Raw genomic sequence first — 57,671 nt, forward strand, 5'->3', positions numbered from 1 at the left:
ATCAAGGTCCCGCTGGTCATGTGCGGGGACGCCGCCACGGCCTGCGCGGGCGATCGGGCGAGCCGCTAGAGCGTGGCCAGCATGGCGGCGACGACACCTCCCATCGCCACCGTGGCGCACCATCCCGCCAGCCACAGGCGCGGCCCGATCACGTGCGCCCCCATCACCGCGCGCCGGGACGCCAACACCATCATCACGGCCATGATGGGCAGGGCCACCACGCCGTTGAGCACCGCGGCCCAGAACAATTCCTCGACCGGGTCGACCGGCGCGAAGCACAGCGCCACGCCGCCCGCCGTCGCGGCGGCGATGACCGCGTAGAACGCGTGTCCCTCGCCCCGCCCCAGCCGGGCATCCAGGGTGGCGGACAGGCCGGCGGCCTCGGCCACGGCATACGCGGCCGATCCCGCCAGCACCGGCACCGCCAGCAGGCCGGTGCCGACGATGCCCAGGCAGAACAGCAGGAAGCAGAGGTCGCCGGCCACGGGCCGCAGCGCCTCGGCCGCCTGCGCCGAGGTTTCGATGCGGACGCCGCCGCCAACATGCAGCGTGGCGGCGGTGGCCAGTATGATGAAAAAGCCGATCAGGTTCGAGAACGTCATGCCGACCAGCGTGTCGGCGCGGATGCGCCGCAGTTGCCGCCGCACTTCGCCGGCCGAGCGCGTCAGCCCGTCCCGACCCGATTCCATCTCGAGCGCGGCCTGCCAGAAGAACAGATAGGGGCTGATGGTGGTGCCAAACACCGCCACGATCATCAGCAGCGCATCACGGCCGAGCGCCAGGCGGGGCAGGGCGAGCTGGCGCGCCAGCTCGCCCCAGTCCAGTTCAATGGTAAAGGCCACCGCGACGTAGGCCAGCAGGGCCAGCGTCAGCCATTTCAGCCAGCGCACATAGGCCTGGTAGCGCATGAACACCTGCAACGCCAGGCACAGCGCGCCGATGCCGACGGCATAGCCGCCGCGCGGGCCGCCCACCGCCAGGTGCAGCGCCTGTGCCATGGCGGCGATGTCCGCCGCCAGGTTGAGCGTGTTGGCCATCACCAGCAGGCCGACCACCAGCCACAAGACCGGCGGCGCGAAGGCGCGCTTGATGTTGGCCGCCAGGCCGCGCCGCGTCACGTAACCGATCCGCGCGCTCACCAGCTGGATCGCCACCATCAGCGGCAGCGTCAGCGGCATCGTCCACAGCATTGCGTAGCCGAACTGGGCGCCGGCCTGGGAATAGGTGGCGATGCCGCTGGGATCGTCATCGGCCGCGCCGGTGATCAGGCCGGCGCCCAACTGCCGCGGACTGTAGGGCGAGGCAGCGGACCGGCGGGGCCGCGCCCGGCGCCGGCCCGCCGCGGGCCGGTGGCTCGGCGCGCGCATGCCGCATCACCCCGCCCGGTGCCGCCCTGGAATCACGCGGATTCCTCTGGCGCGCGCACCAGCAACACCGGCACGGGCGAGGTGCGCAGGACGCCTTCGGCGCTGCTGCCCAGCACCAGCCGGCGCACGCCGCGACGGCCGTGCGTGCCGATCACGATGAGGTCCGCCTTCCACATTTCGGCTTCGGCGATGATGCGCTGCTGCACGGTCTTGTCCAGATTCTCATACAACACGCTGTCGACCGGCACGCCTTGCGCGCGCACGGTGGCGCTGGCCTGCTGCAGAATTTCGGTGCCGTCCTTGCGCAGCAGGTCCAGCAGTTCGCCGGCGGCGTAGCCATAGGCGTCGATGCCCAGCATGAAGGACATTTCGTCGATCACGTGGATCAGGCGCAGGCTGGCGTGCGTCAGCAGGGCCAGGCGGATGGCTTCCTGCAAGCCGCGTTCCGACGTCGGACTGCCGTCGACGGGTACTAGGATGCGTTGATACATGCGAGTTCTCCGAAATGGGGGAAGGGGCTTACCGTGGGTTTACGTTAGGAGCGCGCGACCGCGTCGATGTTGACGGGAGTCAACCGGCGTGGAAATCGGCCGGCGGGCGTGGATCGGCCGGATTGCCGATTCCCGCCGGGCCCGTTTTGGCGCAACAATGAGGCTTCGGGCGGCCGCGCCGTCTTCGGCGCATTGACGTGACATCATGGACACGCAGACTCCACTCCCGTTCGCGATCGCGCTCGGCATCGGCTTGCTGATGGGCGTGGAGCGCGAGCGGCGCAAACGCGGCGCATTGGCCCGGCCAACCGCCGGCGTGCGCACGTTTGCCCTGACGTCATTGCTCGGCGCCGTCGCCATGTACCAGGGCGGCGCGCTGCTGGTGGGCCTGGCGGCGGCGGCGTTGGGACTGCTGTTGCTGGCGCACGCGCGGGCCGCCGGGACGGGGCAGGGCATGGCCACCCAGGCGGCCTTGCTGTTGAACCTGCTGCTGGGCGGCCTGTGCCTGCGCGACCCGGTGCTGGCGTCGGGCCTGGCCGTGACGGCCGCCATCCTGCTGGCGGCGCGTACGCGTCTGCATCGGTTCGTGCGCAAGGTCCTGAGCCGCGAGGAAATGGTCGACGGGCTGATCCTGGCGGCTGCCGCGCTGGTGGTGCTGCCCATGCTGCCGGATGCCTACCTCGGGCCGTTCCAGGCCTTGAACCTGCGCACCGTCTGGAAGTTCACCGTGCTGGTGATGGCGGTCAGCGCGGCCGGCCACGTCGCCTTGAGGCTGTTCGGACCGCGCATCGGGCTGCCGCTGGCCGGCTTCGCATCGGGCTTCATTTCCAGCACGGTGACCATCGGCGCCATGGGCCAGCGGGTGGCCGCCGAGCCATCGCTGATGGGGCCCGCCGTGGCGGGCGCGGTGTTGTCCTCGATCTCGACCCTGGTGTTGATGGCGGCGGTGCTGCTGGCGATCAGTCCGGCCACGCTGCAGGCCCTGTTGCTGCCGCTGGCGTGCAGCGGCGCGGCCGCGCTGGCCTATGGCGCGATGTTTCTGTTGCGCGCGATGCGCCAGCCGCCGGCCACGCCAGTGGAGCCCGGACGGCCTTTCAAGCCGCAGGCGGCCCTGATGCTGGCGCTGATCGCCGCCGCCGTGCTGGTCGGGGCGGCCGCGTTGAATGCCTGGCTGGGGCAAAGGGGCATCGCGCTGGCGGCATTGCTTGGCGGCTTCGTCGACACCCATGCGGCGGCGGCCTCGGTGGCGACGCTGGCCGCCGCCGACCGCGTCCTGCCGGCGCAGACCGTGGTGCCGGTGCTGGCCGCGTTGTCGGCCAATGCCTTGAGCAAGGCGGTGTTCGCGGCCGCGAGCGGCGGACGCCGTTTCGCGGCCCAGGTGGTGCCCGGGCTGCTGCTGATGATCGTGGCCGCCTGGGCCGGCTACGCGGTCGGTTGAGCGTGGCGGTCGGCGGCGGCCGCATCGCCCTGGCGATCGCCGCCGGCCCCGTTGCCCTGCGACAGAAACTGCGCCGCGCCTTCGGCGATCTGCGCCATGCGTTCCTGCCAGGGACTCTGGCTGCTGCGGATGGCCGCGGCGGTCAAGGCGGTGGCTTCGCGCGCGATCTTTTCCAACTCCCGCAGGTAGGCCAGCTCTCGCCCGAACAGCTCCAGCATGAAGCTCTGCTGCACCGCGAGCAAGGCGCCAGCGGTGTCGGCGGCGTCGACCTGGTCGCGGGCATGCTGGACGAACGCCAGCATTTCCTTGTCGGTCCTGAGCTGCAACGTGCGCAACTGCCGCAAAGTGTCGAAATAGCCCGAGGCCGAGGCCAGCAGGCTGTTGAAGCCGTACTTGTACAGCGCGGCATGGGGTTCGTAGTCGAGTTGCATGGTGGGTCTCTCCACGGGGACGGCGTATGCATGCGCCCGCGCCGCCTGGAAGATCCAGCATAGGCCCGCCGTCCCCGCCGACATTGACCAAACTCAACTACGCGGCCGGGTCAGCCGCAGCTCAAGCGGCGCAGGGCGTCGACGTCGAGGATCTCCAGGTGGCGCTTGCTCACCAGGAGCAGCGACGCCGCCTGCAGGCGCGCGAAAACGCGGCACACGGTTTCGATTTTCATGCCCAGGTGGTTGGCAATGTCCTCGCGCGTCATTTTCAGCACGAACTGGCGCGACGAATAACCATGGGCGGCCATTTGCTCGGAGGTCTCGACCAGGAAGCTGGCGATGCGTTCGTCCGTCGTCATGCGACCCAGGGTCAGCAGCAGGCGCTGGCAATGGTTCATGTCGTGCGCGATCAGGCGATGGAGCTGGCGTCCCGCCTCGGCATCCTGCTCGCAATTGGCCTCCAGTTCGCGGTAGGGCAGGGCGCAGGCCACCGAGTCCTCCAGCGCAATGGCATCGCAGGTATGGATGCCGGTTTCGATGGCATCCAGGCCCAGCAGCGAACCCGCTCCCGGGAACGCGGTGATCTGCTCCAGACCCGACGTATTGGTGACGCGGATCTTCATCGACCCGGCGCGCAGCAGATACAGGTTGTGCAATGCGTCACCGGCGCGATACAGCGCTTCGCCCCGGCGCACGCTGCGCCGCCCGCGCGCGGCCGGCGCTAGCGACGCCCAGTCCTGTGGATGGCACAGGCGCGCCACCTCGCAGGAAGCGCATTCGCGCGGTAGCCCCTGATTGACCGGCGGGGGAGTCGACAGCGCGAGCGAGGTCGTGTCCATGGTTGCACCTCATCGGGTAAGGATATCCAGGCAGAAATCGAGGCGGGCGCGCGACCGGCACGCGCATGCAAGCAGTATGCGCGGCGGCCGGCGACGGCGCTATCGGCGCAACCCGCCAGTTCCCATACGAATCGCCCCCGATCGGGTGTAGGAATATTCCTACACCGCCGCGCGACCCGGTCAGCCGGCGGGGCCTTCCTGGTCATCGATCAACCGGTGCTTGAGCGCGTAGCGGACCAGGTCGGCCTGGTTGCGCAGGCGCATCTTCACCAGGATCCGGCTCTTATAGGTACTGACCGTCTTGACGCTCAGGAAAAGCAGCCGCCCGATGTCGGCGTTGTTCAGGCCCCGGGCGAGGTGGTGGAACACCGACGACTCCCGATCGGACAGCGACAGATGCGGTTGCAGGGCGCCGTCGGCATGGCGCTCGAAGGCAACGCTCTCGGCCACCGACGGGCTCAGGTAGCGGCCACCGGCGGCAACCCGGCGCACGGCCTGCACCAACTCCGTGGCGGCGCTGTCCTTGGTGAGATAACCCGCCGCGCCGGCCTTGATGGCCTGGACCGCGTATTGCGGCTCGCCGTGCATCGTCAATACCAGGATCGGCACGGCGGGGTAGTCGCGGCGGATCAGGCGGATCAGGTCGACGCCGTCGTGGCCCGGCATGGACAGGTCCAGCACCAGCAGGTCCCATGGCCGCTCGGCCAGCAAGCGCAGCGCTTCGGCGCCGTTGCCGGCCTCGCCCTGCACCGAGATGTCGCCGGTCGGTTCCAGCAGGCGGCGCAGGCCCTCGCGCACCAGGGTATGGTCGTCGGCGAGCATGACGGCGATCATGGCGTCTCCCACGGCGGCTGCGGCGGCTGGGCCGGCAGGGTGGCTTTCAGGCGGAAGCCGCCTTGCCGGCGCGTCGTGATGCTGACGTCGCCATTGAGCAAGCGCACCCGTTCGCGAATGCCCTGCAGGCCGAGCGAAAAGGACAGCTTGCGCGTCAGGCTCTCCGGTGTCGCGCCCACGCCGTTGTCCTGCACTACCAGGCAGCACTCGGTGGCGTTGCAGGACAACCGCACCTGCACCTGGCTGGCCTGCGCATGCCGGGCGATATTGGTCAGGGCCTCCTGGACCACGCGATACAGTGTCGTCGCCACCTGCTTGGCGGGTTCGCCGGCGCCGATGTCGATATGCGCGTCGGTGGCGATGCCATAGCGCGACACGAAGTTCGACACCAGCCATTCGATCGCCGCGGCCAGCCCGAGGTCATCGAGCATGACCGGCCGCAGGTCGGCGGCGATGCGCCGCAATGAGGTGAAAGTCAGTTTGATGAGGCGGCGCATGGCCTCGACCCGGTCATGCAGGTCCTGGTCGTGCGGCGACAGGCGCGCGGCCAGTTGCGACAGTTCCATGGTCAGCGCTGTCAGGCTCTGGCCGAGGTCATCGTGCAATTCCCGCGCAATGTGCTTTTTTTCCTGCTCGCGTACGTGCAACAGGGCATTGGACAGCCGCGTCAGTTCGTCGCGCGAGGCCAGCAGGGCCTGGTCGACCCGCTGCCGCTCGGTGATGTCGCGCAGGAAAATCGACAGGAACACGCCGGCTTCGCCCTGTGTCTGCGAAATCGAGGCTTCCATGGGAAATTCCTCGCCATTGGCGCGCAGGCCCCACAGCGGCGCGCCCAGCCCCATCTTGCGTTCGGAAATGCCGGTATGGCGAAAGCGCTCGACATGCCGGGCATGCACGGCGCGAAAACGGACGGGTATCAGGATGTCGAGACTGGCGCCGATGGCCTGGTCGGCCTGGCGCAGGAAAACGCGCTCCGCCGCCGGGTTGAACATCACGATGCGCTGTTGCGCGTCGACCGTGATGATGGGTTCCGTGGCGGACTGGATGATATCGAGAAGCGGTGGCGCGTTGGCCGGGGGCTCCATGGGCGGGTGAGATGTGCGCGTTCCAGGACCGAACGGGGGTCTGGATTGATTGCAGCACAGTTCCCCGCCGTGCGCCATAGTCGCGATGCACGGGGCCTGAAGGGCCGGGCACGAGCCGTCCCCTTTTTGTTCCCCCCGACGGTCAGTCGACGGCGGGCAGCACCGGGTCGTCCCAATCACCCGCGCCGCCGAAGGCCTGCAACTGCGCCTTGAAACGGCACAGCGCCGCGTCGCTCTCGCCGGCCAGCACGTCGAACTGCTTGAGCAGCAGGATCGAGCGCGGCTTGGCGCCGATCGCGCTGGCCATGTCGTCGACCGCGCGAAAGCCGCCATATCCGGACATCACGCAGATCACCGAATAGGCCCGAATTCCCTGGCGCGCATTGCGCAGGAATGCGCGCATGGGCGCGGCCAGCGATCGCAGCCACACCGGCGCGATCAGCACCACGTGGTCATAGGCGTCGAGCGCCGGCCCGTCGTAGCGGTACGCCGGGCTGCGCTTGAAGAGCACGTCGACGATGCAGCGCAGGTCCCCGCGCAAGCCGAGCCGGGGCTGTGGGTCGCGGATCTCATGGACCGGCCAGTGGGTCATGGCGGCCAGGCGTTCGGCCACCGCGCGCGCGGTGCCGCTGCGCGAATAGAACACGATGCCGATGCGGGTCATGATGCCTCCTTGCGGGCGGGAGAATCGCGCTCATCCTGGGCCAGCAGGGCGCGCAGGATATCGCGGCGGCTGACCACGCCCACCAGCTTGCCGTCGCGCGTGACCGGCACGCGCTTGATGGCGTGCTTGAGCAACAGGTCGGCGATCCGCGACAGGGGCGCCGATTCATCGACGGTGATCACCGGGCTGCTCATGACGCTGGCGGCGGCGCGCTCGCCCAGTTGCAGGCTGTGCAGGAATTCCAGGTTCAAGGGTTCGCCTTCGGCCAGTTGCGCCAGCCAGTGGTCGAGTTTTTTCTGGTGGGCGCTGTCCTGCCGGCGCACCAGGTCGCCTTCGCTGATCAGGCCGATCAAGGTGCCGTCGTCGCCGACGACCATGACGGCGCTGATTTCCCGCTCGACCATTGCGCGCATGATCTGGGAGACGGGCGTTCTGGCATTGACGCAATAGGGATTCGGGGTCATGAGTTCGCTCGCGAGCATGCTGTTCTCCAGGGGAAAAGGGGCGTACCCTGGCTGGCGGGGCGCCTTGTCTTCATCTTGATCCGCCCGCCGGGCGCGGTCTTGATCTAGGTCAAGCCGCGCGCCGCGCGCCATTTCCCATGGGCGCGCGCCGTGCGATGCTGGCAGCGCATCCGCAAGGAGGAGCCATGTCGAACCATCCGATGCTGTGTTTCCTGGGCGCCGCCGGCACCGTCACCGGCTCGCGCCACCTGCTGGAGATCGACGGCCGGCGGATCCTGCTCGATTGCGGCCTGTTCCAGGGCGTGAAGACCTTGCGGCTGCGCAATTGGGCGCCGTTCCAGGTGCCGCCCGCCGACATCGACGCCGTGGTCCTGTCGCATGCGCACCTGGACCATTCGGGCTACCTGCCGCGCCTGGTGCGAGACGGTTTTCAGGGGCCGGTTCACTGTTCACACGCCACGCTCGACCTGTGCCGGCTGCTGCTGCTCGACAGCGCCCACCTGCAGGAAGCCGATGCCGATTACCTGAACCGGCACCATCTATCCAGCCACAAGCCCGCGCTGCCGCTCTATACGGTGGCGGACGCGCAACGCGCGATCGCAGCGTTGCGCCCCCAGGATTTCGAAACCTCGGTCGAACTGCCCGGCGGCTGTCGGGCCCGGCTGCACCGGGCCGGCCATATCCTGGGGGCCTCCATTGTCGAACTCGAGTACCCGGGCGGCCGCCTGGTCTTCAGCGGCGACCTGGGACGCTATGGCGATCCGCTCATGCCGGCGCCGCTGCCGATCCCGCAGGCCGACTATCTGGTGCTCGAATCCACCTACGGCAACCGCGCCCACAGCAAGGAAAGCGTGCTGGTCGCCCTGGAGGCCATCATCCTGCGCACGGTCAGGCGCGGTGGCACGGTGGTGATTCCGTCGTTCGCCGTGGGCCGGGCGCAAGCGTTGCTGTATTACCTGTGGCAGCTCAGGCAGGCGGGGCGCCTGCCGCGCGACCTGCCGGTATTCCTGGACAGCCCGATGGCCAGCGGCGCGGTGGACGTGTACCTGCGGCACCTGGCCGACCAGCGGCTGACGCTGGCCGACGCGCGCGCGGCCTTCGGCATGGCCACCTGCGTCACCGACGTGGAGCAGTCCAAGGCACTCGACGCCTCGCCCATGCCGAAGATCATCGTGTCGGCAAGCGGCATGGCCACCGGCGGCCGCGTGATCCACCATCTCAAGCACTATCTGCCCGATCCGCGCAACACGGTCCTGTTCGCCGGTTTCCAGGCCATGGGCACCCGGGGCGCCGCCATGCTGGATGGCGCGGCGACGGTCAAGATCCACGGCGGCTACATTCCCGTGCGCGCGGAAATCGACAACCTGTCGATGCTGTCGGCGCACGCCGACGCCGACGAGATCCTGCGCTGGTTGGGCGGCTTTACGCAGCCGCCCCGCGAGACCTTCATCGTGCACGGCGAACCCGACGCCGCCGATGCGCTGCGTCTGCGGATCAAGGACGAACTGGGCTGGCGCTGCCGGGTCATGGAACAGAACGACAGGGTGGAACTGGCCTGACCGGCATCAATCGCGCCGCGCCTCGTAAGTCGGCCATCTGCCGTCGCGGATGTCGTCGCTGTCGATGCCTTCGGCGCGTGCCTGCGCCACCTGCTGGTCGCGCCTTGCCAGCCACTGCTCGCGGACGGCGGCGCCGCAGTGGCGCAGGCGCGGCACGCGGGCCAGCACGTCGATCGCCAGGCTGTAGCGATCGATGCCATTGAGCACGGCCAGTTCGAAGGGCGTATTGACATCGCCCTGTTCGCGGTAGCCATGCACGTGGAAATTGACGTGGTTGCGGCGCTGATAACACAGCCGGTGGATCAGGGCCGGATAGCCATGGAAATTAAAGATCACCGGCTTGTCGCGCGTGAAGAGGGCGTCGAACGCCTCGTCGGTCAGGCCGTGCGGATGAACCGTCGGCGGCGCCAGGGCGAACAGGTCGACCACGTTGACAAAGCGGATCTTCAGGCCGCCGAACCGCGACGACAACAGCGCCACCGCCGCCAGCGCTTCCCCCGTGGGAACATCGCCGGCGCAGGCGAGCACCACGTCCGGCTCGTGCGACACATGGGTGCCGGCCCAGTCCCAGGCGCTGGCGCCGGCCTGGCAATGCCGCGCGGCCTCGCTGGCATCCAGGTAGACGGGGTGGGGCTGCTTGTCCGCCACGATCACATTGACGTAGCCGACCGAGCGCAGGCAGTGCGCGGCCACGTTCAACAGACAATTGGCATCCGGCGGCAGGTAGATGCGAACCACCTCGGGACGCTTGTTGGCCGCGACATCCAGGAACCCCGGGTCCTGGTGGCTGAAGCCGTTGTGGTCCTGGCGCCAGACCACGGAGGTCAGCAGCAGGTTCAACGACGGCACCGGCGCGCGCCAGGCGCCTTGCCGGCGCGCCTTGTCCAGCCATTTGGCATGCTGGTTGAACATTGAATCGATCACATGGGCGAACGCCTCGTAGGTGGCCAACAGGCCGTGCCTGCCGGTCAGCGTATATCCCTCAAGCCATCCCTGCAGCAGGTGTTCGCTCAGGACCTCCATGACCCGTCCGTCGGCCGCCAGGTGCCCGCCATCGGCATCGCTATCGAGCAGACGGGCCATCCAGGTCTTGCCGCTGGCCTCGAAGACCGCCGCCAGGCGGTTGCTGGCGGTCTCGTCCGGCCCGAACAGGCGGAATCGGTCGGCATTGGCCCGCATGACGTCGCGCAGGTAATTGCCCAGCAGTTGGGTGGGCGAGGCATCGGCGGCGGCGGGCGCGCGCACCGGCTGGCTATAGGCCTCGGGGCTTGGCAGGTCCAGCGCGCGCCGCAGCAGGCCGCCATTGGCGTGGGGGTTGGCGCTGATGCGCCGGTCCCCGACCGGGGCGAGCGCGCGCAGTTCGGCCGCCAGCGCGCCATCCGCATCGAACCACGCTTCTGGCCGATAGCCTCGCATCCAGGCCTCCAGCGCGCGCAGATCCTGCGGCCGGCCGGCGGGGTCGGGCAGCGGGATCTGATGGGAACGCCACGAGTTCTCCACCGCGTGACCATCGATCTGGCGCGGCCCGGTCCAGCCTTTCGGGGTGCGCAGCACGATCATGGGCCAGCGGATAGGGGTCCGTTCACCGCCGCGCGCGCGCGCCTGGATCGCGCGGATCTCGGCCAGGCATTGCTCCAGCGCCCGCGCCATCTTCCGGTGCATCGCGGGCGGGTCGTCGCCTTCGACAAAACAGGGGCGATAACCATGGCCCTCGAACAGCGCGAGCAGTTCGGCGTGGGAAATGCGGGCCAGCAGGGACGGATTGGCGATCTTGTAGCCGTTCAGGTGCAGGATGGGCAGCACCGCGCCATCGCGCGCCGGGTTCAGGAAGCGGGCCGACTGCCACGACGCGGCCAGCGGTCCGGTTTCGGCCTCGCCGTCGCCGACCATGGCGGCCACGATCAACGCAGGATTGTCGAACGCGGCGCCGAAGGCATGCGCGAGGCTGTAACCGAGTTCGCCGCCCTCGTGGATCGAGCCCGGCACATGCGGCGAGCAGTGCGACCCGATGCCGCCCGGGGCCGAAAACCGCTGGAACAGGCGCGTCATGCCGGCTTCGTCCCGCGAGCATTCGGGGTAGCGTTCCGAATAATGGCCGTCCAGATAGGCGTGGGCCAGCACCGCGGCGGCGCCGTGGCCGGGACCGCATACATACATCAGGTCCAGGTCGTGCTCGCGGATCAGGCGATTCAGGTGGGTCAGTGTGAAGGTCTGGCCGGGGCAGGTGCCCCAGTGCCCCAGGATTCGCCGCTTGATGTGCGCGGGCGCCAGCGGCTGGCGCAGCAGGGCGTTGGCGCGCAGGTACAGCATCCCGGCGCACAGGTAATTGCTGGCCTGCCAGTAGGCGTGCAGGCGCTGCACCTCGGCATGGGAGGGCAGGGAGGTCATGGCGGTTTTCCTTTGGCGGGCGCGGCGGGTACCGCCCATGCCGGACGCGTCGAACGGCCGCTGTCGACGATGATCAGGTAGCGGCCGGCGCCGGTCACCGGCGCGCGGTCACGCAGCAGCACCCAGGGAGGCGTCACCAGCGCGGCGGCCAGCTCGTAGTCGGCATCCAGCAGCCCGAGACGGTCGATCAGGCGATTGAATGTCGCCGGGATGCGGATGCAGCCTTTCGATTGGGCCGTGCCCAGGCGCTGTTCCAGTACATACGGGTCGGTCGCGTGCATCTGCAGGCGCATGGTCGCGGGCGCGCGGTCGCCCCATCCCTTGTTGGCGGTCTGCCAGCCGAAGTCGTAGACCCGCATGCCCTTGGCCCCATAGCCGAGGATGCCGTTGGCGTTGCGGGTGCCTTCGGCCCGGAAATCGGGGTTGGCGAGCGTGTGGCTGAAAACGCCCCTGGGCGTCTCGAAATGGTCGAACTGGCCGACCCGGCCGGTGGACACAGGCGTAGCCCCCAGGAACAGCGGCGGCTGCGCCAGCCAGTACAGCAACGCCGCCTGCACCCGGATATCCCGATCCACCACGATGACAAACTGCGGACCGAGCGGCGTGATGCCGGCCGCCCGCAGGGCCTGCGCCGCCAATTCTCCGTAGCGCGCCTGTTCGTCGGCGGGCGGCCTAAGCGTCGGCGTGACCTGCTCGCCGAAGGCGCGGGCCACTTGCGCGGCGGGGGCCGGCGGGAGAGGCTGCGCCGCCGCGCCGGCCGCCGGCAGCAGGGCGACCAGCGCGAGGTGCCAGGCCATGACGGCGCGCGGCGACGGGCGCCGGCTTGCCGGACGGCCGGGCGCGGGCAGGGCGCCTGCCTGGCGCGGTGCGGGCTGCGCGCTTGTCATGATGGGCTCGCCGCTAGTTCACCATGACCACCGGCAGGTGCACGGCATGCAGCAGTTTCAGGGCCACCGAGCCCAGCATCAGGCTGCCGGCGGCGCCCAGCCCGCGCGAGCCCATCACGATGTGGTCGCACTGGTGTTCGGCCGCGTATGCCTGGATGGACTCGGCGACATTGCCCACGCGCAGGCTCGATTGATACATGATGCCCGCCTTGTCCAGCGCCGCCTTGGCATCGGCGAGCGCCGTCCTGGCTTCGTCCTCGTAGTATTGCTGGATCATGTCATGGGACACGAACGCCAGCACCGCGCCGGAGACGATAGGCGGCTGTACGTTCAGCAGATGCAGGTTGCACGCGCCGTGTTCGCGGACATGGTCGATCATGTAGCGCACGGCACGCAGCGAATTGGCGGATCCGTCGACCGGGATAAGCACGTTTTTCATGGAACCTCCTGGCGGGGAAGGGGAGCGGCAGGTGTCATCATCGCGCCGCGCGTCCGCCGGCCATTGACGCGGGTCAAGCCGGCGCGATTTCTTTCCGGTCTTGTGGCGGCGGCAACCGATCGGCTTCGCCGGCTGGCGGGGTTGACAAAGGTCAACGTCCCACGCCGTCGGCGGCGCAAGATGGCGGAACATCCCGACCCGCGCCGCGGGCACGCCGCCCGCCGGCCGGACAACGCCGCATCCTCCTGGAGGCTCCGCCATGTTCCGCCGTATCGCCGTGCACCTGGACAATGGCGTCGATTGCAGACGCCGTATCGATATCGCCCTGCGGATGGCCAAGGCGCATGACGCCCATCTCACCGGCATCTTCGCCAGCCACATGCAGCCTGGCTATTTCTACGACGAGGGCGGCCTGTGGGCCCGCTCAATGGAAATCATCAAGGAAATCAATACGAAAGGGCGCGCGGCCACGCAGCAGGCGTTCAGTCAGGCCGCCGCGCAGGCCGGCGTGGCGATCTCCTGGCGGCAGGGCGACGACGCGCCGGCCGACTGCCTGGCGCGCCACGCGCGCTATTCCGATGTCGTCATCGTCAGCCAGGAAAACGGCTATGACATCGAAGCGGCCACCGGTGACGATTTCGTGCCGCAGACCCTGCTTGCCGCCGGACGTCCCGTCATCGTCCTGCCGACGGCGGGCACGTTCGAGACCATCGGCATTCGGGCGCTGTATTGCTGGAACCGGGGCCGCGAGGCGGCGCGGGCGCTGGCCGACGCCGCGCCCATGCTGCGCAGCGCCGTCGCGCTGCGCGTCCTGACGCTGCAAGGCGCCGAGGAAGATCCCGAGCGGCAGGCCGCTTACGAGGATCTGGCGGCGTACTGCGCCAGCCACGGCTTTCCGCCCTTGGAATCCGAGACGCGCGACGCGCGCGAAGCGGGCATCGGCGATGCCATCCTGGACGCCGCCGCCGACTTCGGCGCCGATCTCATCGTCATGGGCGCGTACGGACATAGCCGCGCCCGCCAATGGATACTGGGCGGCGCCACGCGTTCTTTGCTGTCGGCGATGACCGTGCCGGTGCTGTTTTCGCACTAGCCGGGCGCCAGGATCCGGGAGACCGCCATGCCAACCGAACATCGGCGCATTCTCGTGGCCATCGACGGCAGCCACGCGTCGGACCGCGCGCTGGACGAGGCCATCGGCCTCGCCAGGCTTTCACATGCCGAACTGCGCGTCATCCACGTCCTGGACGATCTGTCCATTTCAATGGCATTCAATCCCTATGCGGGCTATTACACCGGCGAACTGATCACCCAGCTGCGCCAGGACGGCGCCCAGTTGCTGGCGCGGGCAGCGGCGCGCGCCAGCGCCGCGGGCGCCGTGGTGCAGACCGCGCTGTACGACGATCTCGGCCTGCCGGTGCGGGAGCGCATTTTGGAAATCGCCCGGAGCTGGCCAGCCGACCTGATCGTGATGGGCACGCACGGGCGTCGCGGTGTCGACCGCGCCTTGCTGGGCAGTTGCGCGGAAGGCGTGGTGCGCGCCGCCTCGGTGCCGGTGTTGCTGGTTCGTGCGGCCTGAACGCGGCGGTCCGAGGGGAGGATAACCAGGGGGCGAAGGGATAAAGGCGTCGAAAAGGGTTGCTGACGTCGACGGAACAATCGGGAAGAAGCAGGCCGGTCCTGGAAACCGGCCCATTTCTTACTTTACATAATATACATTATGCGTATTTTCAAACGACCGGCGGCGTACGCTCCCGTTCAGGATGGCGATGACGTGCCAACGCCTCCAGAAATCCCGCCGCGACCTTCTGCGATGCTTCGCCGATGATCAATCCGCCGTCGTCTTCCGCCGGCGCGATGCCGGCCGCTTCCAGCACGTCGGCGCCTTCGCCCAGCGCCAGCAAGGTTTTGCCATGGCGGTAGCTGTCGCGCACGAACTCCAATGCCCGGCCGTCGCCGAGCCAGCGCTCGCTGGCCGCGCCACCGGACGGCACCACCGCGCCGTCGAACAGCCCGGACGGCTGGTTGTCCAGCGATGCGTCGGCATCCAGCGAACCGCCATCGGCGGTGTCCACGGGGCCGATGCGCTGGCCGACCAGGCGCACCACGACGCCGGCCTTGATCAAGGCTTGGGCCAGCGTCGTCACGGCGGCGCCATCCACGCCTTCGGCCACCAGGATGGCGACCTTGCGGGTGGCGACGCCTTGTTCGCCCGGCCGCGCCGTCAGCGACAAGGACGGCGACTGTTCGACTTCCGGGCTGGGCGGCTGACGCAAGGCCCGTGGCATGGGCTCGGGCAGCGCCATGCCCAGCTTGTCCGCCACCGTCCGCGCCAGGTCATCCGACACGTTGCGCAGCGACGCCACCATGCGCTGGCGGATGGCGGCGACCGTGACCTTGCTCAGCTCGAAGGCGAAGGCGTCCGCCAGGTGCCGCTGTTCCCAATCCGCCTGGCTGTTGTAGAACAGGGTCGCCTGGTTGTAGTGCTCGGCGAATTTTTCCGGATGGCCGCGCAATTCATCGCCGGCCACCGGCTCGGGGAACGACACGTAGCCGGTCATCCCGGCCTGGAAAGGACAGCCGCCCGCCAGCGAATTGGGCTCGTAGGCCACGCGCCCGCGATGCACCGCCTGCCGATGCATGCCGTCGCGTTGATTGTTGTGCACCGGCGCCAGCGGCGCGTTGATCGGGATTTCGTGGAAATTCGGTCCCCCGAGCCGCGAAATCTGCGTATCCACGTAGGAATGGATGCGCCCCGCCAGCAACGGATCGTTGGTGAAATCGACGCCCGGCACCACGTGGGCCGCGCAGAACGCGACCTGCTCGGTTTCAGCGAAGAAATTGTCCGGGTTGCGGTCCAGCACCATGCGGCCGATGGGCCGCACCGGCACCAGTTCCTCGGGCACGATCTTGGTGGCGTCGAGCACATCGAAACTGAAGCGCTCCGCCTCTTCCTCGGTGAAGACCTGCACGCCCAGCTCCCATTCCGGGCCATGGCCCGAATCGATGGCTTCCCACAGGTCGCGGCGGTGAAAGTCCGGATCGGCGCCCGACACTTTCACGGCCTCGTCCCAGACCTGCGAGTGCGTGCCGGCCACGGGATTCCAGTGGAATTTCACCAACCGCGACTCGCCGCGCTCGTTGACGAAACGGAAGGTGTGCACGCCAAAGCCCTGCATCATGCGGTAGCTGCGTGGAATGGCGCGGTCCGACATCAGCCACATCAGCATGTGGGTCGATTCCGGCATCAGCGACACGAAGTCCCAGAAGGTATCGTGCGCCGAGGCCGCCTGCGGCATGCCGTGATGCGGCTCGGGCTTGACGGCATGCACCAGGTCGGGAAACTTCATGGCGTCCTGAATGAAAAAGACGGGCATATTGTTGCCAACCAGGTCCCAATTGCCCTCGTCGGTATAGAACTTGACGGCAAACCCGCGCACGTCGCGCGCCGTGTCCTTCGAGCCCCGTTCGCCGGCCACCGTCGAAAACCGCACGAAGACCGGCGTGCGCTTGCCCTTTTCCGCGAACAACGAGGCGCGCGTCAGGTCCGTCAGCGGCTCGTAGCATTCGAAATAGCCATGCGCGGCCGAACCGCGCGCGTGCACGATGCGTTCCGGAATGCGTTCATGGTCGAAGTGCGTAATTTTTTCGCGCAGGATGAAATCCTTCAGCAACGCCGGGCCGCGCAAGCCCGCCTTGAGCGAATGCTGGTTGTCGCTCACGGGCACGCCCTGGTTCGTGGTCAACGCCTGCCCCTGGGCATCGGCGCGCACCCGCGCGAGCTGGCCATCGACCGCGTTCACGCCCGGCGCGGCGCCCTCTCCCGTCTTGGCGTTTCCCTCGCGCTCGGACAGGGTGCTGGCGCCCACGACGGCATCGGGCGGCTCGACCTGGGCGCCCAGGTACGGGCAGCGCGCGCCCTCTTCCCCATACTCGTTGGCCTTGTCGACGTGGTGCGGCAAGGCCTGCACGGTCTCGGCCACCGCGGCGGCGCGCCGCATGGCCGGCGTGGCGGCGCCGGCGGGCGGCGCGCCGGGGCCGCTGTCCGTATTGTTGAACGCGGTATCGACAGGGCCCTGGGCCTTGGCCTTGCTGGGTTTCTTGCTTGCCATGGATATCTCCTGGTGCGTCGGGCCGGCCGGAGCCGGCCGGCAGCGACGGGATTCGCTGAGTGGGATCCGGCAAGCAAGTCCCGTACCCGCGCCGCCGGCGCGTCCCCGCCCCCTGGGCACGCGCCTTGCTTCATGAGGGTCCCGCCCTCAACGAGACCCGTCATGCAACCCATCCGAATCGCGGTTTTCCCCGTCGCCGGACTCGGCACCCGCTTTCTGCCCGCCACCAAGGCCATGCCCAAGGAAATGTTGCCCGTGGTGGACAAGCCCTTGATCCAGTATGCCGTCGAAGAAGCGATCGCGGCCGGCATCACTGAATTGGTGTTCGTCACCGGGCGCAACAAGCGTGCCATCGAGGACCACTTCGACCGGGTGCCCGAGCTGGAGCTCGATCTGGAAGCCAAGAACAAGGTCGCGCTGCTGGAGACGATCCGCAACGTGCTGCCCGCCCACGTCAACTGCGTCTACACGCGCCAGTCGACGCCGCTGGGGCTTGGCCACGCGGTGCTGTGCGCCGAACCGATCGTGGGTAACGAACCCTTCGTCGTGCTGCTGGCCGATGACCTGATCGATGCGCCCTTCCCCGTCATCGGCGAGATGATCAAGGTGGCGCGCGAATTCGAGGGCAGCACCCTGGCGCTGCAGCGCATTCCCCGCGAGCACTGCCGCCAATATGGCATCGTTGCTGGCGAGCCGGTCGCCGATGGCGTGCTGCGCCTGAACGGCATGGTCGAGAAGCCGGATCCCGCCGACGCGCCGTCGAACCTGGCGGTGGTGGGACGCTATGTGCTGGAGCCGGAGATCTTTGCCTGCCTGCGCCGAACCGCCGCCGGCGTGGGCGGCGAGATCCAGCTGACCGACGGCATCGCCGCCCTGCTGCGCGAACGCCGCGTGTTCGGCCACGAGTATGACGGCGTCCGCTACGACTGCGGCAGCAAGGCGGGCTTTTACCAGGCCACGATGGAAATCGGTAAAAAGTACCACCAGCTCGGCACCGGTCACGCCTGAGGCTACCGCGCCGGGACGCGCGGCCATGCGATGCCGGCGTCCCTTCCCCGTCGCCCCCGCCGCCCGCGCCCGTCCCGGGAACAGGGATTGCGGGATTGGCGCCAGGCCCGCATCCGCCAGGCCACGCGCTTCACCCCATCTTGGGAGCACGCCATGTCCATCCGCTATCTCACCACCTTGTCCCTGTTGTTGTTCGCGCTGGGAGGGCCCCAGGCCGGCATTGCGCAGGCCGCGCCGACCCCCACCAAACTCGACAGCGGCGACCGCGACTTCCTTGAAAGCGCGGCGCAGGCGGGCCACCTCGAAGTCCAGGCAAGCCGGCTGGCGCTGGAAAAGACCCGCAACGCCGACCTGAAAGCGTTCGCGCAAAAGATGATCGATGAGCACGGCAAGGCGGGGCAGCAATTGGCCGCGCTGGCGCACGGCAAAGGCTATGACGTGCCCACGGAACCTTCGCTGACGCAGAAGGCCCGCTTGAAGGCATTGGGCCTGCGCGACGAGGGTTTTGACAAGGCCTACGCCGAGGAAATCGCCGTGGGCGCGCATGAAGATGCCGTGGCCCTGTTCGAGAAGGCCTCGAACGACGTCAAGGATCCTGACATCAGGCAGTTCGCCATCCAGACCTTGCCCACGCTGCGGCAACACCTGCGGATGGCCGGGACGCTCAAGCAAGGCATGGACAAGCCATGATGATGGGCAGATATGCGCCGCTGAGACCGCCGAAGCCGGCCGTACCGCCCTTCGCGGCAGGCCCATGATGGACGGCGATGAACTGCTGGCCCGCATGCTGGCCACCTCGGTTACCGACAGGCAGGTCACCGACTGGCCGGAGGTGCTGGCCGACTATGCGCAATGCGTGGCGGCCTTGCGCCACAAGTTGACGGCGCGGGAAATGGAAACGCTGATCTGCGCGGGCGCCGATTTCTATCGCACGCTGGCGCGCGCGGAACAGTATCGGCAGGCGTCCGTCTGGAACACCTCGCGCTGAACCCGGTCCTGAACACAGGAAATGCCATGATCATTCCCGAGCCGGCTGCATCCACCACCCTGATCGGCAACGCGGCGGTTTCGTTGAGCCCGCCCGCCGCCCCGATCCCCGGTCCCGCCGCCAATGCCGAGCGCCTCCAGGAGACAGACCGATCGCCGCGGCCGGCGTCCTCGCAGACGCCCTCACACCGGCTGCGCAGGCTGTCCATCGGCCTGTGGCTGGCCCTGCTGTTATGGGCGATGGGCGCGGTGCTGCTGGCGCTGCTGAACCTGGCCTCGCGCCTGCTCGCCTTCTGACACCTCCAGACGAAAGACCCGCCGAGCCCGGCGCCAGGGTGGGACGGCCGGACCAGCCAAGTCAGGGCTTGCCGCGCGCGCCCGGCGCCGCGATGGCGCTGGCTGTTCCAATGCCGACCGATGCTGGTCTGCCATACGTGCGCGCCTTTCAATGCGACTCCGGTGCCGCCCTTTGACTGACCACCGCAGCGGCGATCCCCAAGCCCGAGCGCCAGGCGGGCGGCGAACGCACGGCACGGCGATTGCTGCATAGCGGCATCCCCTTCCCCCGGAGACGACATGCCCTCCCCCTGGTTTTCCTTCTCCGCCCTGCTCGCCGATCATCCCGTCGCGCTGTGGCTCGCGGCGCTGGCGACAGGCGCCGCGCTGTGCGGCCTGCTGATGCTGGTCCTGCGCCTGGCGCGGGCGCGCCTGGATCGCCTGGCACGCCCCCCCGGCCAGGGGATCGCCGGCGCGGCGTCGCGCATCCTGCTGCGCACCAACTGGGTGATCCTGGCGCTGGCCTCGCTGCTGCTGGCGGCGGACCTGGTGGGCGCGCCGCTGCCCGGCCGCGCCGGCCCGGGCCACCTGTGGTTCGTCCTGATCGCGCTGCAACTGGCGCTGTGGCTGGATCGCGGCATCGACGTGGGCCTGGCCCACGCCGTGGCGGCGCGCGGGCGCACCGGCTCCATCACCGCCACGCTGCTGTCGTTCCTGCTGCGGGCGCTGGTCTGGGTGATCGTGCTGCTGGCCATGCTGGACAACGTGGGCGTGAACATCACCGCGCTGGTCGCCAGCCTGGGCATCGGCGGCGTGGCGGTGGCGTTGGCGGTGCAGACCATCCTGAGCGATCTGTTCGCGTCGATCTCGATCGGGTTGGACAAGCCATTCGAGGCCGGCGATTTCATCGTCTTCGGCGCCGTGGCCGGCAGCATCGAGCACGTCGGCCTCAAGACCACCCGCATCCGCAGCCTGGGCGGCGAACAGATCGTGTGCTCGAACACCGAGCTGCTCAAACAGACAATCCAGAACTACAAGCGCATGCAGCAACGGCGCATTGTGTTCTCGATCCGGGTGGCGTATCGCACCCCGGTCGACCAGGTGGCCGCCATCCCCGCCATCATCCGCGCGCGCATCGAGGAACAGCCGGACACCCGCTACGACCGCGCCCACCTGGCGCGGCTGGGCGAGAGTGCGCTGGAATTCGAGGCGGTGTATTACGTCATGAGCGCCGACTACAACCGCTACATGGATCTGCAACAGGCCATCTACCTGGGCGTGATGCGCGACCTGCAGGCCGCCGATATCGCGCTGGCGCTGCCCGAAAGCATCCTGCACCTGGCACGGCGCGCGGCGCACGGGGAGGAAGCGGCGGCGTGAGTTCCGCGCCGCCGCCCGGCGCTGCGTCAGCGCGTGTCGGTGGTGCCACCGGAACCGGCCGACGCGCCGGAGCCCGGCATGCCGCCCTGCCCCGTGGAGCCCGTGCCGCCCTGGCCACGCGCCGGGCCGCGGCTATCGGTGCCGCCTTCGCCTTCCAGGCGCCGGGCCGGACGGTCATCCTTGGCCGGACGCGGCTCGCCTTGCGGCGACTGCGACTTGGGCACGGCGCGCGAATCGCCTTGTCCCGGTTGCGCCTTGGGTTGCGGCTGCGGGTTCGCCTGCCCGGGCTGCGCCTTGGGCATTGGCTTGGGGGCCGGCGCGGTGGTCGCGGGCGGCGTCGCATTGCCGTCCGGCTGTGTGCCCTGGGCCCATGCGGAGGCGGTGGCCAGGGCGCCGAGCGCGGCGGCGCTGATGATGCGTCGGGAAAGCTTCATGGGATATCTCCAATAAGGGACGGCCCGGTCCGGGCCGGACGCGGCCGGGCGGTGCACGGCCTGAGGTGGGGGGCATCGGGTGTGAGGAACATCGGGTAAAGCGCCTCGGGCAAATTGCCTCAGGCGGCGCGGACGCCCGCGCCGTGAGCCAGGTCCTGGCGCAGCAGCGCGGCAAGCCGCGCCAGGCCGGCGTCGAGATCCCCCGAAATGTGGATGCGCAGGCATTGCCGGCCTCGCGCCATCAGTTCTTCCATGTCGGCGCGCGCCTGGGCGACCTGCGTGGCGCCAAAGCTTGCGCCATGGCCCGGCGCGGCCAGCGCTTGCGGCGCATCGGCGGTGATGAACAGGAACACGCCGCCCGCGGTTCCCCCCTTGTGCAGTTGCCCGCAGGAATGCAGGTAACGCGGACCAAAGCCGCCCACCGTGGCCGCGCCGGTGCCGCCACGCACGCAGTCGCGCGCCGATGCCAACCAGCGTTCGCAGTCTGCGTCGCGCGGCAAATACGCCAGCAGCGCCACGTAGCCGCCCGCGTCCAGGTGCGCCGCCAGCCGCGCGAACGACGCCGGCGCCGCCGTGGGCGCGCCGTGGAAGGCCAGCGGCCCTTGCACCCGCAGCAATGCGCACGTCTGCGCGCCGGCCGTGCCGTCCGGCGCCGCCGCCAGGCTGCGCGCGCGCGCCTTGCTGGCCTCGACGTCGGGCTGGTCAAAGGGATTGACGCCCAGCACGGCGGCGGCGATGGCGGTGGCCGCCTGCCAGCGGAAGAATTCCTGCCCCACCGATAACGCCGCGCCGCTGTGGCAGGTCACCACGGGATGGCCTGCGGCGGCCAATTGCCGCACCCTGGCCTCCAGCCCGGCGGATTGCCCGTTGGACAGGTGGACGAAGAGCCGGTCGCGGCCATAGTCCGCCGGCTCGGCCAGGGGTTCCTGGGCGATCGGAATCAGGCCCTTGCCGTCCTTGCCGGTGGATTCGGCCAGCAGTTGCTCCAGCCAGCAGGCCAGCGCTTCCAGACCCGGGTCGGCCAGCAAGGTGACCTTGTCGTGGCCGGCAAGCGCCGCCTCGCCCAGCAGCGCGCCCAGCACCAGGCCGGGATTGCGCCTCGGGTCGCGGCGCGCGGAACAGGCGCGGCGCATGGGCTGGGTGGCGCGCAACAGGCGGGCCGGATCATGTCCCAGCAGCGCCGCCGCCGCCAGGCCGAACGCGGAAAGCACCGAATAGCGGCCGCCCACGGCGGGATTGCCCAGGAAGATCGCCGCGTAGCCCTCCTGCAGCGCGCGCGCATGCAGCGGCGTGCCGGGGTCGGTGATGGCGACGAAGCGGCGGGCGGCTTCCTGCCGGCCCAGCCGCCGCGCCACGCACTGCTGGAAGTAGGCGGCCAGCATGCCGGACTCCAACGTAGTGCCAGATTTGCTGGCGACCACGAAGAGCGTGCGGGTCAGGTCCAGCCGCGCCTGCAGCGCCAGGATCTGCGCCACGTCGGTGGAATCGAGCACGTGCAGGCGCAAGCCGCCGCCGGCCACGCCCAGGATGTGCGCCAGCGCCTCGGCGCCCAGTGTGGCGCCGCCCATGCCCAGCCATACCGTATCGGTAAAGCCCGCCACGCACAGCCGGCGGCAAGCGGCCGCGAGGCGGCCAAGGTCCGTCGGGGCGGCGCCAGGCCGCAGCCAGCCCAGCCATTCGCTTTCGTCGCCACCGCTCCAGAGCGTGGCGTCCCCGGCCCACAGGCGTTGCGCCCACGCCTCTTGCGTGGCCGTGGCCAGACGCCGCTCCAGGCTGGCCGCCAGGGCGGCGGGCAAGACATGCGAGAAGCCGTTCAACGGCACGCGCGGGGTCGCCCGCCGCGCGGGCGGGCGTCCGGCCGCCATCGCGGGGTGTGGCGCGCGGCGCGCGGAAGGGGTGGGTATGGCTGTCGGCGGTGCGTACATGTCCATGGCGGTTTCCTAGCGTGCGCGTCCACTGCGCGCCCATACTTGCTGTTCGCGGCCGGTATCGCCGAGTCGATCGATGCCCGGCGTCTGTTGCGGATCGACTTCCGGCATCGGATTGGGCAGGCTGTCGGGCGGCCAGCGGCCGCGCCGGTCCGCCTTTTCATCGCGCACGGGCGGGTCGGGCGACTCGGCGGGCGATTGATCGGGCCGGGCCGGCGCCTTGCGGCCCGGGTCTGGCGCCTCCGGATGCGTGATGGCATTGCCCATGGCGGTCTCCTGATCGTCGTGTCGATATCACGCGGCCTTGCCGGCCCGCGCCGCCTTGGCATTGGCCTGCTCCAGCGCCAGCGTGTTCAGCTTTTCATCGGCGGCTTTTTCCTCGGCCAACGTTTCCTTGAGCAGCGCCAGCGCGTCGCCATGTCCCAGCTGCTTGGCAAAGGTGCACAGCGTGCCGTAGCTGGCGATCTCGTAGTGCTCGACCTTCTGCGCCGACGCGATCAGCGCGGCATCCAGCACGGGGCCTTTCTCGACTTCCTCGATGACGTCGCGGCCCTCTTCCACCAGGCCCTCCATCGCCGCGCACTTGACGCGCTTGAGCCGCAGGCCCGTGGCCTCGACGATCTTGTCGATCCGTTCCACCTGGCCCCGGGTTTCCTCCAGGTGCGCGGTGAAGGCCTCGGCGAGCTTGGCCTCGCTGGCCGCGCGCGCCATCTTGGGCAAGGCGCGGGTAAGTTGCTTCTCGGCGCTGTAGATGTCCGACAGTTCGTGGATGAACAGATCCTGCAAAGTCTTTTGCGTCATGGTTGACTCCTGTGTGTTTCCGGCGGGGTTGCCGCGGCGTGATCGGTCGGTCGCGGCTGATGCCGCCGGCTCTCTCCAGCAACCGCCGTGCCGCAGGCGCCGCGGACCGCGCCGCGCGGAGACGCCGTCATGGATGGGGCAGACGCGTCGGCGGCAAGCAGGCAGCCGGGTCTTTGGAAGAAATGGCTCGCAAGGAGCGCAGCACGAAGCGATCGCGAACGGTGTCGCGATCCGGCGGGCCGCCGTACTGACCCTTGCGGACGGTCGGCGTGGCATGGCTCATTGCCGCCTCCGGGTCCGGGCACGCTTGCGCCGCTGCGTGCGGGCGCGCGCCGTGCAGGCCGCCGCCAGCGCCAGCAACTTGTCTTCGTCCAGGCGCTCGGCGTCGACCAGCCGCTCGTCGGCGCCCTGGAGCGCGATCAGCAACTCGTCCAGCTTCAGGTGCACGGCCTCGCTGTCCTTGTTCTGGCTCTGCTGGATCACGAACACCATGAGGAAGGTGACGATGGTCGTGCCGGTATTGATGACCAACTGCCAGGTTTCGGAATAATCGAACGCCGGACCGGAAAGTCCCCACACCACGACCGCGATCAACGCCAGCCCGAAGGCGACGGGCGAACCCGCCCCTCGGGTCACATGCGCGGCGAAATGGTCGAAGAAACGGGAGACGGGATTGCCACGGCCGTCCCCCTGCCCGGAGGACGCTCGCTTCGACGATGATGGCCGCCTGGGTACGCGGGTGATGGGCATGGGGTCTGTTTCCGGTCCGACGAAACCGTTGACCCAGCAAGCCGCGTGCCCGCCGCGCGCGCCGCCCGCGGCCCGGCCGTGCTAGGCTGGCACTATTGCGGCCTGCCCCAGTCCCGATGAAATCCATTCTGCAGTCAGAGAAGTTCCTGCTTCTGGCCTGCGCCGTCGCGATCGCCGGATTCGCGCTCGATTCCCGCCTGGGCGGTTACGGCCGCCTGTCCAGCCTGCTGGAAAGCGCGGTGCTGATCGGCGCCATCCTGGCCGCGTCGCTGAGCGTGGCGCGCCACGCCGAGCGCATCGCCCGCAGGCTGGGCGACCCCTATGGCAGCATGATCCTGACGCTGTCGGCGGTGCTGGTCGAGGTGATCGTGCTGGCCATCGTCTCGTCCCAGGCGGGCTCGCCGACGCTGGTGCGCGACAGCATCTATTCGGCCGTCATGCTGGACATCAATGGCATCCTGGGCGTGGCCGCGCTGATCGGCGGCTTCAAGCACGGCGAGCAGGCCTACAACGACGATTCCGCGCGCACCTACAGCGTCATGATCCTGACCGCCGTGACGGTGTCGATGATCATCCCCGAATTCGTGCCCCAGGCAGGCTGGCGCGCCTACAGCGGCTTCACCATCGTGGCGATGCTGTTGCTGTACGGCGTGTTCCTGCGCATGCAGACCGGCCCGCACAGCTACTTCTTCAGCTACAGCTATCCGGACAAGAAGACCCGCCAGCCGTCGCCGCCCTCCGGCTACCCGAGCCCGCGCCAGTCCATCGTCGTCATGGCGGTTGGCATTGCCGCGGTAGGCGCGCTGGCCGAGCTGATGTCGCATTCCCTCGATCGCGGCCTGGCGGGCATGGCGGTGCCCGCCGGCCTGGTGGCGCTGATCGTGGCCGGCATCTCGGCCGCGCCGGAGATGCTGACCGCCCTGCGCGCCGCCCTGGCCAATCGCATGCAGTCGGTCGTCAATATCGCGCTGGGGGCTTCGCTGTCCACGGTGATCCTGACCGTGCCCGCCATGGAGGCGCTGGCGCTGTTTTCCGGGCAGCGCATCGACATCGCAATGACGCCGCTGCAGACCCTGATGATGCTCGTCACCCTGCTGGTGGCCGCCATCAACCTGAACGACGGCCAGACCAACGCAATCGAGGGCATGACCCATTTCGTGCTGTTCGGCGCCTTCCTGATGCTGTTGGCGCTGGGACTGTAGCGCTACTGGCGCCAGGCACGGCACTTGCTACCGGGCGAGGATTCCCGCGCCTGGAGACGCCATGCCTGCCCCCGCCACCTTGACGGTGCTGACCGTCAATACCCACAAGGGCTACACCAGCTTCAACCGCCGATTCATGCTGCCCGACCTGCGCGACGCGCTGCGGTCGGCGGCGCCTGACCTGGTGTTCCTGCAGGAGGTGGTGGGGGAACACCAGGGCATGGCGGCGCGCCGTCCGCAGGGCTGGCCGGCCGCCTCGCAGTACGAATTCCTGGCCGACACGCTATGGCGCGATTTCGCCTACGGCCGCAACGCCGTCTATCCGGCCGGCCACCATGGCAACGCGGTGCTGTCGCGCTATCCGATCACGCGCTTCGAGAACCATGACGTCAGCATCGGGCGCCATGAAAGCCGCGGCCTGCTGCATTGCGTGCTGGAAATACCTGGCAGCGCCCGCGCGCTGCACGCGATCTGCGTCCACCTGGGCTTGCGCGAGGGCCATCGCCGGCGCCAGATCGCCAGTCTGTGCCGCCTGGTGGCGCGCGACGTTCCCGCCGGCGAGGCGCTGCTGATCGCCGGCGATTTCAACGACTGGCGCCTGAATGCCGATGGCCTGATGCGGGATTGCCGGGTGCGCGAGGTCTTCACCTCGCGCCTGGGCCGGCCGGCCCGCACCTTTCCCGCGCGCTGGCCGCTGCTGCGGCTGGACCGCATCTACGTGCGCGACGTGCGGGATTGGCAGCCGGTGCCGCTGGCCTCGCGGGTCTGGTCGCGCCTGTCCGACCACGTGCCGATCGCGGCGGAGATCGCGCTATGACGCCCCCGCCGCTGGGCTGGCGCGACGGCAACCGCTACACCTTGCTGGAAAACGGCGAGGCCTATTTTCCGGCGGTGCGCGCCGCCGTGGACGCCGCCAGCCGTGAAATCCTGGTCGAGACCTTCATCCTGTTCGACGACCCGGTCGGGCGCGATCTGCAACGCGGCCTGATCGCCGCCGCGCGGCGCGGCGTCAGCGTGGATGTACTGGTCGACGGCTATGGGTCGGACGCGCTGTCCGATGCGTTCCTGGCGCCGCTGACCGACGCCGGCGTGCGCGTGCATCTGTTCGATCCGCGCCCGCGCCTGCTGGGCGTGCGCACCAACCTGTTCCGGCGCATGCACCGCAAGACCGTGGCGGTGGACGGCGCCTGCGCCTTCATCGGCGGCATGAATTTCTCGGCCGACCACCTGCGGGACTATGGACCGGAAGCCAAGCAGGACTATGCGGTGCGGGTGGATGGCCCGCTGGCCTCGGACATCGCCGACTATGCCCGTGCCGCGCTCGGCGCGGGCCGGCGGCGCCGGCGGCGGCCCGGGCCCGTCGACGCCATGCCCGCCGGCGACGGCGGCGGCCGCCTGGTGGTGCGCGACAACCACGACCACCCCACCGACATCGAACGCTACTACCGCGCCGGCCTGCGCGCGGCCCGCCACGATGTGCTGATCGCCAACGCCTATTTCTTCCCGGGCTATCGCCTGCTGCACGACCTGGCCAAGGCCGCCCGGCGCGGCGTGCGCGTGCGCCTGCTGCTGCAGGGCGAACCCGACATGCTGGTGGCGCAGCTGGCCGCCAGCATGCTCTACGACTACCTGCTCGACGCCGGCGTGGAGATCTTCGAATACTGCAAGCGTCCGCTGCACGCCAAGGTGGCCTGTGTCGACCAGGACTGGTCGACCGTGGGGTCCAGCAACCTCGATCCGCTCAGCCTGGCATTGAACCTGGAAGCCAACGTGGTGGCGCGCGATACCGCCTTGAACGCCGCCCTGCGCGCCAGCCTGGACCGCCTCATCGCCCAGGACTGCCGGCCGGTGCGGATGCGGCCCGGCTCCCGGCGGCGCCTGCGCCGCTTGTGGGTCGGCGTGGTGGTGTTCCACTTCCTGCGGCGCTTTCCCGCCTGGGCCGGCGCCCTGCCGGCGCACAAACCGCGCCTGCGCACCCTGGACGACAACAGTCCGCGGCGCGAAAGCGAGGCGCAATGAGCCTGTATCGCTCCCGCCTGGCGCGGATCGCGCGTCACCGCTGGCCCCGGATCAAGCGCGTGCTGCCCTGGATCGTGCTGGCGCTGGTGGCCGCCCTGCTGGCGTATTTCGCCACGTCGGTCGACTGGCCCCAGGTGTGGCAGGCGGTACGCCGGATTCCGCGCGCCACCATCGCGCTGGCGGCCGCGTTGGTGGTGCCGGCCTATCTCGCCTATGCCTCGATGGACCTGCTGGGCCGCCGCTATGTCGGCCACGCGCTGCCCTGGCCCAAGGTACTGGGCGTGGCCATGCTGAGCTATGCGCTGAACCTGAACCTGGGCGTGCTGCTGGGCGGCCTGGGGGCCCGCCTGCGCCTGTATGCGCGGCTGGGTTGCCGCAAGGCCGTGGCCACGCGGGTGGCGGTGTTCTCCGCCGTCTCCAACTGGCTCGGCTACGGCTGGGTGGCGGGCCTGGTGTTCGCCAGCGGCCTGATCGTGGTGCCTGCCGGCTGGGAGATCGGCGGCGGCGTGCTGCGCCTGCTGGGCGTGGGCCTGATCGCCCTGGCCGCCCTCTACGTCTGGATCTGCGCCCGCGCCACGCGCCGTTCGGTGCACTGGCTGGGCCAGCGCGTGAGCCTGCCGGGCGCGCGCATGGCCGCGCTGCAGAGCCTGACGGCGGCCCTGTCGTGGCTGTTGATGGGCGCCATCATGTATGTGCTGCTGCAAGGCAGGGTCAGCTATCCCGTGGTGCTGGGCATCCTGCTGTGCACGAGTTTCGCGGCGGTGGTGACGCGGGTGCCGGGCGGACTGGGCACTACCGAGGCGATCTTCGTGGCGGCCCTGTCGCCCCGGCTGCCTGCCGCCGAGGTGCTGGGCGCGGCCCTGGGCTATCGCGCCCTGTACGCGCTGGCGCCGCTGTGCCTGGCCCTGCTGGCGTTCATGCTGGTCGAGCTGCGCCTTGCCTGGCGCAAGCGCCACACCCTGGCCCGCGCGCGCTGAGCCAGGATTACAAGATGCGGCAACAACGGCGCCCGCGCGCCGTCTCCCCCCTGGCGCGACGGGGCGCCAGGCCCGGGCATGGCACTTGCGTAGGGATCAGGCTTGCGGACACGGCCCCGATTCCGGCGGCCCTCCGCCCCCTCTCCGGAGCGAGCATGGCGACACCCAGAATCCTTATCGTGGCGGCCGAAGCCTTCCCCCTGGCAAAAACCGGCGGGCTGGGCGATGCCATCACCGGCATGGCGCGTGCGCTGGCCCAGGCCCAGGCGCTTCCGACCCTGCTGCTGCCCGCCTATCGCGGCGTGGCGCAGCACCTGCAATCGCTGTGCCCCGTTGCCGACCTGCCCGGGCTGCCGGGCGGTGACGCGCGGCTGCTGTCCGGGATCTGCCCGCAATCGGGCCTGTCCTTCCTGCTATTGGACAACGACGCGCTCTATGATCGCGACGGCCTCTATCTGGATAGCGGCGGACAGCCCTATCCGGACAACGCCCTGCGCTACGCCGCGCTGGCGCATGCCAGCGTCCGCATCGCGCAAGGCCTGCCGGGGCTGCCGCGCCCCGATCTGGTGCACGCGCACGACTGGCACGCGGCGCTGGCGCCCCTGTTGTTGCGGGCCGCGGGCATCGAAGACGTCAAGAGCGTCCTGACGATCCACAATCTTGCCTTCCAGGGCCAGGCCCCGCTCGAAGACGCCGCCGCGTTGGGGATCGGGCCCGCCTTCCGCGGCGAGGACGGCGCGATGGCCTGGGGCCAGCTGAATTTCATGAAGGCCGGCATACGCTACGCCGATCGCGTCACCACCGTCAGCCAGCGGTATGCGCGCGAGATCCTGACCCCCGCGTTCGGCTGCGGCCTGGACGGCGTCCTGCGTGAACGCGAGACCGATCTGCTGGCCATCGCCAACGGCATCGACACGCATCTGTGGAACCCGACGCGCGACCCGCACCTGGGCCCGCTGCGCTACAGCGCCGCCGACCTCGCCAACAAGCGCCTGTGCAAGGCGGCCGTGCAGCATGAGTACGGACTGCGGGAAGATCCGCAGGCCGTCCTGATGATCATGTGCAGCCGCCTGACCGGCCAGAAGATGGCCGATGTGGCCGCGCAGGCGCTGCCGCAGGCGCTGGAGGCGCACCCGTCGCTGCAGGTGGCGGTGCTGGGCCAGGGCGAGCGCCATCTGGAGGCCGCCCTGGCCGAATTGGCCGGGCGCTTTCCGCGCCGCTGCGCCGTGCGCATCGGCTACGACGAGGCCGGCGCGCACCGGCTGCACGCCGCCGGCGACGTGCTGCTGCACGGCAGCCGCTTCGAGCCGTTCGGCCTGACGCCGCTTTACGCCATGCGCTATGGCACCCTGCCGATCGGCTCGCGGGTCGGCGGCATGGCCGACACGATCGCGGACCCCGGCCCGCACCAACCCCTGACCGCCATGGCCCGCGCCACAGGCGTCCTGTTCGACGGCGACGCGCCCGCCGACATGGCCGCCGCCATCGCGCGCGCGCTGCACCTGCACGGCCACGCGACGCTGTGGCGGGCCATGCAGCGCAACGCCATGACCGCGGACTTCAGCTGGCGGCCCGCGGTGGCGCAGTACCTGGCGTTGTTCCAGGCGCTCGGCGGCGATCGCGCCGCCCCGGCGGAGTCGCCGCTGGCGGAAAGCGCCACGCCACGCGCGCGGCAGGCGCGCCGCGCCGCCTCCCTCACCACCCCCGTGCTGCAGTAGGAACCGCCAATGGCCTTGCCTTCCTCCGCGCCGCGCATCTATTACGCGCCGTCCGGCCTGCCGGCCGACGACGCCACGCGCGAGCGGCTGCTGGCCGGGGTCGGCCGCGACGGATTCAGCGCGGTGCTGGTCCCCGTGCCCTGGCTATGCCCGGCCAACGCGCGCTCGCTGGCGCCGGTCGACGCCGATCGCGCGCCGGCCCCGGACGGCGGCACCGGGCCGCTGCCGGCGCGCCTGGCGCGGGATGCCGGCGAGGCCGCCAAGCACGGGCTGGCATTGCTGCTGCGGCTGGAACTGCAGCGCGTGGCCCGCGATGCGGTGGACAGTACGGCGCCCGCCGCCTGGTATCACGATCCGGTCGACGACCCGGCGCGCGATCCGCGGCTGTCGCTGGCCGAACACGGCGTCAGGCAGCTGCGCGAGGATCCGCCGGCCGGCTTTGTCGATGCCTGGGCCGCGCGCCTGCTGCGCTGGACGCGCGCGGGGGTCGGCGGCTACGTCGTGCAGCCGCCGCCGCATCTCGATGCGCAGACATGGCGGTCGCTGTTCGCGCCCGCGCGTCAGGCCGACCCCGCGTTGCGCTGCCTGGCCTGGACGCCGGGCCTGGCGCCAGCGGCCCTGGCCCGCCTGCGCGACGCGGGCTTTGACGGCGTGTTTTCATCGCTGCCGTGGTGGGACTACCGCTCGCCCTGGCTGGCCGAGGAACTGGAACGCTTGCGCGAGGTGGCGCCGGTCATTGCCCCAACCGGCGCGCTGGACAAGGCCCGCCCGGACACGTCCGTCGCCAGCGATGCGCGACGCGCCTGGAGCGCCGCGTTGAGCGCCTCCGGCTGGCTGGCCGCCGACGCCGATCGCGCGGCCGGCGCCGCACAGGTCAACGCCTGGTTGCGCGACGCGCACTGCCCCGCGCCGCCGCGCCTGGTGGTGGGGCGCGACGGCGGCGCCACCCTGCTGCTGCGGGACACGGCCGACGAGGGCGCGGCGTTGCTGGCGCTCAACCCCGACGACCGCTCCCCGGCCCGCCTGGACTGGGACCTGGCCGCGGGCCTGCTGCCCGCCGGCACGATCGTCGCCCGCGGCGATACCGCGGTGGGCGCCCCGCTGCCGCCCGCCGCCTGCGCCCGCTACGAGCTGGCGCCAGCCGCGCCCGTGCGCCTGTCGCCCCGCGCGACCTCGGCGACGCGCGGCGACGGCGTCGGCCAGGCCCGTATCGCCATCGAACAGGTCGTGCCCGCGGTCGACGGCGGCGCCTTCCCCGTCAAATGCGGCGTGCATGATCCCGTGCAAGTCGAGGCCGACATTTTCATGGACGGCCATGACCGGCTCGCGGCCGAGCTGCGCTGGCGCGCCGACGACGAACCCGCCTGGCGCGCCGTGCCACTGGTTCCGGTCGGCAATGACCGCTGGTCCGCCAGCTTCCGGCCCGACCGCATCGGCCCGCACGCGTTCCAGGTGGCCGCCTGGCACGACGGCTGGGAGACGTTCCGGCACGAACTGGAAGTCAAGCATGCCGCCGGCGCCAGTCTGCGGCTGGAACGCGAGGAAGGCCTGCAACTGCTGCGCGCGGCCGACCAGCGCGCCAGCCAGGCCGCCACGCCCGGCGCCGGCCTGATCAAGCGCGCCCTGCGCGCCTGCGCCGCGCCGGCGCCGGACAGCGAACCCGACGCCGCCCAGATCGAGACGCTGCTCGACCCCGCTTTGGCCCAGGCCATGCGCAGCCACGACAGCCGCCCGTTCGAATCGTTGTCCGCCATCCACCCGCTCTGGGTCGACCGGCCGCGCGCCACCCACGCCGCGTGGTACGAACTGTTCCCCCGGTCGCAGGCCGCCGAACCCGGCCGCCACGGCACCTTCGACGATGTCATCGCGCGCCTGCCCGACATCCGCGCGATGGGCTTCGACGTGCTCTACCTGCCGCCGATCCACCCCATCGGCCTGGCCAACCGCAAGGGCCGCAACAACAGCCTGCGCGCCGGACCCGACGATGTCGGCAGCCCCTACGCCATCGGTTCGCCGGCCGGCGGCCACGACGCCATCGAGCCGCGCCTGGGCACCCTGGCCGACTTCCTGCGGCTGGTCGACGCCGCCCGCGAGCACGGCCTGGAGATGGCGTTGGACTTCGCCATCCAGTGCTCGCCCGACCACCCCTGGCTGGCGCGCCATCCCGACTGGTTCTCCTGGCGGCCCGACGGTTCGCTGCGCTATGCCGAGAATCCGCCCAAGAAGTACGAAGACATCGTCAACGTGGCGTTCTATGGCCCGGCGCCCAAGCGCGCGCGCAAGCTGGGCCTGTGGCGCGCCCTGCGCGACATCGTGCTGTTCTGGGTGGAACAGGGCGTGCGCACCTTCCGCGTCGACAACCCCCACACCAAGCCGCTGCCCTTCTGGCAATGGCTGATCGCCGACGTGCACGCCCGCCATCCGGATGTGCTGTTCCTGTCCGAAGCCTTCACCCGGCCCAGGATGATGTACCGCCTGGCCAAGATTGGTTTTAGCCAGTCGTACACCTACTTCACCTGGCGCAACGACAAGGCCGAGCTGGAAGCCTATCTGCGCGAGATCTCGCAGGCGCCCGTCGCGGATTTCTTCCGGCCGCATTTCTTCGTCAACACGCCCGACATCAATCCGCTGTTCCTGCAGACCTCGGGCCGCCCCGGCTTCCTGATCCGGGCGGCGCTGGCCGCGCTGGGTTCCGGCCTGTGGGGCGTGTACAGCGGCTTCGAACTGTGCGAGGCCGCGCCGGTGCCGGGCAAGGAGGAATATCTGGACTCCGAGAAATACGAACTGCGCCAGCGCGACTGGCACCAGGCCGGCAACATCCGCGCCGAGATCGCGCGCCTGAATCAACTGCGCCGCGCCAATCCCGCCTTGCAGAGCCACCGCGGCCTGACGCTCGCGGCCAGCGGCAACGACCGCGTCATCGCCTTCGCCAAGGCCACGCCCGGCCAGGGCAATGTGATCCTGGCGGCGATCAGCCTGGACCCGTTCCATCCCCAGACCGCCCGCCTCGAGCCGCCCTACGCGCTGTTCTGCCCGCCCTGGGCGGCCGAACTGGTGGCCGAGGACCTGCTGGGCGGACAGCGCGAAACCTGGCAGGGCGGCGCCCGCGACGTGGCGCTGTCCCCCGATCAACCCTACCGCATCTGGCGGCTGTCGCGTCATGGTTGACGCCGCCCGGGAGCCCGCCACCATGAACAGCGACACCCCGCCCCAGGACGACGGCCTCTGGTACAAGGACGCGGTCGTCTACCAACTGCACGTGAAGTCGTTCTTCGACTCCAACGACGATGGCGTCGGCGACCTGCCGGGGCTGATCTCCAAACTGGATTACATCGCCAACCTCGGGGTGGACACGATCTGGCTGCTGCCGTTCTATCCCTCGCCCCGCCGCGACGACGGCTACGACATCGCCGACTACCGCGGCGTGCATCCCGACTACGGCACCGTGGCCGACGTGCGCCGGCTGATTCGCGCCGCCCATGCGCGCGGGCTGCGCGTCATCACCGAATTGGTGGTCAACCACACCTCCGACCAGCACCCGTGGTTCCAGCGCGCCCGCAGTTCGCGGCCCGGTTCGGCCGCGCGCAATTTCTATGTATGGTCGGATAACGACAAGGCCTACGCCGGCACCCGCGTCATCTTCTGCGACACCGAAAAATCGAACTGGACCTGGGACCCGGTCGCCAATGCCTACTTCTGGCACCGCTTCTATTCGCACCAGCCCGACCTGAACTACGACAACCCGCAGGTGTTAAAGGAAGTGCTGGCGGTGATGCGGCACTGGCTGGACATGGGCGTGGACGGCCTGCGGCTGGACGCCGTGCCGTACCTGGTCGAGCGCGAAGGCACCAACAACGAGAACCTGCCCGAGACCCACCAGGTGCTCAAGCGCATCCGCGCGGTGATCGATGCCGAGTACCCGGGACGCCTGCTGCTGGCCGAGGCCAATCAGTGGCCCGAGGACGCGCAGGAATATTTCGGCGATGGCGACGAATGCCACATGTCGTTCCACTTCCCGCTGATGCCGCGCATGTACATGGCGATCGCGCAGGAAGACCGCTTTCCCATCACCGACATCATCCGCCAGACGCCCGACATTCCCGCCACCTGCCAGTGGGCCATCTTCCTGCGCAACCACGACGAACTGACGCTGGAGATGGTCACCAGCCGCGAACGCGACTACCTGTGGAGCGTCTACGCCGCCGATCCGCGCGCCCGCATCAACCTGGGCATCCGCCGGCGGCTGGCGCCGCTGCTGGAACGCGACCGGCGCCGGGTCGAACTGATGAACAGCCTGCTGCTGTCGATGCCCGGCACGCCGGTGCTGTACTACGGCGACGAACTGGGCATGGGCGACAACGTGCACCTGGGCGACCGCGACGGCGTGCGCACGCCGATGCAGTGGTCGCCCGACCGCAATGGCGGCTTCTCGCGCGCCGACCCCGAGCGCCTGCCGCTGCCGGTGCTGATGGGGCCGCTGTATGGCTACGAGGCCGTCAACGTCGAGGCCCAGCAGCGCGACCCGCATTCGCTGCTGAACTGGACCCGCCGCATGCTGGCGCAGCGCCGCCAGACCCGCGCCTTCGGCCGCGGCACGCTGCGCTTTATCCAGGCCGGCAACCGCAAGATCCTGGCCTACCTGCGGCAGTGGCGCGACACCACCATCCTGTGCGTGGCCAACCTGTCGAACGCCGCCCAGCCGGTCGAACTGCCGCTGCAGGCCTTCAATGGCCGCGTGCCGGTGGAAATGCTGGGCGGCACGCCCTTTCCCGCCATCGGCGAACTGCCGTATCTGCTGACGCTGCCTCCGTATGGTTTTTACTGGATGGACCTGAGCGCCGAGGCGGCGCCGCCCGGCTGGCATGCCAGCCTGCCCGAACGCATGCCGGAGCTGGTCACGCTGGTGTTGCGCGGCCACGCCAATGCCGTCCTCACGGACGCTTCGCGCGTCGCGCTGGAAACCGAAGTGCTGCCGGAATACCTGGCGCGCCAGCGCTGGTTTCCGGGCGCCACGCCGCCGGCGCGGGCGCGGCTGGCCTACGCCACGCCGTTCGGCGCCGATGGCGCGGAGTACTACTGGGCCGAGGCCGAACCGGCCGACGCCGGCGCCGGCCAGCGGGTGCAGGTGCCCTTCGCGCTGGTGTGGGACGAAACCGCGCACGTCCAGTATCCGATCGCGCGGGTGCGGCGCGGGCCGGAAGTCGGCATCCTGGCCGACGCCTTCCTGCAACCCGGCTTCGTGCTGGGCGTGGTCCAGGCCCTGCGCGCCGGCCGCGAGTGGGACGGGCGCCAGGGCGGCAAGCCGGGCGAGCGGCCCGGCGTGATCCGCTGCCAGGCCGAACCCGGGCTGGCGGCGCTGGACCTGGGCGCCGAGCCGGCGCTGCAATGGATCAGCGGCGAGCAGTCCAACAGCTCGGTGGTGATCGGCGGGCAGGCCATCCTGAAACTGCTGCGCAACGCCGAACCGGGGCTGTCGGCCGAAGTGGAAATGAGCCGCCACCTGACGCGCGCCGGCTACGCCAACATCCCCACCCTGCTGGGCGAGGTCAGGCGGATCGACGCCGACGACACGCCGTGCACCCTGGCGGTGCTGTATGCCTATATCGCCAACGAGGGCGACGCCTGGGGTTGGACCCTGGACTTCCTCAAGCGTGCCCTGGCCACCGCGCTGCTGGGCGGCGACAGCCCCGAGGAATTCGAAGCCAGCCTGGAGGGCTACGCGACCTTCGCCGCCACCGTCGGCCGGCGCGTGGCGCAATTGCACCAGGTGCTGTCGCGCCCCAGCGACGACCCGGCGTTCGCGCCGGCGCGGGCCTCGCGGGAGGATGCCGACGCCCTCGCCGCCAGCGTCACCGCGCAACTGGATCGCGCCGCCAAGGCCTTGCGCCATCGCCTCGATACCCTGGAGGAACCCTCGCGCGCCTGCGCCCAATGGCTGTTCGAGCACCACGACCGGCTGACGGCGCGGATCGAACGCATGGCGCAGTCGCTGGCCGGCAGTCCGCTGATCCGCGTGCATGGCGACCTGCACCTGGGCCAGGTGCTGGTGGCGCAGACCGACGCCTACCTGATCGACTTCGAGGGCGAGCCGGATCACCCGCTGGCGCAGCGACGGCAACTGGCCTCGCCCGCCAAGGACGTGGCCGGCATGCTGCGGTCCTTCGACTATGCGGCCGCCGCCGTCGCGCGCCAGGATCCGCTGGGCGGCGCGCCCGCCGACGCCAACGCGGCGCCGGTGGAAAACGCCGCCACCGCGAATTCGCCGGCGCAGTTGCGCGATGCGCTGCTGGCGCGCTTTCGCGCCCGCGCCAGCGAGGCCTTCCTGCAAGGCTACGAGGAAACCGCCGCGCTGGCTTCACCCGCCTGGCGCACCCTGCTGCAACTGGCTCAACTGGAAAAGGCCGCCTACGAGATCGGCTACGAGGGCGGCCACCGCCCCGACTGGATCTCCATTCCGCTGTGCGCCCTGGCTGGCCTGGCCCATGAATGGCTGCGGAACGCGGCCATCGATGCCGAGGATTCGACCTCATGACGCGCCATCCCGTCCCGCTCGACCCCGCCGAGCGCACCGCCCTGATCGCCGGCCTGCATGGCGATCCCTTTGCCGTGCTCGGCCCGCATCAGGGCGGCGTGCGGGTGCTGGCGCCCGGCGCGCGCGCGGTCACCGTGCTCGGTCCGGACGACGCGCGCCGCGCGCTGGCCGATGACGGCGACGGGCTGTACAGCGGCCCCGCGCCCTTCGCCCGCGCCGGCGCGCCGCACAGCTATCGGCTGGAAATCGAATGGCCGCAGGCGCGGCAGTCCACCGCCGACCCCTATGCCTTCGGCCCGGTGCTGCCCGACGACGCGCTGCGGCGACTGGCCACCGGCGACTGGCAAGCGGCGCTGCAATGGCTGGGCGCGCGCCTGGACACGATCGATGGCGTGGCCGGGCTGCGCTGCGCCCTGTGGGCGCCCAACGCGCGCCGCGTGGCGGTGGTGGGCGATTTCAACAGCTGGGACCCGCGCCGCCACGGCATGCGCCTGCGGCACCTGGCCGGCGTCTGGGAACTGTTCATCCCCGGCGTGGACGCGGGCGCGGTCTACAAGTTCGCGGTCACCGACGCCACCGGCGCGGTGCGCCTGAAGGCCGACCCGCACGCCCGCCGCGCCGAACTGCCGCCCGCCACCGCGTCGGTGGTGGACGACACCGCGCCCTATCCCTGGACCGACGACGACTGGATGCGCGCGCGCGGCCGGCGCCACGCGCCCGGCGCCGCCATCGCCATCTACGAAGTCCATGCCGGCTCCTGGCTGGCCGCCGACGGCGACGCCTGCCCCTGGCGGCAGCTGGCCGACAAGCTGCCGGCCTATGCCGCCTCGATGGGGTTCACCCACGTCGAACTGATGCCCATCATGGAACACCCCTTCGGCGGATCCTGGGGCTACCAGCCGCTGGGGCTGTTCGCGCCCAGCGCGCGCTTCGGCCCGCCGGCCGCGTTCGCGCATTTCGTCGACCGCTGCCACGCCGCCGGCCTCGGCGTGATCCTGGATTGGGTGCCGGCCCACTTCCCCGACGACCCCCACGGCCTGGCGCGCCTGGACGGCACCGCGCTGTACGAATACGACGATCCGCGCGAAGGCTACCACCCGGACTGGCACACCCTGGTCTACAACCTGGGCCGCACCGAGGTGCGCGCCTTCATGATCGCCAGCGCCCTGCACTGGCTGCAACGCTTCCATATCGACGGGCTGCGCGTGGATGCGGTGGCCTCGATGCTGTACCGCGACTACAGCCGCCGGCCCGGCGAGTGGATCCCCAACCGCCACGGCGGCCGCGAGAACCTGGAGGCGGTCGACTTCGTGCGCACGCTCAACCAGGCGGTGCGCGACGAGGTGCCCGACGCCATGATGATCGCCGAGGAGTCGACCGCCTGGCCCGGCGTGACCGCGCCGGTGGCCGACGGCGGCCTGGGCTTTCACTACAAATGGAACATGGGCTGGATGCACGACACGCTGCGCTACCTGGCCGAAGACCCGGTGCACCGCAAGCACCACCACGGCGAGCTGACCTTCAGCATGGTCTACGCCTACGCCGAGCGCTATGTGCTGCCGCTCTCGCACGACGAGGTGGTGCATGGCAAGGGCTCGCTGCTGCGCAAGATGCCGGGCGACGACAGCGCCCGCTTCGCCAACCTGCGCGCCTACCTCGGCTACATGTGGGCGCACCCCGGCAAGAAGCTGCTGTTCATGGGCGGCGAACTGGCGCAGCCCGGCGAATGGAACCACGACGCGCCGCTGGACTGGAACCTGCTGGACGATCCGCGCCACCGGGGCGTGCAGCGCCTGGTCGGCGACCTGAACCACCTGTATCGCGCGCAGCCCGCCCTGCACGCGCGCGATGCCGACCCGGCCGGCTTTGCCTGGGTGGTGCTGGACGACGCCGACAACAGCGTCGTCGCCTTCCTGCGCACCGACGGCGCCACCCAGTTGCTGGCGGTGTGCAACTTCACCCCGGTGGCCCGCGGCGGCTACCGCATCGGCGTGCCGCTGGCGGGACGCTGGGACGAAGTCCTGAACACCGATGCCGGCGTCTACGGCGGCGCCGGCATCGGCAACCTGGGCCAGGCGCTGACCCGCCCCGAAGCCGCGCACGGCCACGCCCAATCGCTGCTGCTGACGCTGCCGCCCCTGTCCACGCTTTACTTCCTGCGCCAAGGCGAATGACCATGGATCCTTCTTTGTTGACCCGCATGACGGCAGGCCAGCCGTACCCCCTGGGCGCCACCAGCGACGGCCTGGGCGTGAATTTCGCGGTGTTCTCGGCCAATGCCACCCGCGTCGAGGTCTGCCTGTTCGACGCCCGCGGCCGCAAGGAACTGCGCCGCTTCGACCTGCCGGAATGCACCGACGAGATCTGGCATGGCTACCTGCCCGATGCGCAGCCCGGCCTGGTCTACGGCCTGCGCGCGCATGGCCCCTACGACCCGCGCAACGGCCACCGCTTCAACCCGCACAAACTGTTGCTGGACCCTTACGCCCGCCAGCTCACCGGTCCGGTCAACTGGAGCGATGCGCTGTTCGGCTACCGCCTGAACCACGCCCGCGCCGACCTGTCCCTGGACCGGCGCGACAGCGCCCCGGCCATGCCCAAGGCCGTGGTGGTCGAGGACCTGCCATTCAACTGGGGCAACAGCAAGCCGCCGCGCACCGCCTGGGCCGACAGCGTCATCTACGAGGTTCACCTGCGCGGCGTCTCGATGCAGCGCGAGGACCTGCGCCAGCCGTTGCGCGGCACCGCCACGGCGCTGGCCGACCCGCGCTTCATCGAGCACCTGCAGCGCCTGGGCGTCACCGCGGTCGAGCTGCTGCCGGTGCACGCCTTCCTGCAGGACCGTTTCCTGCTGGAACGCGGCCTGCGCAACTATTGGGGCTACAACACGCTGTCGTTCTTCGCGCCCGAGCCCTCGTACCTGCAGCACGGCCCGAACGAACTGCGCCAGGCCATCCGCCGGCTGCACGCGGCGGGCCTGGAAGTCATCCTGGACGTGGTCTACAACCACACCTGCGAAGGCAACGAACTGGGACCGACGCTGTCCTGGCGCGGCCTGGACAACGCCAGCTACTACCGCCTGGTCCCGGGCGAGGAGCGGCACTACATCAACGACACCGGCTGCGGCAATACGGTCAACCTGTCGCATCCGCGCGTGCTGCAGATGGTCACCGATTCGCTGCGCCACTGGGTGCGCTCCTATGGCGTGGACGGTTTCCGCTTCGATCTGGGCGTCACGCTGGGGCGCGAAGGCACCGGCTTCGACCCCGGCTCCGGTTTTTTCGATGCCGTGCTGCAGGATCCGGAACTGGCGGCGGTCAAGCTCATTTCCGAACCCTGGGACATCGGCCCGGACGGCTACCAGCTGGGCAATCATCCGCCCGCCTTCGCCGAATGGAACGACCGCTATCGCGACACCGTGCGCCGCTTCTGGCGCGGCGACGAGGGCCAGCGGGGCGACATGGCGGCGCGGCTGACGGCCTCGCGCGACCTGTTCGACCGGCGCCATCGCCGCCCGTGGGCCAGCGTCAACTTCGTCGCCTCGCACGACGGCTTCACGGTGCGCGACGTGGTCAGCTACAACGGCCGCCACAACGAGGCCAACGGCGAAAATGGCGAGGACGGCCACGCCGAGAACTACAGCAGCAATTGGGGCGAAGAAGGCCCGACCGAGGACGAAGCCGTGCTGGAACGGCGCGCCCGCGTGCAGCGCGCCTTGCTCGCCACGCTGTGCCTGTCGGATGGCACGCCCATGCTGCTGGCGGGCGACGAATTCGGCAACAGCCAGGACGGCAACAACAATGCCTACTGCCAGGATTCGCCCCTGTCCTGGCTGGACTGGACCGAGGCGCAGAGCGACCAGGGCCGGGGCTTGAGCCAGGCGGTGGCGCGGGCGCTGGCGCTGCGGCGCGGCCACCCGTCCCTGCGCGCCGCCCGGTATGGCGACGCGGCGCGCGAAGTCCGCCCCGGCATCGCCGCCATCAGCTGGTTCAACCCCGACGGCCAACCCATCGAGCCCGCCTCCTGGGAGGACGCCGGCGCGCGGGCCATGGCCCTGCGCCGCGCGGCCCTTCGCGACGACGGCAGCGCCGACATCACGCTGCTGCTGCTCAATCCCGGCGCCGAGGCGCTTGCGTTCACCCTGCCGGCGCCGGCCCTGGCCTGGATCCGCGAACTCGATTCGTCCGCCCCGACGCCAGCGGCGCCCGTCAACGATGCCGAGGTAACGGTGCCGGCGCAGAGCCTGGTGCTGCTCGCCGCCGCCCCCATGCAGGAGCCGGCGGCATGACGGCCTGGCCCGAACCCTTTTCTTTCGGCGCGCTGCCGCTGCCCGACGGCCGCACGCGCTTCCGCCTGTGGGCGCCGTCCGCGGCGCCGGGCCTGGCCCTGCTGATCGAAGGCCGCGACGCCATCGCGCTGCATCCCGACGCGCAGGGTTACGCCCAGGTTGACGTCGATTGCGGTCCCGGCACGCGCTACCGTTATCGCCTCGGCGACGGCGCCATGGTGCCGGACCCGGCCTCGCGCCTGCAGGACGGCGACGTGCATGACGCCAGCGTCGTGACCGGGCCCGACGCCTACGCCTGGCAGCATGCCGGCTGGCGCGGACGCCCGTGGGAAGACAGCGTGCTGTATGAAATCCACGTCGGCCTGGCGGGCGGCTACGCCGGCGTCCGCCAGCGCCTGCCGGCCCTGGCCGAACTGGGGGTCACGCTGCTCGAACTGATGCCATTGGCCGACTTTCCGGGCGCGCGCAACTGGGGCTATGACGGCGTGCTGCCGTACGCGCCCGACACCGCCTACGGCACGCCCGAGGAACTCAAGGCGCTGATCGACACCGCCCATGGCCTGGGCATGGGCGTGATGCTGGACGTGGTCTACAACCACTTCGGCCCCGATGGCAACTTCCTGCCGCGCTACGCGGCGCCATTCTTCCGCGACGATGTGCCCACGCCGTGGGGCGCGGCGATCGATTTCCGCCAGCCCGCCGTGCGCCGCTTTTTTGAGGAGAACGCGCTGTACTGGCTCAGCGAATACCGCTTCGATGGCCTGCGGCTGGATGCCGTCCACGCCATCGTCGGCCACGAATGGCTGGAGGAACTGGCGCGCCACGTGCGCGGCCAGTTGCCTGGGCGCCACGTGCACCTGGTCCTGGAAAACGACGACAACCGCGCCTCGCTGCTGCAAGCCGGCTACGACGCGCAATGGAACGACGACGCGCATCACGTGCTGCACCATCTGCTGACCGGCGAATCGCAGGGCTACTACGCCGACTACTCGCGCTATCCGGCGCAGGCCCTGGCCCAGTGCCTGGAACAGGGCTGGCTCTACCAGGGCCAGCCTTCGGCCTACCGCGGCGGCCGTCCGCGCGGCGAGCCCAGCGCCCACCTGCCGCCCAGCGCCTTCGTGCTGTTCCTGCAGAACCACGACCAGACCGGCAACCGCGCCCTGGGCGAACGCCTGACGCGCCTGGCGGCCTCGCCCGAGCGCCTGCGCGCGGCGGTGGCATTGCAGTTGCTGATACCGCAGATTCCGCTGATCTTCATGGGCGAGGAATGCGGCAGCGAGGCGCCGTTCCTGTACTTCACCAGCCATGCCGACCCGGCCCTGGCGCAGGCGGTCCGCGAGGGCCGGCAACGTGAATTCCCGGCCTATGCCGCCCACGATGCGGCCACGGCCCTGCCCGATCCCAACGCCCCCGATACCTATGCGCGCAGCGTGCCCTGGCACGACGACACCGGCGATGCCGGCAAGAACTGGCTTACCTATTACCGCGCCCTGCTGCACCTGCGCCAGCACGCGCTCGCCCCGCGCCTGCGCGGGGCCGAGAGCCTGGGCGCGCTGGCGCTCGGGACGGCCACGGTCATGGCGCGCTGGCGGCTGGGCGACGGCGCCGTGCTGACGCTGTACGCCAACCTGGGCGCCGACCGCGAGCCGCTGCCGGCAACGCTGTCGCCACCGGGCGACTTCGCCGATCTGCTGTTCGAGTCCCTGCCCGGCGCGCTTGCCTCGCTGCGCGCCGGCAGCGCCTGCGCCGACAGCGTGGTGGTTCTGCTGGAGGACGCGCCATGAGCGGGACGCTCTCGGCCCTCGCCCTGGCCGCCGGCCTGGCCGAGCATTGGACCGATGCCTATCGCCAGCCGCGCACCGTGGCGCCGGAGACACTGCGCGCCCTGCTGGGCGCGATGGACCTGCCGGCGGACAGCGACGCCGACATCCGCGCCAGCCAGGAACGCCTGGCGCGGGCACGCGGCGACGCGCAACTGCCCGCCATGATGGTGACCACCGCCGGCGGCATGCTGCGCCTGCCCCCCGCCTGCGCGGGTCATTACGAAATCGGCGCCGCCCACGCGAAGCCCCTGGCCGGACACACCACGGCCGATGCCGCCGGCGTGCCGCAACTGGAAGCGCCGACGGTTCCCGGCTACTACACGCTGACCCTGGCCACCGGCACCGTGACCCTGGCTGTGGCGCCCAGCAGCGCGCCCAGTCTGTCCCATCTGCTGGGCGAGCCCCAGCCGCGCGCCTGGGGCCTGGCTGCCCAGGTCTACAGCCTGCGGCGCCCGGCCGCCGACCTGGTCCACGCGACCCAGGGCTTCGGCGACTTCGGCGCGCTGCGCGACCTGGCCGTCAGCGCCGGCGCCGCCGGCGCCGACGTGCTGGCGATGAGCCCGGTGCATGCCATGTTCGCGTCCGATCCCCAGCAGTACAGCCCCTATTCCCCTTCCAGCCGGCTCTTCCTGAACGTGCTCTACGCCGATCCCGCCGCCGCGCTGGGCGAGGCCCAGGTGCGGGCCGCGCTGGCGCGGATGGGGCCGCTGGCGCAGCAGGCGTTGCGCACGCTGGACGCGCGCGACCTGATCGACTGGCCGCAAGCCGCCCATGCGCGCCAGCGGCTGCTGCGGGAGCTATACCGCGACTTCGAACGGGTCGCGACGCCGGACCAGCGCCAGGCGCTGCGGAGCTTCTGCGAGGCGGGCGGGCAGGACCTTCACGACCACGCGCTGTTCGAGGCCTTGCACGAACACCTGGCGCGCATGCCCGGCGCGCCGCGCGCCTGGAGCGCCTGGCCCGACGGCCTGCGCGACCCGCGCTCGCGCGAGGCCCGCGACTTCGCCCAGGCGCAGGCTGGCGAGCTGGCGTTCCACCAGTTCTGCCAGTGGCTGGCCGCCGTCAGCCTGTCGCAGGCGCAACAGGCGGCGCGGCGGGCCGGCATGCGGGTGGGCCTGGTGGCGGACCTGGCGATCGGCGCCAGCCCCGCCGGCAGCCACGCCTGGAGCCACCAGGCCGACCTGATGCGGCGCACCGGCGTGGGCGCGCCGCCCGACATTCACAACCCGCGCGGCCAGGCCTGGGGCCTGACCGCCCTGTCGCCGCAAGCCCTGCATCAATCGGGCTACGCCGCGTTCATCGCGCTATTGCGCGCCAGCCTGGCCCAGACCGGCGGCCTGCGCATCGACCATATCCTCGGCATGGCGCGCCTTTGGTTGATCCCGCAAGGCGCGGCGGCCGGCGATGGCGCCTATCTGCGCTACCCGTTGCGCACGCTGCTGCGATTGACGGCGCTGGAGGCCTGGCGCCACCAGGCCCTGGTGATCGGCGAAAACCTGGGCACGGTGCCCGACGGCTTTGACGACACGCTGCGCGACCACGGCGTGCTGGGCATGGACGTGCTGTGGTTCATGCGCGCGGCGCCCGGCGCAAAGCCGGCGGCCCCGTTCATGCCGCCGGGCGACTGGCCCGCCCAGGCCGCCGCCATGACCACGACACATGACCTGCCCACGCTCGAGGGCTGGTGGCGGGGCCGCGACATCGATTGGCGCGCCGGCCTGGATCTGCTGGGCCCGGCGCAGCGCGAGTCCGACCTGCGCGCGCAACGCGACGCCGATCGCGACAGCCTGTGGCAGGCGGTGCGCGAGCATGCGCACCAGCCCGCCGAGCCTGCCCCCGCGCAGGCGCCCGCGGCCAAGCTGCTGGCCTTCGTGGCGGCGGCGCCATGTCCCCTGACCCTGGTGCCGCTGGAAGACGCCACCGGCACCCTCGATCAGCCCAACCTGCCCGGCGGCGATGCCCGCCATCCCAACTGGCGCCAACGCCAGCCGCTGGCCGCCGCCGATTGCCTGGACGCGCCCGAGGTGCGCGAACGGCTGGCGCTCCTGCGGTCCCTGCGAGGACGCACGCCATGAACGGTATCGACACGCCCCCGGGGCCCGCGCCGTCCCGGCCGCGCGCCACCGCCCGCCTGCAACTGCACGCGGGCTTCACCCTGGACGATGCCCGCGCCCAGGTCGGCTACTTCGCCGCGCTCGGCGTCAGCCACCTGTATCTGTCGCCGATCACGCGCGCCCGCGCCGGGTCGACCCACGGCTACGACGTCATCGACCACGGGCAGGTCAGCCCGGAACTGGGCGGCGAAGCGGCGTTGCGGCGGCTGGCGCAAGCGGCCCGCGCCCACCGACTGGGCCTGATCGCTGACATCGTGCCCAACCACATGGCGGCCGATGTCTCCAACGCCTGGTGGGCCGACGTGCTGCGGCGCGGCGAACGCAGCACGCATTCGCGCTGCTTCGACATCGACTGGCGCGCCCCCGACCCCGCCCTGCGCGGCAAGGTATTGCTGCCGGTGCTGCCCGAACCCTATGGCGTCTGCCTCGACGCCGGCATGATTGTCCTGACGCATGACCCGCAGCACGGCTACGCCATCGACGTGGGCGGCCAACGCTATCCGGTGGCCGAGCCGCCGCCGCCCGCGCAAAACCCCGCACACACCTGCGCGGCGCATGCCGCCGACTCGGCCGCCGGCCGGCGGCGCCTGCACCATCTGCTGGAGCGCCAGCACTACCGCCTGGCCTGGTGGCGCGCCGCGCCCGACCAGATCAACTGGCGCCGCTTCTTCGAGATCCATGAACTGGTCGGCGTGCGGGTCGAGGACGACCTGGTGTTCGACGCCGTGCACGACCTGCCGCTGCGCCTGTATCGCGAAGGCCTGCTGGACGGCCTGCGCATCGATCACATCGACGGCCTGGCCAGCCCGGGCGCCTACCTGAAGCGGCTGCACGGCGCCCTGCTAAGGGCGGCGCCGGAACGCGCCCGTGCCGGCCTGCCGGTCGACCCCTACCTGATCGTGGAAAAGATACTGGCCGACGACGAAAGCCTCGATCCGCGCTGGCAGGCGGACGGCACCACCGGATACGACTTCATGGACCAGGTCGGCGCATTGCTGCATGCGTCGGCGGCGCGCGACCCGTTGACACGGTTCTGGGAGACCCTGAGCGGCGATCCCCGCCCCGCGGCGGCGCAACTGAGCGCAGCGCGCGAACTCATGCTGGCGCGCCACTTCGCCTCGGAACGGCTGGTGCTGGTGCGCGCGCTGACCCGGGTGGCGCGCCTGGACCTGCGCACGCGCGACTGGGCGGCCCCGGCGATCGACCGGGCGCTGACAGCGTTGCTGGCGGCGTTTCCGGTGTATCGCAGCTATGCCGAAGACGGCGGCCGCGGCGCGGCGGACCGGATTCATTGGCAAACCGCGCTGGCCGGCGCCCGCGCCGCGCTGGCGGCCGCGCCCGACAGCCCCGACGACCAGTTGCTGGCACTGCTGGACCAATGGCTGGATGGCTCGCCCGGCGAGCCTTGCGAGGCGGACGCGGCCAACGCCCTGCGCAACGCGCGCGCCCGGGCGCTGCGCCACTTCCAGCAACTGACCCCGCCGCTGGCCGCCAAGGCGCTCGAGGATACGCTGTTCTACCGTTACGGCCCGCTGTTGTCGCGCAACGAGGTTGGCGCCAGCCCGGCGCGCTTCAGCCTGGAACCCGCGGCCTTCCTGGCCGCTTGCGCCGCCCGCGGCCGCAGCCATCCCGACGCGCTGCTGGCCACCGCCACCCATGACCACAAGCGCGGCGAAGACAGCCGCTGCCGCCTCGCCGCGCTGAGCGAAATCCCGCAGGACTGGATCGCCGCCGCCAGCGGCTGGATCGAACGCCTGCCGGGCCCCGAGCAGCGGCCATCGCGCGCCGACCGCTATCTGCTGCTGCAAACGCTGGTCGGCGCCTGGCCCCTGGAGCTGGCCCCCGACGACATCGACGCCCGCCCGGACGCCGTCGCCGCCTGGATCGAGCGCGTCGCGCAATGGCAACTGAAGGCCCTGCGCGAAGCCAAGCTGCACACGCGCTGGACCGCCCCCGACCCGCGCTACGAAGACGCCGCCAGCCAGGCGCTCGACGCGCTGCTGACCACGCCCGACGGCAGGACACTGCTGCGCGAGATCGCCGGCTACGCGCTGCGCCTGGCGCCAGCCGGACTGGTCAACAGCCTGGCCCAGACCCTGCTGCGCAACACGCTGCCCGGCGTGCCGGACCTGTACCAAGGCGCCGACCTGTGGGATTTCAGCCTGGTCGATCCCGACAACCGCCGGCCGGTGGACTATGCCCGGCGCGCGGCGCTGCTGGACGGTGCGCCTGCCGCCGGCGCCATCGACGCCAGCGCGGCCGCCTGGCACAGCGGCGCGGTCAAGCAGGCCCTGATCCAGCGCGCGCTGGCCGTGCGCGCCCGCCATCCGGCGCTGCTGCGCGAGGGCACGCTGCAACCCGTCGCGGCGCAAGGGCCGCGCGCCGCGCACGTCCTGGCATTCCTGCGGCGCCACGAGGACCAGGCCCTGCTGGTCGTCGTGCCGCGCCTGTGCGCCACGGCGATCGCCGGCTATGCGCGGGGCGACGCGGCGACCGCGCGCGACCATTGGGCCGGCACCCGCCTGCTGTTGCCGGACGATGCGGGGGGCGTCTTCCTGGACCCGCTGTCATCGCGCCGGCATCCCTCCGCGACATGGGAACTGGACCAGCTGCTGCATGATCTGCCCGTGGCGCTGTGCGTGAGCGGGGACCCGCGGACCGGATAACCGTGCGCCCGCGACGCCTGCCCCTCGCCGCCGCGCCCGGCCAGGCCATCCCGGTCAGCTCAATAATCGTCGCTGGGACCGCGCCGATTGCCGCCGGTGATGTCGTCTCGGCCCAGCAGATGCAGCGCCACCGCCTCGGCCACTTTCATGCCGTCGATGGCGGCCGACATGATGCCGCCGGCGTAGCCCGCGCCCTCGCCCGCCGGGAACAGCCCGAGGGTGTTCATGCTCTGGAAATCGTCGCGGCGCGTAATGCGCAGCGGCGACGAGGTGCGCGTCTCGACGCCGGTCAGCACCGCGTCGTGCATGGAAAAGCCCTTGATCTGGCGTTCGAACGCCGGAAGGGCTTCGCGGATGGCGGCGATGGCGTAGTCCGGCAGGCTTGACGACAGGTCGGTGAGCGTCACGCCCGGCTTGTACGACGGCGTGACGCTGCCCAGGGCGGTCGACGGCCGGCCCGCCAGGAAGTCGCCCACCAACTGCGCCGGCGCGCTGTAATCGCCGCCCCCCAGTTCGTAGGCGCGCTTTTCCCAATGGCGCTGGAAGTCGATGCCCGCCAGCGGCGAGTCCTCGATGCCGGGAAAGTCCTTGGGCTCGATGCCGACCACGATGCCGGCATTGGCGTTGCGCTCGTTGCGCGAATACTGGCTCATGCCGTTGGTGACCACGCCGCCGGGCTCCGACGCGGCGGCCACCACGGTGCCGCCCGGGCACATGCAGAAGCTGTAGACCGCGCGGCCGTTGCCGGCATGGTGCACCAGCTTGTAGTCGGCCGCGCCCAGCACCGGATGGCCGGCGCTGGGACCGAAGCGGGCGCGGTCGATCACCGACTGCGGATGCTCGATGCGGAACCCCAGCGAGAACGGCTTGGCTTCCATGAACACCCCGCGCTTGTGCAGCATGCGGAAGGTGTCGCGGGCGCTGTGGCCCACCGCCAGCACCACGTGGCTGGCGGCAATGAACTCCCCGCCCGCCAGGCGCACGCCGCGCACCCGGCCGTCCTCGATCTCGATATCGTCCACGCGGCTCTCGAAGCGGAACTCGCCGCCCAGCGCGGCGATCTGCGCGCGCATCTGCTCGATCATCTTGACCAGGCGGAAAGTGCCGATGTGCGGCTTGCTGACATACAGGATCTCGGGCGGCGCATCGGCGGCGACGAATTCCTGCAGCACCTTGCGGCCGTAGTGCTTGGGGTCCTTGACCTGGGTCGAGAGCTTGCCGTCGGAGAACGTGCCCGCCCCGCCCTCGCCGAACTGCACGTTCGACTCCGGCTGCAGGATGTTCTTGCGCCACAGCCCCCAGGTGTCCTTGGTGCGCTCGCGCACCACCCGGCCGCGCTCCAGGATGATGGGCCGGAACCCCATCTGGGCCAGGATCAGCGCCGCGAACAAGCCGCAGGGGCCGAAGCCGATCACGACGGGGCGACGGCTCTCGGGCAGATCGGCCGGCGCGTGGCCGACGTACTGGTATTCCATGGGCGGCGTCGGCATCACCGTGCGCAGGCCGGCGACGCGCTTGAGCACGGCGGCCTCGTCGGCCACCTCGACATCCACGGAATAAGTCAGCGTGATGGCGCTGCGCTTGCGCGCGTCATAGCTGCGGCGGAAGATGGTCAGCGCGAGCAGGGCCTCGGGGGCGATCCCCAGGCGGCTACAGGCCGCGGCGCGCAGGGTGTTTTCGATGTCGTCCTGGGAGGTCGACAGGGGCAGGATGATTTCGGTCAGGCGCAACATGAGGCAGGGGAACCGTGTCAGGGTTCAAGGGCTCGTAAAACGCGTATTAAAACACGCCGACGGCCCTTGCCCCTTGCCCCTTCCCGGTCGCTACCAGCGGTGCTGGTACGTCAGCGTCAGCACCGTGCCCGGGGCCGGCAGGCGGCTGGTATTGGTGCTGGTGCGCATCAACTGGCTATAGAGCGGGTAATAGTCGCGGTTGAACAGGTTCTCGATCCCAACGATCAGCGTGTCCTTCGGCGTGACCTGGTAGCGGCTCATCAGGTCCACCGTGAAGTAGCTGCCCACGTCGCGGCGGCCGAAACTCTCGACGCCATCCAGCCGGTAGTCCTTGGCCCCGAAGTAATTGGCCTGGATGCGGTTGCTCCAGCGCTCGTTGGGCCGGTACTGCAGGTACGCGGTGAGCTTGAGCGGCGGGATGCGGTAGCCGGTCATGTCGCGCCACTGGCCGTTGTCGGGCCGCTCGCGTCCCTTCATCCACGTGAACGTGCCGCCCGTGCCCCATTTCTCGTCGTCGGTCAGGTAGTCCACCGTCGCCTCGATGCCGTGGATGCGCTCCTCGGTGCGGGTCAGGATCAGGCCGTTGTTGAAGCTCTGCACATCGCCCAGCTTGGAGGTGGTGTAGAACAGCGCCAGCGACGCCGTGGTGTTGCCCACCCCGCCGCGCCAGCCCAGCTCGTAGTTGTTGGTCTTGACCGGCTGCAGGTCCGACGAGCCGATGTCGAAGCCCGGCCGCGCGTTGCGCATCTGCACGCCGATGTCCGGCAACTGGAAGCCCTGGCTGAAGTTGGCGTACAGCTCCTGGCCGCGGATCGGCGCGTAGGACAGGCCGGCGTTGAACAGGAAGGCGTCGTAGCTGACCGAGCCGCCCCGCACCGAGGCTGGCGACGCCACGCGCGATTGCGACAGCGGCACGAAGTCGCCGAAGCGGGCGGTGGCGTACTCGTAGCGCGCCCCGCCCTGCACCGACCATTGCTCGTTGAAGCGGTGCTCCAGCTGGCCGAAGATGCCGGTGCTGCGCGAGGTCAGCTCGGGCATGTAGGTCAGGCGGCCGGTCTTGCGGAACACCCGGCCGCCGCTGGCGTCGTAGGCCGCCGCGTCGAACACGTCGATCGGCATGTCGCTGCGTTCCTGGTTGAAGTCCATGCCCCACAGCAGTTTCGACTGCTCGCCCAGCGGCGTGTCGATCGTCAGCCGGCTGCCGAACACCTTGCTGTTCTGCATGACCTGGTCGACGTTGCCGCCGCGCGTGACCACGGCGCGCGCGTCGAACGGCGTGAAGCGCGTGTAGTAGTCGCGGTAGTACATCTGCGCCGTGACCTTGCTGCCCAGCAGGTCCAGGTGTTGGTATTCGAGGTTCACCAGCGTGTTGCGGATCTGGTTCTGGTCGGCCAGGTCCAGGCCGCCGAGCGGCAGCGCGCGCGCCGTGCCCGGCGGCAGGCGGCCGACCGAGGGATCCGAGGTGTAATCGGAATGCTGGTCGGCGTTGTAGTAGCTGGCCGACAGCTGCAGGCGCTGCTTGTCGTCCAGCCGCAGGCCCAGCTTGCCGCCCAGGCTGTAGATGTTGGAGTCGAACAGATCGCCCTGGCTGGGTTCGGGCGCGATGCGGCGGCCGCGCGCGTCGTAGGAGGCGCCGTTGTGGCGCGCGCCCAGGTCCAGCGCGTAGTCCAGCATGCCCTGGCTGCCGGCGAAATGCTGCTGCAGTTGGCCGCCCAGCCCGTCCGAATTCAGCCGGCTCAGCGGGCTGACGGCGGTCACGGTGGTTTCGGCCACCGGTTCGCCGCCGGCGGGCCGGGTGGTGATCGAGACGATGCCGCCGGTGGCCCCGGCGCCGTAGATCGAGCTGCTGCCGCGCAGCACTTCGACGCGCTCGATGGTGGCCGGGTCGATGTTGGCCAGATTGCGCGACGAATCGCGGTTGGTGTTCAGCGGAATGCCGTCCACCAGCACCAGCACGCCGCGTCCGCGCAGCGTCTGGCCATAGTCGGTCATGGTGCGGCTGGAATCGGCCATCCCCGGCACGGTCTTGGCCAGCACGCTGGCCAGGCTGTCCGAGCCGGTGCGCAGTTCCTGCAAGGCGTCGCGCTCCAGCACGATGGTCTGCTGCACGGGGCTGACCAGGTTGCTGGCCGTGCGCGAGGCGCTGACCTCGATCGGCGCCATCACGGTGGCGCCGCCGCTGGCCGCCTCGGGTTCGATGAGGGTGGCCGAGCCTTCCTGCCGCAGCCGCAATGGTTTGCCCTGCAGCAGCGCGGCCAGCGCCTGTTGCGGCGTCATGGACCCGGACAGCGCCGGCGCCTGCATGCCGGCCACGGTCTGGGGCGCATAGAAAATCTGCAGGCCGTGCGTTTCGGCCAGCCGCTTGAGCGCCTGGTCGAGCGATTGCGCCGGCATGTCGATGGCGACGGGCGCCGTCGCCTGCGCGTCGGCCATCCCCGGACCGAACGCCAGCACTGCCGCCATCGCGGCCATCGTCAGGCGCGCGGCCACCGGCGCGCCTTGTCCCATTTTCTTGTGAACCACAGCTTCTGCTCCTGATCCGTCATCGATGGGCCCCATGCCCCACGGAATCAAGAAGAAGACGCAATACGGCAAAAAAACCTGAATGCCCGGCCGAACTATTTTGTAACAGCATCAACGCGCCGAAATCTCGCTGCGGCCGTCGGCCAGCTGGCGCACCTGCACCGGCAGGATGTGCGGCAAAGCCGTCAGGAAGGCGTCCGTGTCGCGGGTCTGGAACACGCTGGTCACGGTGAGATGCGCCACCCCGGCTCCCAGCACGATCGGGTGCTGCCGGTACCGCGATACTTCCCGCGCCGCCGTGGCCAGGTCGGTATTGCTGAAGCGGATCTGGCCGCCGCGCCAGGCCAGCGTCGCCGCCACGTCGGCGGGCTCGACCCCTCCGGCCTGCCCGGCCGCGCCGATGCGCACGCCCTGCCCGGCCGCGACCGGCAAGGCCGCCGCGTCGTGCGCGCCGGCCACCTTGACCGAACCCGACTCCACCAGCACCCGCACTTGGTCCGCGTCGCGGCGCACGTCGAAGCGCGTGCCGGTCACGGTGGCGGTGCCCAAGCCGGCATCCACCACGAACGGGCGGGCGGCGTTCTTCTCGACCGAGAACAGCGCCTCGCCCGCCACCAGCAGCACGCGCCGCTCGACATCGTCAAAGCGCACGCGGATATGGCTGTTGCTATTCAATTCGGCGCGGGAACCATCGGGCAGCGCCACGCTGCGCAGTTCGCCAACCTGTGTCTGGTATTCGGTCCAGCCCGCGCCGCGCGGCCACAGCGCCCAGCCGCCGACGGCGAGGATCGCGGCGCCCAGGCTCAAGGCCAGCGCGGCTCGCCGTCCGGAATGGGACGCGCGGCCCGGCGCTTCGGCCAGGGCGCGCAGGCGCTCGGGCGCGACGGCGTCCGCGGCCTGCCAGATCGATTCCAGCAGGCGGTACTCATAGGCGTGGCGCGGATCGGCCGCCAGCCAGTCGGCGCGCGCCTGTTCCTGCGCGGCGTCCCACTCGCCGGAATGGGCGCGCGCGAACCAGCGCGCCGCCTCGGCGCGAATGGCGCCGGCCTCGCCGCCGGCCTGCCCGGGCGATGCGGCGTCAGTGGGGCGCATACGCCCCCAGCCGCTCGCGCAGATGCAGCGCGGTACGGATCATGTATTTCTCGACCATGTTCTTGCTCAATCCCATGCGTTCGGCGATCTCGGCCTGCGTCAGGCCTTCCAGCCGCTGCCAGACGAACACCTGGCGGCACTTGAGCGGCAGTTCCGCCAGCGCCGCTTCCAGCGCCTGGCCCAGCTGGCCGGTGCGCGCCTGGGCCATCGGGTCGCCCAAGGGGCTGGCGTGGTCGGCAATGGTATCAAGCGGCACCCATTCCTGCCCGCCGTCGCGGCGGAACTGATCGACGGCCGCGTTGCGCGCGGCCTGGTGCAGATAGGCGCGCGGCTGCGCCACCTGCGCCGGGTCGGTTTCCAGGCACTTCACCAGCGCGTCGTGGGCCAGGTCGCGCGCGGCGTCGCGGCAGCCCAGCTTGCGGGTCCAGACCGCGAGCAGCTCTTCGTAATAGGCCAGGAAGCCGGAGGGACGGGACGGACGCAAGGACATGACGCACAATCGACAGAGGCATGCATGATAATGGTTTCCATTTTCATAAACAAACCCGGGCGTGATGGCTGCGTCCGCCGCCCTGCCCGCCTCAATGCAGGATGCGCTCCAGGAAGGCGCGCGTGCGTTCATGCCGGGGGTTGTCGAAGAAATCGCCCGGCTCGCCAATCTCGATGATGCGGCCGCCGTCCATGAACACCACCCGGTCGGCGACGTTGCGGGCAAAGCCCATCTCGTGGGTCACGCACAGCATGGTCATGCCGTCCTCGGCCAGCGAGGTCATGGTGTCCAGCACTTCCTTGACCATCTCCGGATCGAGCGCCGAGGTCGGCTCGTCGAACAGCATGATGCGCGGCTGCATGCAAAGCGAGCGGGCGATGGCCACGCGCTGCTGCTGCCCGCCCGACAACTGGCCCGGGTACTTGCCGGCCTGGTCGGGAATGCGCACCCGCTCCAGGTAGCGCATGGCCACATCCACCGCCTGCGCGCGCGGCATGCGCCGCACCTGCGTCGGCGCCAGGATGCAGTTCTCCAGTACGGTCAGGTGCGGGAACAGGTTGAAGTGCTGGAACACCATGCCGGCGTCGGTGCGCACGCCGTCCACGGCGCGCAGGTCGTCGCTCAGCTCAACCCCGTTGACCACGATGGAGCCCTGCTGGTGGCGTTCGAGCCGGTTGATGCAGCGGATCATGGTGGATTTGCCGGAACCGGACGGCCCGCAGATCACCAGGCGCTCGCCGGCCCGGACCTGCAGGTTGATGTCCTGCAGCACATGGAATTCGCCATACCACTTGTGCATGCCGGCGATGGCGATGGCGGGCGGCGTAGCGGCGGAAGGCGTGGTCATCGGAGTTCCCCTTTTTTATAGCGATGCTCCAGCCACATCGAATAGCGCGACAGGCCGAAGCAGATGCAGAAATAGATCGATGCGATGAAGAGATAGGTCTCGACGTAGGGCGTGGGCCAGGCCGGGTCGGTCAGCGCCGCGCGCCCTGAGCTGAGCAGGTCGAACAGGCCCACGATCAGCACCAGGCTGGTGTTCTTGATCATCACGATGGCGGTATTGGTGAGCGGCGCGATCACCTTGCGCAGCGCCTGCGGCAGCACCACCAGACGCGTCATCTGCCACCATGACAGCCCCAGCGCGCGCGAGGCCTCGGCCTGCCCGGGCGGGATCGCCTGCAGGCCGCCGCGGATCACCTCGGCCAGATACGCGGCCGAGAACACCGTCAGCGCGATGCCGGCGCGCAGCAGGCTGTCGATGGTCATGCCGGCCGGCAGCATGATGGGCAGCACGATCGAGGCCATGAACAGCAGGCTGACCAGCGGCAAGCCTCGGATCAGCTCGATCACGCCGATGCTGATGAAGCGCGCCGTCGGCAGGCTGCCGCGGCGTCCCAGCGCCAGCAGCACGCCCAGCGGCAGTCCGGCGCCCAGCGCGCATACCGCCAGCAGCAGCGTGATCGGCAGGCCGCCCCACGACGAGGTCGGCACCCGCGCCAGGCCGAACATGCCGCCCTGCATCAGCGCCAGGCCCGCCAGCAGCCCCGCGATCCAGATGACCGCCGTGCGGGCGCGCCATTGGCGCGGGCTGAGCGAGAACACCGTCATCGCCAGGATGAACAGGCAGACCACGGTGGGCCGCCATTGCTCGCCGGGCGGATAGATGCCGAACAGGATCTGGCGCATCTTCTCGCCCAGGAAGGCCCAGCAGGCGCCGCCGGCCTGGCGGCAGACAGCGCCCGTGGCGCCCGGCCAGACGGCATCCAGCACCGCCCAGTTCAGCAGCTTGCCGGCCGCGGCCAGCACCAGCGCCAGCGTGGCCACGGTGGCGAGCGCGCTGACGGCGCTGCCGAACAGGCGGTGCCAGGCGCTGTCGCGGCGGTCCGCCGGCGGCGGCAGAACCCGCGGCAGAGAGGAAGGATGGGACAGGCTCATGCGCGTTGCGTCCTCAGGATGCGGCGGTTGTACAGATTCATGAAGAGCGACACGCTCAGGCTGATGCTCAGGTACACCGCCATCAGCACCGCCACGCCCTCGATGGCCTGGCCGGTCTGGTTGATGGTGGTGGTGATGACGAAGGACAGGTCCGGGTAGCCCACCGCCAGCGCCAGCGTGGTGTTCTTGATGATGGACAGGTACTGGCTGGTCATCGGCGGGATGATCACGCGCAGCGCCTGCGGCACCACGATCCAGCGCAACGCGGCGCCGGGCTTCAGGCCCAGCGAATGGGCCGCTTCCCACTGGCCGGCGGGCACCGCGTCGATGCCGCCGCGAATGATCTCGCCGGAGAACGCGGCCGAGTAGATCGTCAGTCCCACCAGCAAGGCGGTGAATTCCGGCGTGAAGGCGCTGCCGCCGGCAAAATTCAGGCCGCGCAGCGCCGGCACGTCGGCGTGCAGCGAGGCGCCGCCCCACTGCGCCACGGCGGCCACCAATGCCAGCGCCGCGACCAGGCCCAGGCTGCGCCACGGCATGCGCGGCGCCACCGACCGGCGCGCCAGGCGCCACGCGCCCCACAGCAGCAGCGCCGCCGCGCCCAGCGCCCACCACAGCGGCTGCGTATCGCCCTGCAACGACAGGCTGGGAAAGAACAGCCCGCGCACCGACAGGAACACGCCTGGCAGCGGCTGCAGCGCCTGCCGCGCCGGCGGCAGGTTGATCGTCACCAGGCTGTACCAGAACAGCAGTTGCACCACCAGCGGCGTGTTGCGCACGGCTTCCAGGTAGACCGTGGCCACGCCCGTCACCAGCGGATGGCGGCTGCGGCGCGCCAGCGCCAGGCCGAAGCCCAGCAGCGTCGAGGCCGCGATCACCAGCGCCGAGATGTACAGCGTGTTGGCCAGCCCCACCAGGAAGGCGCGGCCGTAGCTATCGGTGGGCTGGTAGGCCAGCAGGCTTTCGGCGATGGGAAAACGGGCCGCCTCGCCGAGGTAGTCAAAACCCATGGCGATGCCGCGCTGGGTCAGGTTGGCGTGGGCGTTCCAGGCCAGCCAGCCCACCGCGCCGACGAAGGCGCCGGCGATCAGCAGTTGCGCCAGGACGGACCGGGCGCGGCCGTCGAACCAGAGTCGCTTGAACATGATGAGCCCCGCCCGCCGCTCAGTTGAAGACGTACGGGTACATCAGGCCACCGTCGCGATACAGGCGGTTCATGCCGCGCTCGAGCTTCATCGGGCTGTTCTTGCCGACGTTGCGCTCGAAGATCTCGCCGTAGTTGCCCAGCTGCTTGACGATGTTGTAGGCCCAGCGCTCGTCCAGGCCCAGCGCCTTGCCGTTGCCCGGCTCCGTGCCCAGGAAGCGGGCGATGCGCGGATCGTCGGACTTGAGCATGTCGTCGACGTTGGCCTGGGTGATGCCCATGTCCTCGGCGGCGATCGGCACCTGGATGACCCATTTGACGATGTCGAACCAGCGGTCGTCGCCATGGCGCACCGACGGCGTCAGCGCCTCGCTGTGGCCGCTGGCCGGGAAGATCACGTAGTCGTCCGGGTTCTGCGCCTGGGTCGCGCGCACCGCCGCCAGCGCCGAGGCGTCGGTGATGAGGCCGTCGCAGCGGCCCGAGAAGAACGCCTGGCGCGAGGCCGCGACGTTGTCGAACAGCACGGTCTTCAGGCCCAGCTTGAACTTGCGCGACAGGTCGGCCACCGTGACCTCGTTGGTCGAGCCGGTCTGCACGCAGATGGTGGCGCCGTTCATGTCCTTGGTCTGGGTGATGCCCAGGTCCTTGCGCACCATGAAGGCGTCGTACTCGTAGTAATTCGGGTAGGTGAAGTTGATGCCGTTGGCATCGCGCCGCAGGGTCCACGAGGTGGTGCGCGGCAGCACGTCGATCTGGCCGGTCTGCAGGGCCGTCAGGCGCTGCTGGCCGGTCAGCGGCACGAAGCGCGTCTTGCTGGCGTCGCCCAGCACCGCGATGGCGATGGCGCGGC

48 protein-coding genes (2 of these 48 running past the window's edge) are annotated in these 57,671 nt (G+C 70.2%); 22 read left to right on the forward strand and 26 right to left on the reverse strand.

Translation table 11 applies throughout. The features are described from left to right. Positions 1-69, forward strand: partial view of a lipid-binding SYLF domain-containing protein gene (locus HV742_RS17225; protein ID WP_100508629.1) — the final stretch only. 558 nt of this gene lie to the left of the window's left edge; only the last 69 of its 627 coding nucleotides appear in the window; the start codon falls outside the window, past its left edge; its stop codon occupies positions 67-69. Here HV742_RS17225 and HV742_RS17230 read toward each other — a convergent pair. Next, positions 66-1,367 (reverse strand): NRAMP family divalent metal transporter, encoded by a 1,302-nt coding sequence (locus HV742_RS17230; protein WP_100504680.1) that lies wholly within the window; start codon positions 1,365-1,367, stop codon positions 66-68. The genes HV742_RS17225 and HV742_RS17230 overlap by 4 nt on opposite strands. A gap of 32 nt (positions 1,368-1,399) precedes the next feature. Further along, positions 1,400-1,858, reverse strand: a complete 459-nt coding sequence (locus HV742_RS17235) for a universal stress protein (protein WP_049073734.1) — start codon at positions 1,856-1,858, stop codon at positions 1,400-1,402. A 205-nt stretch (positions 1,859-2,063) separates the two neighbouring features. Here HV742_RS17235 and HV742_RS17240 point away from each other — a divergent pair, with 205 nt between their 5' ends. Then, entirely contained in the window at positions 2,064-3,296 is a 1,233-nt protein-coding gene (locus HV742_RS17240; protein ID WP_175145959.1) for an MgtC/SapB family protein, read from the forward strand. Here HV742_RS17240 and HV742_RS17245 read toward each other — a convergent pair. From HV742_RS17245 to HV742_RS17270, 6 genes are all read right to left on the reverse strand, one after another. After that, entirely contained in the window at positions 3,281-3,727 is a 447-nt protein-coding gene (locus tag HV742_RS17245; RefSeq protein ID WP_049073738.1) for a hypothetical protein, read from the reverse strand. The two genes, HV742_RS17240 and HV742_RS17245, sit on opposite strands and share 16 nt — an antisense overlap. Positions 3,728-3,837: 110 nt before the next feature. Continuing rightward, entirely contained in the window at positions 3,838-4,566 is a 729-nt protein-coding gene (locus tag HV742_RS17250) for a helix-turn-helix domain-containing protein (RefSeq protein ID WP_175145960.1), read from the reverse strand. A gap of 180 nt (positions 4,567-4,746) precedes the next feature. Next, on the reverse strand, positions 4,747-5,400 hold the full coding sequence (locus HV742_RS17255; RefSeq protein WP_175145961.1) for a response regulator: 654 nt from the start codon (positions 5,398-5,400) through the stop codon (positions 4,747-4,749). Next, entirely contained in the window at positions 5,397-6,485 is a 1,089-nt protein-coding gene (locus tag HV742_RS17260; RefSeq protein ID WP_175145962.1) for a PAS domain-containing sensor histidine kinase, read from the reverse strand. The genes HV742_RS17255 and HV742_RS17260 overlap by 4 nt, the downstream gene beginning before the upstream one ends. Positions 6,486-6,627: 142 nt before the next feature. Next, positions 6,628-7,149 (reverse strand): flavodoxin family protein, encoded by a 522-nt coding sequence (locus tag HV742_RS17265; protein ID WP_068952719.1) that lies wholly within the window; start codon positions 7,147-7,149, stop codon positions 6,628-6,630. Further along, complete coding sequence (locus HV742_RS17270; protein WP_049073744.1) at positions 7,146-7,631, reverse strand: CBS domain-containing protein; 486 nt, start codon at positions 7,629-7,631, stop codon at positions 7,146-7,148. The genes HV742_RS17265 and HV742_RS17270 overlap by 4 nt, the downstream gene beginning before the upstream one ends. A gap of 167 nt (positions 7,632-7,798) precedes the next feature. Here HV742_RS17270 and HV742_RS17275 point away from each other — a divergent pair, with 167 nt between their 5' ends. Further along, positions 7,799-9,172 (forward strand): MBL fold metallo-hydrolase RNA specificity domain-containing protein, encoded by a 1,374-nt coding sequence (locus tag HV742_RS17275; protein WP_175145963.1) that lies wholly within the window; start codon positions 7,799-7,801, stop codon positions 9,170-9,172. Between the two features lie 6 nt (positions 9,173-9,178). Here the strand turns inward: HV742_RS17275 and HV742_RS17280 are convergent, their stop codons facing one another. From HV742_RS17280 to HV742_RS17290, 3 genes are all read right to left on the reverse strand, one after another. Further along, positions 9,179-11,560 carry a phosphoketolase family protein gene (locus tag HV742_RS17280; protein ID WP_254601154.1) on the reverse strand — a complete coding sequence of 794 codons (2,382 nt, stop codon included), beginning with the start codon at positions 11,558-11,560 and terminating at the stop codon, positions 9,179-9,181. Continuing rightward, on the reverse strand, positions 11,557-12,357 hold the full coding sequence (locus HV742_RS17285; protein WP_175145965.1) for a L,D-transpeptidase: 801 nt from the start codon (positions 12,355-12,357) through the stop codon (positions 11,557-11,559). The genes HV742_RS17280 and HV742_RS17285 overlap by 4 nt, the downstream gene beginning before the upstream one ends. Positions 12,358-12,460: 103 nt before the next feature. After that, positions 12,461-12,886: a universal stress protein gene (locus HV742_RS17290; protein ID WP_175145966.1), complete on the reverse strand. Its 426-nt coding sequence runs from the start codon at positions 12,884-12,886 to the stop codon at positions 12,461-12,463. 259 nt (positions 12,887-13,145) lie between these two features. Between HV742_RS17290 and HV742_RS17295 the strand changes: the two genes are divergently transcribed. Then, entirely contained in the window at positions 13,146-13,979 is an 834-nt protein-coding gene (locus tag HV742_RS17295; protein ID WP_059270481.1) for a universal stress protein, read from the forward strand. A 27-nt stretch (positions 13,980-14,006) separates the two neighbouring features. Further along, positions 14,007-14,465, forward strand: coding sequence for a universal stress protein (locus HV742_RS17300; protein WP_068952729.1), 459 nt, complete (start codon positions 14,007-14,009; stop codon positions 14,463-14,465). Positions 14,466-14,616: 151 nt separating this feature from the next. Here HV742_RS17300 and HV742_RS17305 read toward each other — a convergent pair whose 3' ends face one another. Beyond that, positions 14,617-16,998, reverse strand: coding sequence for a catalase (locus tag HV742_RS17305; protein ID WP_175145967.1), 2,382 nt, complete (start codon positions 16,996-16,998; stop codon positions 14,617-14,619). Positions 16,999-17,160: 162 nt separating this feature from the next. Here HV742_RS17305 and galU point away from each other — a divergent pair, with 162 nt between their 5' ends. From galU to HV742_RS17330, 5 genes are all read left to right on the forward strand, one after another. Beyond that, a complete protein-coding gene (galU, locus tag HV742_RS17310) occupies positions 17,161-18,006 on the forward strand; it encodes a UTP--glucose-1-phosphate uridylyltransferase GalU (RefSeq protein WP_054418164.1) in 846 nt (281 codons plus the stop codon). A 153-nt stretch (positions 18,007-18,159) separates the two neighbouring features. Then, positions 18,160-18,696 (forward strand): DUF4142 domain-containing protein, encoded by a 537-nt coding sequence (locus HV742_RS17315; RefSeq protein ID WP_175145968.1) that lies wholly within the window; start codon positions 18,160-18,162, stop codon positions 18,694-18,696. A 64-nt stretch (positions 18,697-18,760) separates the two neighbouring features. Then, entirely contained in the window at positions 18,761-18,994 is a 234-nt protein-coding gene (locus tag HV742_RS17320) for a DNA-3-methyladenine glycosylase (RefSeq protein ID WP_232732953.1), read from the forward strand. Between the two features lie 26 nt (positions 18,995-19,020). Next, a complete protein-coding gene (locus HV742_RS17325; protein ID WP_175145969.1) occupies positions 19,021-19,290 on the forward strand; it encodes a hypothetical protein in 270 nt (89 codons plus the stop codon). Positions 19,291-19,569: 279 nt separating this feature from the next. After that, on the forward strand, positions 19,570-20,649 hold the full coding sequence (locus HV742_RS17330) for a mechanosensitive ion channel family protein (protein WP_059270477.1): 1,080 nt from the start codon (positions 19,570-19,572) through the stop codon (positions 20,647-20,649). A gap of 26 nt (positions 20,650-20,675) precedes the next feature. On the opposite strand, the gene HV742_RS17335 is transcribed toward HV742_RS17330, so the two are convergent. From HV742_RS17335 to HV742_RS17360, 6 genes are all read right to left on the reverse strand, one after another. After that, complete coding sequence (locus HV742_RS17335; RefSeq protein WP_175145970.1) at positions 20,676-21,083, reverse strand: hypothetical protein; 408 nt, start codon at positions 21,081-21,083, stop codon at positions 20,676-20,678. 119 nt (positions 21,084-21,202) lie between these two features. Continuing rightward, positions 21,203-22,906, reverse strand: coding sequence for a phosphoglucose isomerase-related protein (locus tag HV742_RS17340; RefSeq protein WP_175145971.1), 1,704 nt, complete (start codon positions 22,904-22,906; stop codon positions 21,203-21,205). Positions 22,907-23,023: 117 nt separating this feature from the next. Then, entirely contained in the window at positions 23,024-23,278 is a 255-nt protein-coding gene (locus HV742_RS17345; protein WP_175145972.1) for a hypothetical protein, read from the reverse strand. Between the two features lie 27 nt (positions 23,279-23,305). Then, positions 23,306-23,812 (reverse strand): ferritin-like domain-containing protein, encoded by a 507-nt coding sequence (locus HV742_RS17350; RefSeq protein WP_054418177.1) that lies wholly within the window; start codon positions 23,810-23,812, stop codon positions 23,306-23,308. Positions 23,813-23,939: 127 nt separating this feature from the next. After that, positions 23,940-24,095 carry a hypothetical protein gene (locus HV742_RS17355; protein WP_175145973.1) on the reverse strand — a complete coding sequence of 52 codons (156 nt, stop codon included), beginning with the start codon at positions 24,093-24,095 and terminating at the stop codon, positions 23,940-23,942. Next, positions 24,092-24,562 carry a low affinity iron permease family protein gene (locus HV742_RS17360; RefSeq protein ID WP_081330470.1) on the reverse strand — a complete coding sequence of 157 codons (471 nt, stop codon included), beginning with the start codon at positions 24,560-24,562 and terminating at the stop codon, positions 24,092-24,094. The genes HV742_RS17355 and HV742_RS17360 overlap by 4 nt, the downstream gene beginning before the upstream one ends. Before the next feature lie 116 nt (positions 24,563-24,678). Between HV742_RS17360 and HV742_RS17365 the strand changes: the two genes are divergently transcribed. The 12 genes from HV742_RS17365 (at position 24,679) to treY (ending at position 47,901) form a co-directional block, all read left to right on the forward strand. Continuing rightward, positions 24,679-25,764, forward strand: coding sequence for a calcium:cation antiporter (locus HV742_RS17365; RefSeq protein WP_175145974.1), 1,086 nt, complete (start codon positions 24,679-24,681; stop codon positions 25,762-25,764). Between the two features lie 61 nt (positions 25,765-25,825). After that, complete coding sequence (locus HV742_RS17370) at positions 25,826-26,581, forward strand: endonuclease/exonuclease/phosphatase family protein (protein WP_175145975.1); 756 nt, start codon at positions 25,826-25,828, stop codon at positions 26,579-26,581. Further along, entirely contained in the window at positions 26,578-27,783 is a 1,206-nt protein-coding gene (gene clsB, locus HV742_RS17375; protein ID WP_175145976.1) for a cardiolipin synthase ClsB, read from the forward strand. The genes HV742_RS17370 and clsB overlap by 4 nt, the downstream gene beginning before the upstream one ends. Continuing rightward, positions 27,780-28,760 carry a lysylphosphatidylglycerol synthase domain-containing protein gene (locus tag HV742_RS17380; protein WP_175145977.1) on the forward strand — a complete coding sequence of 327 codons (981 nt, stop codon included), beginning with the start codon at positions 27,780-27,782 and terminating at the stop codon, positions 28,758-28,760. Before clsB ends, HV742_RS17380 begins: the two co-directional genes overlap by 4 nt. Before the next feature lie 155 nt (positions 28,761-28,915). Further along, a complete protein-coding gene (glgA, locus tag HV742_RS17385) occupies positions 28,916-30,478 on the forward strand; it encodes a glycogen synthase GlgA (protein WP_175145978.1) in 1,563 nt (520 codons plus the stop codon). A 9-nt stretch (positions 30,479-30,487) separates the two neighbouring features. Further along, positions 30,488-33,646 carry an alpha-1,4-glucan--maltose-1-phosphate maltosyltransferase gene (locus tag HV742_RS17390; RefSeq protein ID WP_175145979.1) on the forward strand — a complete coding sequence of 1,053 codons (3,159 nt, stop codon included), beginning with the start codon at positions 30,488-30,490 and terminating at the stop codon, positions 33,644-33,646. Positions 33,647-33,668: 22 nt separating this feature from the next. Continuing rightward, positions 33,669-37,010 carry a maltose alpha-D-glucosyltransferase gene (treS, locus tag HV742_RS17395; RefSeq protein ID WP_175145980.1) on the forward strand — a complete coding sequence of 1,114 codons (3,342 nt, stop codon included), beginning with the start codon at positions 33,669-33,671 and terminating at the stop codon, positions 37,008-37,010. After that, entirely contained in the window at positions 37,007-39,184 is a 2,178-nt protein-coding gene (gene glgB, locus HV742_RS17400) for a 1,4-alpha-glucan branching protein GlgB (protein WP_175145981.1), read from the forward strand. The genes treS and glgB overlap by 4 nt, the downstream gene beginning before the upstream one ends. A gap of 2 nt (positions 39,185-39,186) precedes the next feature. Then, positions 39,187-41,298 carry a glycogen debranching protein GlgX gene (gene glgX, locus HV742_RS17405; RefSeq protein ID WP_059270456.1) on the forward strand — a complete coding sequence of 704 codons (2,112 nt, stop codon included), beginning with the start codon at positions 39,187-39,189 and terminating at the stop codon, positions 41,296-41,298. Continuing rightward, on the forward strand, positions 41,295-43,082 hold the full coding sequence (treZ, locus tag HV742_RS17410; RefSeq protein WP_175145982.1) for a malto-oligosyltrehalose trehalohydrolase: 1,788 nt from the start codon (positions 41,295-41,297) through the stop codon (positions 43,080-43,082). Before glgX ends, treZ begins: the two co-directional genes overlap by 4 nt. Continuing rightward, positions 43,079-45,196 (forward strand): 4-alpha-glucanotransferase, encoded by a 2,118-nt coding sequence (gene malQ / locus HV742_RS17415; RefSeq protein ID WP_175145983.1) that lies wholly within the window; start codon positions 43,079-43,081, stop codon positions 45,194-45,196. Before treZ ends, malQ begins: the two co-directional genes overlap by 4 nt. Beyond that, on the forward strand, positions 45,193-47,901 hold the full coding sequence (gene treY, locus HV742_RS17420) for a malto-oligosyltrehalose synthase (protein ID WP_175145984.1): 2,709 nt from the start codon (positions 45,193-45,195) through the stop codon (positions 47,899-47,901). Before malQ ends, treY begins: the two co-directional genes overlap by 4 nt. 59 nt (positions 47,902-47,960) lie before the next feature. On the opposite strand, the gene HV742_RS17425 is transcribed toward treY, so the two are convergent. The 8 genes from HV742_RS17425 to HV742_RS17460 form a co-directional block, all read right to left on the reverse strand. Next, positions 47,961-49,634, reverse strand: coding sequence for an NAD(P)/FAD-dependent oxidoreductase (locus HV742_RS17425; RefSeq protein ID WP_175145985.1), 1,674 nt, complete (start codon positions 49,632-49,634; stop codon positions 47,961-47,963). Between the two features lie 90 nt (positions 49,635-49,724). Then, a complete protein-coding gene (locus HV742_RS17430; RefSeq protein WP_254601163.1) occupies positions 49,725-52,106 on the reverse strand; it encodes a TonB-dependent receptor in 2,382 nt (793 codons plus the stop codon). 162 nt (positions 52,107-52,268) lie between these two features. Next, positions 52,269-53,249 carry a FecR family protein gene (locus HV742_RS17435; protein ID WP_175145986.1) on the reverse strand — a complete coding sequence of 327 codons (981 nt, stop codon included), beginning with the start codon at positions 53,247-53,249 and terminating at the stop codon, positions 52,269-52,271. Further along, the gene (locus HV742_RS17440) at positions 53,236-53,739 is read right to left on the reverse strand and encodes a sigma-70 family RNA polymerase sigma factor (protein WP_144657361.1); all 504 of its coding nucleotides are present in this window, start codon (positions 53,737-53,739) and stop codon (positions 53,236-53,238) included. The genes HV742_RS17435 and HV742_RS17440 overlap by 14 nt, the downstream gene beginning before the upstream one ends. Before the next feature lie 91 nt (positions 53,740-53,830). After that, a complete protein-coding gene (locus tag HV742_RS17445; RefSeq protein ID WP_175145987.1) occupies positions 53,831-54,586 on the reverse strand; it encodes an amino acid ABC transporter ATP-binding protein in 756 nt (251 codons plus the stop codon). Beyond that, a complete protein-coding gene (locus HV742_RS17450) occupies positions 54,583-55,677 on the reverse strand; it encodes an amino acid ABC transporter permease (protein ID WP_049073828.1) in 1,095 nt (364 codons plus the stop codon). The genes HV742_RS17445 and HV742_RS17450 overlap by 4 nt, the downstream gene beginning before the upstream one ends. Continuing rightward, positions 55,674-56,822: an amino acid ABC transporter permease gene (locus tag HV742_RS17455; RefSeq protein WP_063580863.1), complete on the reverse strand. Its 1,149-nt coding sequence runs from the start codon at positions 56,820-56,822 to the stop codon at positions 55,674-55,676. Before HV742_RS17455 ends, HV742_RS17450 begins: the two co-directional genes overlap by 4 nt. A 19-nt stretch (positions 56,823-56,841) precedes the next feature. Next, a protein-coding gene (locus tag HV742_RS17460) for an amino acid ABC transporter substrate-binding protein (protein WP_175145988.1) crosses the window boundary here: on the reverse strand, positions 56,842-57,671 show its 3' portion. It continues 334 nt past the right edge of the window; 830 of the gene's 1,164 nt are visible here — the last part of the coding sequence; its start codon lies off the right edge, out of view; its stop codon occupies positions 56,842-56,844.

Source organism: Achromobacter ruhlandii, assembly GCF_902859695.1.
Lineage (GTDB): Bacteria > Pseudomonadota > Gammaproteobacteria > Burkholderiales > Burkholderiaceae_B > Achromobacter > Achromobacter ruhlandii.

Coding starts and splice junctions, on each gene's coding strand:
- HV742_RS17270 (WP_049073744.1), bottom strand. CDS start 7,631: ATGCTCGCGAGCGAACTCATGACCCCGAATCCCTATTGCGTCAATGCC.
- HV742_RS17265 (WP_068952719.1), bottom strand. CDS start 7,149: ATGACCCGCATCGGCATCGTGTTCTATTCGCGCAGCGGCACCGCGCGC.
- HV742_RS17240 (WP_175145959.1), top strand. CDS start 2,064: ATGGACACGCAGACTCCACTCCCGTTCGCGATCGCGCTCGGCATCGGC.
- HV742_RS17275 (WP_175145963.1), top strand. CDS start 7,799: ATGTCGAACCATCCGATGCTGTGTTTCCTGGGCGCCGCCGGCACCGTC.
- glgB (WP_175145981.1), top strand. CDS start 37,007: ATGACGCGCCATCCCGTCCCGCTCGACCCCGCCGAGCGCACCGCCCTG.
- treS (WP_175145980.1), top strand. CDS start 33,669: ATGAACAGCGACACCCCGCCCCAGGACGACGGCCTCTGGTACAAGGAC.
- HV742_RS17435 (WP_175145986.1), bottom strand. CDS start 53,249: ATGCGCCCCACTGACGCCGCATCGCCCGGGCAGGCCGGCGGCGAGGCC.
- HV742_RS17255 (WP_175145961.1), bottom strand. CDS start 5,400: ATGATCGCCGTCATGCTCGCCGACGACCATACCCTGGTGCGCGAGGGC.
- HV742_RS17450 (WP_049073828.1), bottom strand. CDS start 55,677: ATGAGCCTGTCCCATCCTTCCTCTCTGCCGCGGGTTCTGCCGCCGCCG.
- clsB (WP_175145976.1), top strand. CDS start 26,578: ATGACGCCCCCGCCGCTGGGCTGGCGCGACGGCAACCGCTACACCTTG.
- HV742_RS17250 (WP_175145960.1), bottom strand. CDS start 4,566: ATGGACACGACCTCGCTCGCGCTGTCGACTCCCCCGCCGGTCAATCAG.
- HV742_RS17280 (WP_254601154.1), bottom strand. CDS start 11,560: ATGACCTCCCTGCCCTCCCATGCCGAGGTGCAGCGCCTGCACGCCTAC.
- glgX (WP_059270456.1), top strand. CDS start 39,187: ATGGATCCTTCTTTGTTGACCCGCATGACGGCAGGCCAGCCGTACCCC.
- HV742_RS17330 (WP_059270477.1), top strand. CDS start 19,570: ATGCCCTCCCCCTGGTTTTCCTTCTCCGCCCTGCTCGCCGATCATCCC.
- HV742_RS17380 (WP_175145977.1), top strand. CDS start 27,780: ATGAGCCTGTATCGCTCCCGCCTGGCGCGGATCGCGCGTCACCGCTGG.
- HV742_RS17440 (WP_144657361.1), bottom strand. CDS start 53,739: ATGTCCTTGCGTCCGTCCCGTCCCTCCGGCTTCCTGGCCTATTACGAA.
- HV742_RS17370 (WP_175145975.1), top strand. CDS start 25,826: ATGCCTGCCCCCGCCACCTTGACGGTGCTGACCGTCAATACCCACAAG.
- HV742_RS17455 (WP_063580863.1), bottom strand. CDS start 56,822: ATGTTCAAGCGACTCTGGTTCGACGGCCGCGCCCGGTCCGTCCTGGCG.
- HV742_RS17355 (WP_175145973.1), bottom strand. CDS start 24,095: ATGAGCCATGCCACGCCGACCGTCCGCAAGGGTCAGTACGGCGGCCCG.
- HV742_RS17425 (WP_175145985.1), bottom strand. CDS start 49,634: ATGTTGCGCCTGACCGAAATCATCCTGCCCCTGTCGACCTCCCAGGAC.
- HV742_RS17430 (WP_254601163.1), bottom strand. CDS start 52,106: ATGGCCGCGATGGCGGCAGTGCTGGCGTTCGGTCCGGGGATGGCCGAC.
- HV742_RS17245 (WP_049073738.1), bottom strand. CDS start 3,727: ATGCAACTCGACTACGAACCCCATGCCGCGCTGTACAAGTACGGCTTC.
- HV742_RS17295 (WP_059270481.1), top strand. CDS start 13,146: ATGTTCCGCCGTATCGCCGTGCACCTGGACAATGGCGTCGATTGCAGA.
- glgA (WP_175145978.1), top strand. CDS start 28,916: ATGGCGACACCCAGAATCCTTATCGTGGCGGCCGAAGCCTTCCCCCTG.
- HV742_RS17305 (WP_175145967.1), bottom strand. CDS start 16,998: ATGGCAAGCAAGAAACCCAGCAAGGCCAAGGCCCAGGGCCCTGTCGAT.
- galU (WP_054418164.1), top strand. CDS start 17,161: ATGCAACCCATCCGAATCGCGGTTTTCCCCGTCGCCGGACTCGGCACC.
- treZ (WP_175145982.1), top strand. CDS start 41,295: ATGACGGCCTGGCCCGAACCCTTTTCTTTCGGCGCGCTGCCGCTGCCC.
- HV742_RS17350 (WP_054418177.1), bottom strand. CDS start 23,812: ATGACGCAAAAGACTTTGCAGGATCTGTTCATCCACGAACTGTCGGAC.
- HV742_RS17360 (WP_081330470.1), bottom strand. CDS start 24,562: ATGCCCATCACCCGCGTACCCAGGCGGCCATCATCGTCGAAGCGAGCG.
- treY (WP_175145984.1), top strand. CDS start 45,193: ATGAACGGTATCGACACGCCCCCGGGGCCCGCGCCGTCCCGGCCGCGC.
- HV742_RS17365 (WP_175145974.1), top strand. CDS start 24,679: ATGAAATCCATTCTGCAGTCAGAGAAGTTCCTGCTTCTGGCCTGCGCC.
- HV742_RS17230 (WP_100504680.1), bottom strand. CDS start 1,367: ATGCGCGCGCCGAGCCACCGGCCCGCGGCGGGCCGGCGCCGGGCGCGG.
- HV742_RS17315 (WP_175145968.1), top strand. CDS start 18,160: ATGTCCATCCGCTATCTCACCACCTTGTCCCTGTTGTTGTTCGCGCTG.
- HV742_RS17300 (WP_068952729.1), top strand. CDS start 14,007: ATGCCAACCGAACATCGGCGCATTCTCGTGGCCATCGACGGCAGCCAC.
- HV742_RS17335 (WP_175145970.1), bottom strand. CDS start 21,083: ATGAAGCTTTCCCGACGCATCATCAGCGCCGCCGCGCTCGGCGCCCTG.
- HV742_RS17320 (WP_232732953.1), top strand. CDS start 18,761: ATGATGGACGGCGATGAACTGCTGGCCCGCATGCTGGCCACCTCGGTT.
- HV742_RS17235 (WP_049073734.1), bottom strand. CDS start 1,858: ATGTATCAACGCATCCTAGTACCCGTCGACGGCAGTCCGACGTCGGAA.
- HV742_RS17390 (WP_175145979.1), top strand. CDS start 30,488: ATGGCCTTGCCTTCCTCCGCGCCGCGCATCTATTACGCGCCGTCCGGC.
- HV742_RS17290 (WP_175145966.1), bottom strand. CDS start 12,886: ATGAAAAACGTGCTTATCCCGGTCGACGGATCCGCCAATTCGCTGCGT.
- malQ (WP_175145983.1), top strand. CDS start 43,079: ATGAGCGGGACGCTCTCGGCCCTCGCCCTGGCCGCCGGCCTGGCCGAG.
- HV742_RS17345 (WP_175145972.1), bottom strand. CDS start 23,278: ATGGGCAATGCCATCACGCATCCGGAGGCGCCAGACCCGGGCCGCAAG.
- HV742_RS17285 (WP_175145965.1), bottom strand. CDS start 12,357: ATGGCCTGGCACCTCGCGCTGGTCGCCCTGCTGCCGGCGGCCGGCGCG.
- HV742_RS17260 (WP_175145962.1), bottom strand. CDS start 6,485: ATGGAGCCCCCGGCCAACGCGCCACCGCTTCTCGATATCATCCAGTCC.
- HV742_RS17325 (WP_175145969.1), top strand. CDS start 19,021: ATGATCATTCCCGAGCCGGCTGCATCCACCACCCTGATCGGCAACGCG.
- HV742_RS17445 (WP_175145987.1), bottom strand. CDS start 54,586: ATGACCACGCCTTCCGCCGCTACGCCGCCCGCCATCGCCATCGCCGGC.